Source organism: Aeromonas sp. 603757, assembly GCF_049171255.1.
In the GTDB taxonomy this organism is placed as follows: domain Bacteria; phylum Pseudomonadota; class Gammaproteobacteria; order Enterobacterales; family Aeromonadaceae; genus Aeromonas; species Aeromonas veronii_A.
In genome coordinates, this window is sequence record NZ_JAAKOE010000001.1 from 1 (window position 1) to 57671 (window position 57671).

The following is a 57671-nucleotide window of genomic DNA, read 5'->3' on the forward strand; positions in this document are numbered from 1 at the left end:
CGTGCAGGCCACCATGCGGATTTCCAGTTGGAGAAAATAGATGCCGAGACGGTCATCGCGGTGTTGAAGCCGTTGGTGTCACCGGATGCGGTGCTGTGTAGCGATGGGGCGGGTGTGTATGCCTGTTTCAGCAAGGAACAGGGTATAACCCATCAGGTGGTGCGCAATCGTCAAGGCGAACGGGTAGTCGGTGCGTATCACATCCAGCATGTGAACGGATATCACCATCGGTTGAAAGAGTGGATGGAGCGATTTCATGGAGTGGCGACGCACTACCTGAAGAACTACCTGGGTTGGCGCAGGATGTTGGAGCGTTACGGAAAAGGCGTAAATATCAAAGTGTGTTTGTATGAGGCCCTGGGGCGCCCCATGCAACACGTAATTGGGACATAGCCAAGAAAAAGCCCGTCACGTTGGTGACGGGCTTTTACTGTTGGTACCCCGAGATGCCGTTGCCGGTTTGGGCCCTTGAACCGTCGGTTCAAGGCGGGGATCGGATCTGACCGCAGGCTTCTCGGTCGTGCCGAGCATGCGCAATAGCCAGAAGGCAGATCCCCTGTTTGGTATGAATATCGGCTCGGGGACTTGAACCGGCTGACAAACATCCCAGGGAATTTTAAAACGGTTTGCGATTAGGGCTGTTGCCCCTCTTCGCTGGCATCACCATATTGTCCGTGCTCGATCAGGGCCGCTTCGATGGTGCGCTGCAGCATCTTGATCCGCTTGTCCATGGTCTCAGAGTATTGGTGGTTCTTCTCTTTTTCAAGGCAGAGCTCATGACAGAAATTGAGCGCCGCCATGATAGCCAATTGCTCGTTGCTGGAGACTTTGGAGCGTTGACGCAGGTCGATCAACTTGTCGGTCAGCTGCTCGGCGGCCTGGCGCAGGGCATCCTGCTGTCCCAAGGGACAGGATACCTTGTAGGGACGTCCCAAAATGACGATTTCTACGGCCTCTGTGCTCATGCCTTCCTCAATACGGCGGAGCTGATTTCCGCCTTTATCCACGTGGACAACTGGGCGGGACTATATAGCGCAGATGCATAAGTTTCAAGGCCTTGCTGGCTCTGCAAGAGGGAGAATGCTAGGATCCTGACCATTAATTCTGCAAATTTGACTGAACTTTGAGCGGATCCTCGATGAGCAAAACGAACCCCCTTAAATATGCGGCAGTGGCCGACATCATGGAACAACATGAGCTGATGGCCAGCGCAGTAGAGGCCCATGGTGTGATCTGCGGTCTGGTGTGCGGCGGTGTGGCACTGGACGACAAGAGTTGGGTGCCCCATTTCAACGATCTGGTGAACGACGGTTTCGGCCTGCCGGCCCCGGTGCGCCAGGTGATGACCGATCTTTATCACAATGTGGTCGAGAGCTTGATGGCCCAGAAGGGCGTCGAGCTGCTGCTGCCAAGTGATGATGCTCCCCTCGACGAGCGCATCGATTCGCTGGTGGACTGGTCACAGGCGTTTCTGGCCGGTTTCGGCGTGGTGCAGCAGGAGTTGTCGCGCGCGTCGGAAGAGTTGCAGGAGATGATCCAGGATATCGCCAGCATCACTCAGGTCTCTGCCGAGTTCGATCAGGAAGATGACGAGAACGAAGCCTCCTTCCTGGTGCTCTACGAACACGTCAAACTGGGGGTCATGATGGCCTTCGAAGAGTTTGGCAAGCGCCCCGATACCCCGAGCGCGCCGCCGACCCTGCATTGAGGTGCGGGTCAACGCGACCCTTACTGAATCTGCAAGAGCGCCTGATGGCGCTCTTTTTTATTCCCTTGTGGTGGCTAACCCTGTGAGGCGCAACCGGTTTTTTGCCGGTGACCTCGCATTCGGCCAGCGGCTTTGTGATAGCATGAGGCAACCTTTTTCACTTCTTCCTCTCTGCTTATGTCTCAATCTGATGTGCGACAGGTCGATGTCACCCTGGTCGGCGGTGGAATGAGCGGCGCCGTGCTGGCCCTCTCGCTGGCAGCCCTGCTTCGATCCGATGGCTCCCCCCTCGAGATCCTGCTGCTGGAGGCAAGCGTCCCCGAACAGCACACCCATTCAGGGTTCGACGCCCGCGCCATTGCGCTCTCGGCCGGTACCTGTGATGCGCTGTTGCGACGCGGACTCTGGCCGCTGTTTGCCCCCCATTGCGCCCCCATTACCCAGATTCATGTCTCGGATCGGGGCCACTTCGGTCAGGCTCGCCTGTCGGCTGCCGAATACGGTCTGCCCGCGCTGGGCCAAGTGATCGAGCTTGCAGCTGCCGGTCATGAGTTGCAACGGGCGATGGCGGCCTCTCCCAATATCCGGGTCTGTTGTCCGGCACGGGTGAGCGAGATTGTGCCCGATGAGGAGAAGGTGACCCTCACTCTCGAGAGCGGTGAACAGATTGAGACCCGCCTGCTGGTGGCGGCAGACGGCGGCAACTCCTTTGTGCGTCAGCACTTCAAGTTGCCGGTGACCCGCCACGACTTTGAGCAGCACGCCATCATCGCCACGGTCAAAACGGCGCAAGACCCTGAGGGACGCGCCTTCGAGCGTTTTACCGAAGGGGGGCCGCTGGCCCTGTTGCCGATGCAGGATGGGCTCTCCTCGCTGGTATGGAGCGTCGGGCAGCATGAGGTGGATGAGCTGATGGCCCTCGATGAGGAGGCGTTTCTTGCCCGTCTGCAGCAGGCCTTTGGCTGGCGGCTCGGTCGCTTCGAGCGATGTGGCGTGCGTAATGTCTATCCGCTCATTCTGACCGCCTGCGACTACCCGCTGGCCCAGCGCACCGTGCTGGTCGGTAATGCCGCCCACGCGCTGCACCCGATTGCCGGACAGGGCTTCAACCTCGGGATGCGGGATCTGGACCTGCTTACCGGCGCCGTAGCAAAGGCGTTGGCAGAGGGGGAGGATATCGGTAGCTTCAAGGTGCTGAGCGGCTACTGGCAGCAGCGTCAGCGCGATCAGGCGCAGACTGTCTGGCTCACCTCCTCGCTGGCCCAGCTCTTCTCCAATGGTCACGATCCGCTGGTGGCGGGGCGCAATCTGGCGCTCACCCTGATGGGGCGATTCCCGTGCCTCAAGGCGCCGCTTGCCTCGCGCACCCTGGGCTTTGTCGCTGATGTGTGCGGCAACTAGCCAGCACTTGTTGAGTGGAACCTGTTGACCACCATTCGTTGATCAAAACCTATTGAATAAAGAGGTGATGCCTGCGGGCGTCCCCTCGCTGGCCAGCCGGTCAGCCCTGAAAGGATGAGATGATGCAGATGCAAAATGTGGATGTGGTGATTGTCGGTGGCGGCATGGTGGGGCTGGGGCTCGCTGCGGCCTTGAAACATAGCGCCCTCAAGTTGCTGGTGGTGGAGGGACAACTGCCCGACCCGCAGTTGGGGGAGGTGGCCGATAACCGGGTCAGCGCCCTGAGTCTGGCCAGCCAGCAGATCCTGCGCCATGTTGGCGCCTGGGACGGCATTGAAGCGCGCCGCCTGCAGGCCTACGACAAGATGGCGGTGTGGGAGCAGGACAGTTTTGGCCATATCGACTTCGATGCCGCCAGCCTGCGTCAAGCCAACCTCGGCCACATCGTCGAGAATCGGGTGATCCAGCTGGCGCTGCTTGAGGCGATTGAAGGTGCCAGCAATATCCAGCTGCTGACCCCCGCCAGAGCCAAGAGCCTGCAGAGCGGCCCGGCGGGCGCCCTGTTGCTCCTTGAAGATGGTCAGGCCATCTCGGCCAAACTGGTGGTGGCTGCCGATGGCGCCCACTCCTGGGTGCGCCGTCAGGCCGATATCCCGCTCACCAGCTGGGATTATGGCCACCACGCCCTGGTGGCGACGGTGCGCTGCACCGAACCCCATGAAGCGGTTGCTCGCCAGATCTTCACCCCGGATGGCCCGCTCGCCTTCCTGCCGCTGTGGCAGGAGAACCTCTGTTCCATCGTCTGGTCGCTGCCTGCGGCCCGCGCCGAGGCGCTCTGCGCCTGCGATGACGAGCAGTTCAATCGCCAGCTTACTGCCGCCTTCGATGCCCGGCTCGGTCTGTGCAAGGTGGAAGGGCCGCGCAGCGCGATTCCGCTTACTGCCCGCTATGCCCGCGACTTTGCTCGCGAGCGGCTGGTGCTGGTTGGGGATGCTGCCCACACCATCCACCCGCTGGCGGGGCAGGGGGTCAACCTCGGCCTGCTGGATGCTGCCGCGCTGGCGGAGCAGATCTTGCAAAATCATGCCGCGGGCGAGGATATCGGCCTGCTCGCCAACCTGCGCAGTTACGAGCGCTGGCGCAAGAGCGAGGCGGCTCGCATGCTGGCAGCGATGGAAGGGCTCAAGCGGCTGTTCAGCGGGGCCAACCCGCTCAAGAAGCTGGTGCGGGGCGTGGGATTGCGCGCGGCCAATCTGCTGACGCCCTTCAAGGAGGGGGTGATCCGCGCCGCCATGGGATTGGAGGGCGAGTTGCCCGCATTGGCCCGTCCTGACTGGGTCGTTGCGGCGACCAAGGGCAGTGCCATGCAGGCCAAGGGTGAAAAAAACTAATATTACTCGCCGTTTTTGACAACAAAAGTAATCCGACAAGGCTGATGACCCATTTTGGGTGTCAGCCTTTAATTTTGCTCTGGAGCGAAACGTTTTTCTGCAAATTGTGACGAAACGGTAAAAATCAAAATTTAATCTCGCCTGAGTCGGCTTATGGCTGTTTTTATCACTGCATTTATCTTAGTGTCTGGGGTCAGTTTTACGAGAGGGGATTAGTTTTTTTTGAGCGGCACGCTCGCCTGCTTGTCATATAATCCGCTCCGTTCAAGGAATCCCTCTTGCCTGGCAAGGGCAGGAGCGAGCACACACTTTTGGATCCGGTCGCTTTTTGCTGTACGTAGTGCAGTCAGAGCGGTGGCACGGATCGCAAGGGTGGTCGCCAAAGCGAAAAGGCTTTTTGCTAAGGAAAGAATGCGATGATCCAGACTACTGTACTGCATCCCAAACACCTGGAAGCCGGCGCCAAGATGGTGGACTTCCACGGTTGGGAAATGCCCATCAACTACGGCTCCCAGCTGGAAGAGCACCACGCGGTGCGCAGCGATGCCGGTATGTTCGATGTTTCCCACATGACCATCGTCGATTTGACCGGCGAACGGGTTAAAGCCTTTCTGCAACACCTGCTGGCCAATGACGTGGCCAAACTCACTGCCCCCGGCAAGGCCCTCTACAGCGGCATGCTCAATCCGGAAGGCGGCGTGATCGATGATCTCATCACCTATTACCTAACCGATACCTTCTACCGGCTGGTGGTCAACTCCGCTACCCGCGAGAAGGATCTGGCCTGGATCCGCCATCACGCCATCGATTTTGACATCACAGTGACCGAGCGTCCGGAGCTTGCGATGATTGCGGTGCAGGGCCCCAACGCCAAGGTCAAGGCTGCAGCCGTGCTGAGCGCCGCCCAGCGCACTGCCGTAGTGGGGATGAAACCCTTCTTCGGCGTGCAGGCTGGCGATCTCTTTATCGCCACTACCGGCTACACCGGCGAAGATGGTTATGAAATCGTGGTGCCGCAAGAGAAAGCCTGCGAGCTGTGGCAAGCGCTGCTGGATAACGGCGTCGCCCCGTGCGGCCTCGGAGCCCGCGATACCCTGCGCCTCGAAGCAGGGATGAACCTCTATGGTCAGGATATGGACGAGTCGGTCTCTCCGCTCGCCGCCAACATGGCCTGGACCATCGCCTGGGAGCCGAGCGATCGCAACTTCATCGGCCGCGACGTGCTGGAAGCACAGAAAGCGGCGGGCAATCAGCCCAAGCTGGTGGGGCTGGTGATGGAAGAGAAAGGGGTGCTGCGTGCCGGTATGCCCGTTACCTTCACCGCGGCAAACGGTGAGAAGCGGGAAGGTGTGATCACCTCCGGCTCTTTCTCCCCCACCCTGGGCTACAGTATTGCCCTGGCGCGGGTGCCCCGCGATATCGGTGAGCTGGCCGAGGTGGAGATCCGCAAGAAGCTGGTCACCGTGAAGGTCACCAAGCCCGCTTTCGTCCGTAACGGCCAGAAGCTGGTTTAACATCGTCTTGGGGGAGGGCAGTGCCTCCCCCATCCCTTTTCATATTCGTTTTTAAACGCGACTCAAAGATCAAAGGAAGCACAAATGAGCCATATCCCGAGCGAACTGAAATATGCCACTTCCCACGAGTGGATCCGTGTTGAAGCCAACGGCGAGGCCGTGGTCGGTATCACCGAGCACGCCCAGGAGCTGCTGGGTGACATGGTGTTTGTCGAGCTGCCGGAAGTGGGCAAGCAGGTCAGTGCCGGTGACGACTGCGCCGTGGCCGAGTCGGTCAAGGCGGCCTCCGACATCTACAGCCCGGTGAGCGGCGAGATCATCGCCGTCAACGAAGAGCTGGAAGGGAGCCCCGAGCTGGTCAACTCCGACCCCTACAGCGCTGGCTGGCTGTTCCGCATCAAGCTCGATGACGAGAGCGAGCTGGCCAACCTGCTGGATGCCGAAGGCTACCAGAACGTGGTGGACGAAGAGTAATGCCCCCGGGCCCTGCCAACACCGCAGGGCCCCTTTGTATGACCGCCAGCCGGGCAAGCACCGGCCGGTGGAAGGGTGAAGTCGCCCGCGCCTGCCGTTTGCTTGCCTGCTTTTGCCAGGGCAAACGGGCCGGTTCGCAACAAGGCGATCCCCTCTTGATGCTGCCGCAGCATCCGGTGCCGCATCCTGTCTGCGGGACCCAGAACATGAGTGGAGTCGGTATCAGCCGACGATCAGGAACATCAGGTCTTGGTTATCAGGATGTCATGCCAGGACTTATTTATCAGGAAATAGGGAAATGACCCAGTCACTGTTTGAACTCGAGCAAAAAACCGATTTTGTCCGCCGCCATATCGGCCCGGGCGAGGAAGAGCTGCGCCAGCTGCTGGCGACCGTCGGGGCCGAAAGCCTGGACGATTTGATTGAACAGACCGTGCCCGCCGCCATTCGCCTGCCGGGCCCGCTGGGGATCGGTGCCGGCATGACCGAAGTGGAGGCGCTGGCCAAGCTCAGGGGCTATGCCGCTCAGAACAAGATTGCCAAGAGCTACATCGGCATGGGTTATCACGATACCCATGTGCCCCACGTCATTTTGCGCAATGTGCTGGAAAATCCGGGTTGGTATACCGCCTACACCCCCTACCAGCCCGAGCTGGCACAGGGCCGTCTCGAAGCCCTGCTCAACTTCCAGCAGCTGACGCTGGATCTGACCGGCATGGATCTGGCAAGCGCCTCCCTGCTGGATGAAGCGACCGCCGCCGCCGAGGCGATGGCGCTGGCCAAACGGATGGCCAAGTCCAAATCCAACCTCTTCTTTGTTGCCGATGACGTGCACCCGCAGGTGATCGACGTGGTCAAGGAGCGCGCGGTTCACTTCGGTTTCGACGTGGCGGTTGGCGCTGCGAGCGATGCAGTGAGCGAAGAGGTGTTCGGGGCCCTGTTCCAGTACCCCACCACCACAGGTGAGGTGAAAGATCTGCGTGCCCTGATTGCCGCGGTACAGGCCCAGAAAGGGCTGGCCTGCGTCAGCGCCGATCTGCTCTCCCTGATGTTGCTCAAATCCCCGGGCGAGCTGGGTGCCGACGTGGTGTTGGGCTCCGCCCAGCGCTTTGGTGTGCCCATGGGTTATGGTGGCCCCCACGCCGCCTTCTTCGCCACCCGCGATGCCTACAAACGTTCCATGCCGGGCCGCATCATCGGTGTCTCCAAGGATGCCCGTGGCAAGAGTGCCCTGCGTATGGCGATGCAGACCCGCGAGCAGCACATCCGCCGCGAGAAGGCCAACTCCAACATCTGTACCGCTCAGGTGCTGCTGGCCAATATGGCGAGCTTCTACGCCGTCTACCACGGTCCGGTGGGGCTGAAGACCATCGCCTCCCGCGTGCACCGTCTCACCACCATTCTGGCGCTTGGCCTCAAGGCCAAGGGGGTGGCCCTCAAGCATGCCAGCTGGTTCGATACCCTGACCGTGCTGACGGCAGATAAAGCAGCACTCATTGCCAAGGCTGAAGCCAATGGCATCAACTTGCGTGCAGACCTCGACGGTGCGGTAGGGGTGTCGCTCTCTGAAACCACTACCCGTGGCGATGTGGCCGAGCTGTTTGATCTCTTCCTCGGTCAAGGCCATGGACTGGATATTGAGGCCCTCGACAAGGCGGCTCAGGCTCATCACGCCATCCCGCAGGATCTGCTGCGCACCGACGCCGTGCTGACCCACGAGGTGTTCAACAAGTACCACTCCGAAACCGAGATGCTGCGTTATATCCACCGTCTCGAAGCCAAGGATCTAGCGCTCAACTACGCCATGATTTCCCTGGGTTCTTGCACCATGAAGCTCAACGCCACCGCCGAGATGATCCCGGTGACCTGGCCCGAGTTCGGCAAGCTGCACCCGTTCGCTCCGCTGGCCCAGGCCAAGGGTTACCAGCTGCTGCTGGCCGACCTCGAAAACTGGCTGGTGAAGGTGACCGGTTACGATGCGGTCTGCATGCAGCCCAACTCAGGTGCGCAGGGCGAATACGCAGGTCTGCTCGCCATCAAGAAGTACCACGAGTCCCGTGGCGAGGGGCATCGCGATATCTGCCTCATTCCGGCTTCTGCCCACGGGACCAACCCGGCCTCTGCCCAGATGGCGGGGCTCAAGGTGATCGTCACCGCCTGTGACAAATCCGGCAACGTGGATCTCGACGACCTGCGCGCCAAGGCCGCCGAGGCGGGGGATCAACTCTCCTGCCTGATGGTGACCTACCCATCCACCCACGGGGTGTATGAGGAGACCATCAAGGAGGTGTGCGACATCGTTCACCAGCACGGTGGTCAGGTCTATCTGGACGGTGCCAATATGAACGCGCAAGTTGGATTGACGGCGCCGGGCTTTATCGGGGCGGATGTCTCTCACCTCAACCTGCACAAGACCTTCGCCATTCCTCACGGCGGTGGCGGCCCGGGCATGGGCCCCATCGGCGTGAAGAAGCATCTGGCACCGTTCGTGGCTGGTCACGCCGTGGTCAAGACCGACAAGGAGAGCCGTGACAACGGCGCCGTGTCGGCGGCACCGTTCGGCTCGGCCAGCATCCTGCCCATCAGCTGGATGTATATCGCCATGCTGGGTGACGAGGGGCTGAAGAGATCCACTCAGGTAGCGATCCTCAACGCCAACTATCTGGCCAAGAAGCTGGGTGAATCCTTCCCGGTGCTCTACTCTGGCCGCAACGGTCGGGTGGCGCACGAGTGCATTCTGGATATCCGTCCGCTCAAGGAGGCTTCTGGCATCAGCGAGATGGACGTAGCCAAGCGGCTGATGGACTACGGCTTCCACGCACCGACCATGAGCTTCCCGGTGGCGGGCACCCTGATGGTCGAGCCGACCGAGTCGGAATCCAAGCGCGAACTGGATCGCTTCGTCGAGGCGATGACGTCCATCCGCGCCGAGATTGCCAAGGTGCAGGAGGGGCAGTGGAGCCTCGCCGACAACCCGTTGGTTCATGCGCCGCACACTCAGGATGACGTGATGGATGCAGAGTGGTCCCGTGGCTACAGCCGCGCCGAGGCGGTCTTCCCGTCCGACGCTGTGCGCGCCGCCAAACTGTGGCCCTCTGTGAACCGCATCGACGACGTCTACGGCGATCGCAACCTGTTCTGCTCCTGCATTCCGACCGAGGATTACGCCAAGTAAGTAGCGTCCAGGAGCAACAGTTAAGCCGTATAAACAACAGGGCCACCCAGACGGGTGGCCCTTCGTTTACATGGACTTTATCTGCATGCTGCTATCCGAATGTCCGGCTTAGGTCCTTGAGCTGGCTCGCTTTGCTCTGCAAGTTGGCACTGGTTTTACTGACCTGATCGATTTTGAGGCTGTTATCGTGAGAAAGTGAGGATATCTGATTGATATTACGACAGATCTCCTCGATCACCGCTTGCTGCTGGGTCGCTGCAGCGGAAACTTGATTGGAAAAATCAGAGACCTTGTCTATTTCGATCACGACCTGATTCAGGTTGCCGGTGCTTGCCCGAGTGGTTGCGAGGCAATCATTGGTTCTGGTCACATTGAGATGCATCATCTCTTTCCATCCCCCGAGGGTTTGCTGGATATGACCAATGCTGCTCTGGATCTGCTCTGTTGCTCTATGGGTTCTGGTCGACAGGCTGCGTACCTCGTCAGCCACCACTGCAAAGCCGCGTCCCTGATCGCCCGCCCGCGCTGCTTCAATGGAGGCATTGAGTGCCAGCAGGTTGGTTTGATCCGCAATCCCGCGAATTTCACTCATGATGCTGCCGATCCGTTCGGACTCGCTTGCCAGCTCGACGGCCGACTGGAAGGCCTGCTCTGCCTGGGTAGCCAGTGCCGACATCTCTTCTCCCGCATCGGAAAGCTGATTGCTGGTGGTGATGCAATGGTTGCGCGCCTCTTCTATCTGCTGGTTGCTGTCCTGAATATTGCGGCTGATCTCTTCGGCAGCTGATGCCATCTGGGTAACTGCGGTGGCGACTTGCTGAATTTGCATATCCTGTGAGGAGATATCCCTGCTGGCCAGTGCGGCCGAACCACTCAAATTGTTGGCCATGGCATTGAGCGAGAGTGTGGTGTCATCGACTCTTCCCAGCACGGTACGGATTCTGGCTTGCCAGAGCTTGATATGGAAATCGGCAATGCTGTGGGGGGCATCCCCCGAGAAGATCAGGCGGCTGATGCTGTCGTAGTCCTGCTCAAGCTGTTGCAAGAATCGCGGTGTGAGGAAGAGCGCATTACGGTTGAACCAGAGGGTGGCCAATAGGGGAATGATGATCCAGAGCGCCTGCAGTGGTGTGAGCAGCCAGAGCGCGCTGATCACGCTGAGCAGCAGCAGGGGTATGGTCATCATGGCCGGAGTGAGCAGGCGCTGCCCCATGTGAATGGCGGAGCCGGTTTCGCGTGCCTTAAGGGTTTTGTACATCTTGTTGGCACGCGCTTTGTGCTCTGCGGCGGGTCGGCAACGAACGGATTGGTAACCCACCATCTTGCCATCTTCATAGATCGGGGTGACATAGGCATCAACCCAGTAATAGCTACCATCCTTGCAGCGGTTTTTGACTATGCCCCGCCACGGCTTGCCCGCTTTTAGATGGGCCCAGAGATCGGCGAATGCCGCCTTGGGCATGTCTGGGTGGCGTACCAGGTTGTGATGTTGTCCCAGCATCTCTTCCAGGCGATAGCCTGCCACCTGACAAAACGCCGGATTGGCGTAGGTGATGTCCCCTTTGAGATCGGTGGTCGATACCAACTGGACGTTGTCGGTAAATTCAACTTCGGTATCTGTAGTGTGAGGTGTGTTGGTTACCATGATCAGGCTCCGGTTTTACCATAACGGAATGCATCGTCTGAGTATGGCAGAGGCTGCTCATTTTATTGTGTTGTTGCTCATTAACTGTTCTGCGCCTAGCAGGGGCATCTACACATCTTCCATCGCAACGGTTTGGCGGGGGACGCAAGCCAAGTAACATCGCATGACTTATAGCCACGCAGCGATACAGGTAAGGCAATTAAGTTGGGGGCGATTTTATGGAATTATGACGGCACCTTGGTCAATTCGGTGCCGCAGAATATCGATATCGCCAAGCAGATCCTGGCTGAGGTCGCCCCCCATCTGACCGGCGATCAGTACCTCGTTATCTGCGCAGCGAAGCGGAGTATCACCATGCCAATCACGCCGCCAAGAACTGGCAGGATCTCTATAGGGATTACTACGGTTTGTCGCGGGACGAGATGGTGCAGGCTGGCAGTCTGTGAGCCAAACATCAGGAGAGACAGGGACTTAGGTGCATTTTTTAGGAGCTGGAGGTGGTGATTGACCATTTCTCTGCCATTTCCCATGGCATTTGTTCGAAAAACGCCTAAAAACCCTTCTCCGTGTGCTTGAACTGCATGGTGTGAACAGCCAGTTCAAGGCCGTGGCTGGCTACGATGACGTGCCCGCACAGTAGCAAAAAACACCCTTTCGGCGGCCTCAAATGTCTGGAGTCTATCTTCGGCCCAGCCAGGTGTCCGTCGCTCATCTATATCGGTGATCATGAAGCGGATGTGCAGTTTGCTCGTCATTTGCAAGGGGCGCTTGGCGAGCAGAGCCGTGTGATCTCGGTGGCTGTCGCCTATAGCCGCGCGACCCCGGAGCGCTGGGAACACCAACCCGACCATATCGCCCGTGACGTCGAGGATCTGCTCCATCGTCGGGCAATATCTGTAACGCCGGTTGCAGATTGCCGTACGGAATAGACAAACGCCGATCAGTTGATCGGCGTTTTGTCTATGGGAAGCCTGATGGTTTCACACTCAGCTGGCTTAACACCCTGTCTGTTTAATGATGGGCGACTTAAAACAGCAGTTGCGTCAGGTAGCCCATCAGGATCGCCATGCCGAGGATCACGGTAAGGAAGGCCGCAATCATCGGGGTTTTGAACATCGATTTGAGCAGGATCACCTCGGTCAGGCTGGCACCGGCACTGCCGATGATCAGCGCCATGACGGCGCCCATTCCCATCCCTTTGCCCAGCAGTACCGATGCCAGCGGGATCACGGCCTCGGCACGGATGTAGAGCGGGATCCCGACGATGGCGCTGAAGGGGATGGCCAGCGGGTTGTCGGCGCCTGCATGGGCGGCGATCCACTCGGCCGGAATAAAACCGTAAATAAACGAGCCGATGAGCACCCCCAGCAGCAGGAAGGGCAATACCGCTTTGAACTGCTGCCAGGCATCAATGCGAGCTTTGCCCCAGGCGGTGGGGAGCTGTGGTGCTCTGGTCAGGACTGCCGTGCCATCGCCGCAGCAGGAGAGGGTGGCCTGTTCTGCCATCTCTGGTTGAGGTGCCGGGCAGCACGCTGCCCCGTTGAGGGGTTTGATTGCGCGAATGACGCCGCGTTGGTTGTCACTGCAATGTGCTTGAGTGGTGGTGCGGGTCGCCGGGCCACAGCCGCTACCGCAAGAGGGGGTGGCCTCTTTGGGGTCGATGACATGGCGCTCGAACCCCAATCTGTCGAGCAGCATGCTCGCCATGACGGAGACGCTGGCGGCGATCACGGCGTAGAGCAGGGTCACTTTCCAGCCGAAGGTGGCCCACATCAAGCCGACGATGATGGGGTTCAGCAGGGGCGAAATAAACAGGAAGGTGAGGGTGGGGCCAAAGCCAGCCTTGGCCGAGAGTAGTCCTCTCAGCATCGGGATGGTGGAGCAGCTGCAAAAGGGGGTGACGGCGCCGAGCAGGGCTGAGAGCAGATAGCCCTTGCCATGGCGCGCCCCCAGCATCCGCTGGATCTTCTCGTCGGGGATCTTCTGACGGATCAGACTGACCCCGGCGCTAATGACCAGAAACAGCACCGACAGCTCGACAGCCAGAAACAGGAACATCTGGGCTGCATCGGTCAGCATGGTTAACCACTCATTCATTGTCGTATCCTCACTTGGTTTCTATATTTCCAAAATAATCGAAATGAATGGCCGGTCAAGATATTTCTGGTATTATCGAAATATCAAATTCGTGGAGGGCGCAGAGATGCAACTGGAAGAGGTCGCCAAGGCATTGAAAGAGCTGGGTCATCCGACCCGGCTGTTTATCTTCAAGCATCTGGTCAAGGCGGGAGAGCAGGGGCTGCCGGTGGGGGAGCTGCAAAAGCAGCTGGCGATCCCCGCTTCCACCCTCAGCCACCATATTGCGGCGCTGGTCTCGGTGGGGCTGGTGAAGCAAAACCGGGAGAGTCGCACCCTGCTTTGCGTCTCTCAATACGCGGTGTTGGAGGAGATCATCGCCTTTTTCCGCGATGAGTGTTGCGTCAACAGCCCGGAGCATCGGCAAGATCAAAGGCAAGAGCTGTCTTCCTGAGGGCTATGGCTGCTAGTAGTGCGGTCAGTTGCGCTGCGCGCAATAAAAAAACGCCGATCATGTGATCGGCGTTTTGCATTGATGTCGCTAGATTCGGGCATTAACCCAGATTGGCTGCGACCTTGCTTTGAGCTTGTCCTTTGCGCTTGATGACAAAGCCAATACCCAGTACCACCAGCCAGGCGGGGATCAGTTCGACCGAGATGCGGAAATCGGGGGTCATATACATGATCACCAGAATGCCAGCCATGAACGCGAGGCAGAGATAGTTGCCGAAGGGATACCAGAACGCCTTGAACTTGGGCTGGACGCCTTCTGCGACCTTGGCCTTGCGGAACTTGAGGTGCGCGAGGCTAATCATCGCCCAGTTGATCACCAGTGCGGAGACCACCAGCGCCATCAGCAGACCGAACGCCTTGCCCGGCATCAGGTAGTTGATCAGCACGCAGAGCAGGGTGGCGATGGCCGAGACCGAGAGGGCCACCAGCGGCACGCCGCTCTTGTTGGTCTTGAGCAGGGCTTTCGGGCCGTTGCCCTGTTTGGCCAGCCCGAACAGCATCCGGCTGTTGCAGTAGACGCAACTGTTGTAGACCGAGAGTGCCGCCGTCAGTACCACGATGTTGAGCACGGTGGCGACCAGATTGCTGTCCAGAGCGTGGAAAATCATTACGAACGGGCTACCGCCTTCCACCACTTTACCCCAGGGGTAGAGGGACATCAGGATAGCCAGAGCGCCGATGTAGAAGATGAGGATGCGGTAGATCACCTGATTGGTGGCCTTGGGAATGCTCTTTTCTGGGTTGTCCGCTTCGGCGGCGGTAATGCCCACCAGCTCCAGACCGCCGAAGGAGAACATGATCACCGCCATCGCCATCACCAGACCGCTGATGCCGTTGGGGAAGAAGCCGCCTTGGGCCCACAGGTTGGTGACGCTTGCCTCGGGGCCGCCGGCACCGGAGAGGAGCAGATAGCCGCCAAAGCCAATCATGCCGATGATGGCGACCACCTTGATGATGGCGAACCAGAACTCCATTTCGCCAAACGCTTTGACGTTGGAGAGGTTGATGGCGTTGATCAGCACGAAGAAGAAGGCTGCCGACATCCAGGTCGGGATCTCGGGCCACCAGTACTGGACATAGATGCCCACCGCGGTCAGCTCGGCCATGCTCACCAGCACGTAGAGCACCCAGTAGTTCCAGCCGGACGCAAAACCGGCAAACTCACCCCAGTATTTGTAGGCAAAGTGGCTGAAGGAGCCGGCTACCGGCTCTTCCACCACCATTTCACCGAGCTGGCGCATGATCAGGAAGGCGATAAAGCCGCCGATGGCATACCCCAGCAGGACTGAGGGGCCTGCCATCTTGATGGTTTGGGCAATGCCCAGAAAGAGGCCGGTGCCGATGGCGCCGCCCAAAGCAATCAACTGAATGTGGCGGTTTTTAAGGCCGCGCTTCAGCTCCTCACAGTCTTGTTTCAAATCCATGGGTCTGTCCTTACGTCTCTGTTGTCTCTGGTCGGTGTTGGGCTCATCCTGAGCAGGCCGCAGTGCGTAGCCAAAACCTGACGAAAGCTGTATTTATTTCGTTACGCCATGCCATTTTCAATTTTTAGTGTTGGCTGGCAACCGAAGCAGAATAGTGATAATCCGCCATGAATGCACCTGTTTTCCATCTCTAATGGCCGTGTTTTGTACCAAAGGCAGCTTTTTCATGATCTGAAGAGGCTTCTTGGCAGTTTCTGGTTGATGTTTGCGCAATCGAATTCTGTTTTATTGACATTTTGTATTGTTGGTGTGCTTTTGTGGTGCCAGGCCATAAATGGATGCAAATGATGCCAAACAAGCGAGAGTACAGGGAAGAGTGCAGGGAGTTGGAGTACAGAGAGCGCGAAAGCGTGCTGCAACAAGGGGTTGCCCAGGGTGTACTGGTGGCGCTCTGGTTAGGGATTGCCGCCAGTCCGCTGTTGTTGCTGGTGGCCGCGATTATGTTGCTGGGTTGGCTGTTACTCGGTGATCAGGAGTTGCTGCACTACTGGCAGTCGCTGTTGCTGGTGGGTGGGGTAACGGGGGCGCTCGTTGGCGGCTGGCTGGCGGAGCGGGTTCGCCTGCGCCACGGTTTGCTGGCCTTCTATGCCCGGTTGATGAACAACCCTGAGCTCAATCGTTAGTTAACGCTGGGTGTTTGCCGAGCGCAGCAGAACGGAATCGAATAGCGGCTAACTGGCAGCAGGTGACAAGGGCACAACGCCAAGGTCGACAAGAAGAGGGATAAGCATTTGTGGTGCTTATCCCTTTTTTATCCACGCTTTTCACTGTCATCTATGTGAATTGCAGTTCGCCACAGCTGACTTTCGCCGCGACACTGTAATTTTTATCTTTTGTTGATGCCGATAGCTGTCAAGCTGGCTTAACAGAGCTGGCGGCGCAGACCGGTTGCCTCGAGGACCTTGGCGCTGATCTCCTCCACCGAGTGGGAGCTGGTATCGAGGAAGCGGATCGCCTCCTGGCGAAACAGTCGCTCCACGCAGGCCAGCTCCTGCTCGCACTGTTCGATGGAGGAGTAGCGGCTGTTGGCACGGCGCTGGTTACGGATCTCGTGCAGCCGCTGCGGCGCTATAGTGAGGCCAAACAGCTTGTGACGGTTGGCCTTGAGGGGGGCGGGCAGCTCCAGCATGCCCATGTCCTGCTCGATAAAGGGGTAGTTGGCGGCACGAATGCCGAACTGCAGCGCCAGATAGAGGCTGGTGGGGGTCTTGCCGCAGCGGGAGACCCCGATCAGGATGATGTCCGCCTCATCGTACTCCCTGGTGGTGATGCCATCGTCGTTGGCAAGTGCGAAGTTGACCGCCTCGATGCGATCGTCATAGAGCTTGCGGTTCTCCATGCCGTGGGTGCGGTGGAGGCGGGGCTCGGCTTTGACCCCCAGCTCCTGCTCCAGCGGGCTGACGAAGGTATTGAGAAAGTCGTGGCCGCACGCCTCCGATTTCAGTACCTCTTCCCGTACCAGCGGGTCGACGATGGTGTGAAACAGAATGGGGCGTACCCCGGTCTGGCGAAACTGCTCGTCGATCCGCATCCGTACCTGACGGGCTTTCTCCAGTGTCTCCACAAAGGGGATAGTGATCTGCTCGAAGGCCAGCGGAAACTGGCTCAGTACCGCGTGGCCGAACACTTCGGCGGTGATGGCGGTGCCGTCTGAAACATAAAATACGGTGTGCACGTAGGGCTCCTGTGATACCGCGGGTGGGGTCGCATGGGGTAAGGGGTGAGAAGTATCTCCCGAAACCATACCAGTTTTGTCAACCGGTCTGCTGTGCCCAAGTTGTGAAGTGGCTTGCAAACCTGAATCGTTATCTTTTTGTGTCGCCATTGTAGAATGTTCCGGTCATTCGACCATCCCCAACTCTTGCTCGGGGATTTTTTTGAAAATCAGTAGAAAACGTTTTCATGGTCGTTGGCAACAAAAGAAACAGACAATAACGCACCTGACTTACCCATAACCTCATCGATTAAATCGGGCGCACGAGGTGCTATGGCACCGGTGCCCACCAACCTGGAGACATCCAAGTGCAACAGTACGTGCTCTGGTACGAACAACTCGGAATGCAGGACGTAGAACGAGTTGGCGGCAAGAACGCATCCCTTGGCGAGATGATCAGCAACCTCTCTGGCGCCGGTGTATCCGTGCCGGGGGGCTTTGCCACCACCGCCTTTGCGTTTAACGAGTTTCTGGAGTCAAGCGGCCTCAACGGCAAGATCCACCATCTGCTCGACAATCTCGACGTGGACGATATCGCCGCCCTCAACCGGGCCGGTCAGCAGATCCGCGATTGGGTGATCGAAGCCCCGTTCCAGCCCGAGCTGGAGCAGGCTATCCGGGTTGCCTATGAAAAGTTGAGTGCCGGTGTCGAGGCCTCGTTTGCGGTGCGCTCCTCCGCCACCGCCGAGGATATGCCGGACGCCTCCTTTGCCGGTCAGCAGGAGACCTTCCTCAACGTACGTGGCATCGATGCCGTCATGACGGCGGTCAAGCATGTGTTTGCTTCCCTGTTCAACGATCGCGCCATCTCCTATCGGGTGCATCAGGGCTACGACCACAAGGGTGTTGCCCTCTCGGCAGGGGTGCAGCGGATGGTGCGCTCGGATCTCGCCGCCTCCGGCGTCATGTTTACTCTGGATACCGAGTCCGGCTTCAACGACGTGGTCTTTATCACCGGCGCCCATGGTCTTGGCGAGATGGTGGTGCAGGGGGCGGTCAACCCGGATGAATTCTATGTGCACAAGCCGACTCTCAAGGGGGGCCGCCCGGCGGTGGTGCGCAAGACCCTCGGCTCCAAGCTTATCAAGATGACCTACTCTGACGATGCCGGTCACGGCCGTCAGGTGAAGATTGTCGACACCAATGAGGCCGAGCGCAGCCGCTTCTGCATCAGCGATGAGGAGGTGATGGCGCTGGCGAAACAGGCCCTTATCATCGAGCAGCACTATGGCCGCCCGATGGACATCGAGTGGGCCAAGGATGGGCAGGATGGCCAGCTCTACATCGTGCAGGCACGCCCGGAAACCGTGCGCAGCCGCCAGGAGGCCAACACCCTCGAGCGTTTTGCCCTCAAGCAAGCGGGCAAGGTGCTGATCGAGGGGCGGGCCATCGGTCACAAGATTGGCGCGGGCCCGGCGCGGGTCATCTCCTCCATCAGTCAGATGGACGAAGTACAGCCCGGCGACGTGCTGGTCACCGACATGACCGACCCGGACTGGGAGCCCATCATGAAGCGGGCCTCCGCCATCGTCACCAACCGGGGCGGCCGTACCTGTCACGCCGCCATCATCGCCCGCGAGCTGGGCATTCCGGCGGTAGTGGGCTGTGGCAATGCCACCGATAGCATCGAGGCTGGCCAGCTTATCACCGTCTCCTGCGCGGAAGGGGATACCGGTTTTATCTATGACGGCGAGCTGGACTTCGATGTGGCGGTGACCGAGGTGGGCAATATGCCGCGCCTGCCCATCAAGATCATGATGAACGTCGGCAACCCGGACCGCGCTTTCGACTTTGCCCAGTTGCCCAACGCCGGGGTGGGGCTGGCACGCCTTGAATTCATCATCAACCGGATGATCGGGGTGCACCCCAAGGCACTGCTGGAGTTTGACCAGCAAACCCCAGAGCTCAAGGCCACCATCGGCAAGATGATCGCCGGTTACGACAGCCCGCGTGAGTTCTACGTGGCCAAGTTGACCGAGGGGATCGCCACTCTGGGCGCTGCGTTCTGGCCGGAGCGGGTGATCGTGCGGATGTCGGACTTCAAGTCCAACGAGTACGCCAATCTGGTGGGCGGTCGTGGCTACGAGCCCCACGAGGAGAACCCGATGATCGGTTTTCGTGGCGCATCCCGCTACATCGCCGATAGCTTCCGCCCCTGCTTTGCCCTCGAGTGCGAGGCGATCAAGCGGGTGCGCGATGTGATGGGGTTGACCAACGTCGAGGTGATGATCCCCTTCGTGCGCACCGTGGGCGAGGCGGAGCAGGTGATCGACATCCTGGCCGAGAACGGTCTGCGCCGCGGCGAGCGGGGGCTCAAGGTGATCATGATGTGCGAGATCCCGAGCAATGCCCTCTTGGCAAACAAGTTCCTCGAGCACGTGGATGGCTTCTCCATCGGCTCCAATGACATGACCCAGCTCACCCTTGGGCTGGATCGGGACTCGGGGCTGATTGCCCACCTGTTCGACGAGCGCAACGAGGCGGTCAAGGCACTGCTGTCGATGGCGATTCAGGCCGCGCGCAAGGCGGGCAAGTACGTGGGGATCTGCGGTCAGGGGCCATCCGATCACCCTGACTTTGCCGCCTGGCTGGTGGAGCAGGGGATTGACTCGGTGTCGCTCAACCCCGATACAGTGGTCGATACCTGGCTCTATCTGGCGGAGCAGCATGGCGCCAAGTAAGTCACTATCGACATGAGTGATTAGAAAGGGGGGCCTAATGGCCCCCTTTTGATCGCTATTATCTTATGTTTTGCCCTTGGGCTTATTCCACCAGGCTCATACCGGGGATCTGGCGCCAGTAGCCGTTGCAATCGCTTCCTTGCTGCAAGGAGAGGGGAGCCTGGCCCTGCCGGTTGGCTTTGAAGCGGGCCAGCATCTCCAGCGTCTCCATCCCTTGCGGCGAAAGCCTGACCACATCTACCAGACCTTCCATACCAGCCAGCTCGTTACCCAGGTTGTAGCAGTAGCCGGACTGGGTCTGGATCCCGTTGAGATTGAACACCCGCTCCCCCTCGCGGCTGTTGGCCAGTCGTCCGGTGGGGTAGTTGATGCAGGCGAGCTCGCAGTTGTCCTTGGGCTTGTCGAGGGAGCGGGCGGTGAAGCAGCGCGCCGAATAGGCGAGCGGCAGATGGCCGTAGGCAAACACCTCCACCTCAAATTGGTCGCGCAGGGGACCCAGATCCTGATTGAGCTGGATCAGCCAGTCACGGGAGAGCTCCACCGGCATGACCCAGCGTTTCATCCCCTGTTTGAGCAACATGCGCAGCACATCGGCGTTATAGGCGTTGATGGCGGGACCACAGACGAAGGGGATCCCTGCCTCCCTGGCGAGTTGCACCGTACCGAGATCGTTGGCTTCGACCATAAGATCGCCATTGTCGACCAGCCGCTTCACCTCCTTGAGCTCGGAAGGGGCGGAGATAAGGGCGAGGGTCGAGAGCACCACCTGCTTGCCGGAGTTGGCCACCTGACGGGCCAGTGCAATCCAGTCATCGACTTTGAGTTCGCGCCGCTTGCTGCAAACGGTCTCCCCCAGATAGATGATGTCGGCCTGACTGTCGGCGGCGGCATGGTAAAAGGCTTCGGTATCGGCCTTGGGCCAGTAGAAGAGCAGGGGCCCGAGAGAAAATTGCATGGGTGGACTCCTTATTGCCACTGACGATGGTAGGCGCCGAGGGTAGTCTGGCTACCTTCGGAGACGCGTGCGAGCTGGGCATCCCACTCGGCTTTGACCTGATAGGCTTCGGGATTGGCCTGATAGGCATCGATGGCCGCACGCCAGACCCGGGTCACTTGCTCCACATAAGCAGGGCTGCGTTGGCGCCCTTCAATCTTGACCGACTGGATCCCGGCCTTGAACAGCTCGGGCAAGAGACCCAGAGTGTTGAGACTGGTGGGCTCTTCCAGCGCGTGGTAGGTCTGGCCATCCACGTCGAAACGCCCCTTGCACAGGGTCGGGTAACCAGCATTTTCGCCCGGGCCATAGCGGTCGATCAGCACTTCGTTGAGTCGCGACTCGAGGCCATTCGGGGTCTCTTCCCAACGGACGAACTTGGCCGGTGAGCAGGCGCCGACGGTGTTGGGGCTCTCGCCAGTCATGTAGGAAGAGAGATAGCAGCGCCCCTCGGCCATGATGCAGAGGCTGCCAAAGGCGAATACCTCAAGGCCAACATCGGTCTCGCGGGCCAGCTGCTTGACCTGATGCATGGAGAGCACCCGGGGCAGCACCACCCGTGTGACATTGAATTGCTGCTGATAGAAGCGAATGGCGGCGGCATTGGTGGCGCTGGCCTGCACCGAGACATGGAGTTCCATCTTGGGGTAGTGGCGGCTGGCATATTCCAGCACGGCGAGATCGGCGATGATTAACGCATCGGCGCCGAGGGCCACCCCGCGATCAACCGCCTGTTTCCATCGAGTATCGGCCCCGGGATGGGCAAAGGTATTGATGGCAATATGCAGCTTGCGACCATGTTGATGCACATAATCTACCGCCTTCTCCAGTTTGCTGTCGGTAAAGTTGAGACCGGCAAAGTGGCGTGCATTGGTGTCATCCTTGAAACCGATATAAACGGCATCGGCCCCGTTATCCACGGCGGTTTTCAGTGCCGGCAAACTGCCTGCCGGACAGAGTAATTCCATTGGTACGCTCCGAGAGTGCATATGAAGGGCAAACGAGCCCTGATTGTATGCAGCCATGCACTCCCGCTTTTTGACCTGAGGCAGCTTTATGTGGCTTTACCCTTCTTGAGGTAACCCTGCACAAGTTTGATTTCCAACAGGATCTTGCCACTCTCCCTGTGTTTGAATGCGCAAAAAAAGGGAGTCTATCGTGTTTCAACAACTGCAACGCCGCCTGGTCGAACAGGCTCCGCGCTTCTTGCGCCATCCCCTCAAGCTGGTTCCCTTCAATCTGCAAAAGCAGCTGATGGAGAGTTTGCTGGCCCGGGTATTCAAAGAGGCTATCGAAGATGGCGATTTCGAGTTTCTGGCAGACAAGTGGCTGAAAGTCGAAGTCTCTGATCTGGAGCTGTGCTGGTTTATCAGTGAGCAGAATGGCCAGCTGGTGGTAGCTCGCGAGTGTGACAAGGCCGATGTCTGCTTCAGCGGTACCGCCAACGACCTGATCCTCATCGCTGGTCGCAAAGAGGATCCGGATTCGCTTTTTTTCCAGCGCAAGCTGAAGATAGAAGGGGATACCGAACTGGGTCTTGAGGTGAAAAACTTGATGGACAGTCTGGATCTCGATGGCTTGCCAAGCCTGATGAAGTATCCCCTGATGGATCTGGCGACGTTTATCGAACGCGCCCGTACCGAGTCAGCGCAGGCTCCGGTGCGGACGGCGCCGGGCGGGATCCCGTCTTAAGTGGACAATCACCCCATGGGCATGGCGACGATAATGGTGCCGTGCCCAGAGGCAACGACAGGCCCACAGACAGGGCACCAAGGCGATGAGTGCCGCAGGGGCGGGCAGCTGTGACATGGCCAGCCCCGCAGCCAGCCAGATAAAGGGTTGCGCTTCATACAGCCACTCCGGCTGTAGCCAGCGTTTGCTCGGAAAGATAATCAGATCGGTACGTCGGTAGCTGGAGCGCATCATCCAGGTCACCGCTCCGGCGATAAACAGCAAGGCGCCAGCAAACCAGAGCAGGGGCTGTTCACTCAACGTAATAATGGCAATGGCTGCCAGCAGGTAGAGGCTGGGCAATCTCTCATAGATAAAGGGAGGAAGCATGGCGTTGTGTCTCCTGTGCCGTTTATCGGATATCCATCAAGTTTAGTCCCCCCCTCTCGCTTCCCTCATGCTGGTTTGTTATACAAACAGGTGGTTTTGTTCTGAAATGGCTCGGCTTTTACGGTGCCAACATGGTGTTCTCTTATGTTACAATTGCGCGCCATTTTTGACTGAAGAATGACTGGGCATGTTGGATCAGATTCGTATCGTTTTGGTAAACACCTCTCATACCGGCAACATGGGGTCTGCGGCACGCGCCATGAAGACCATGGGGTTGGCCCAGCTGGTATTGGTTGATCCGCAAGCCTTGCCGGATGACAATGCCTTCGCCCTAGCGGCTGGTGCCAGCGATGTGCTTGCCAATGCCCGTATCGTCCCGACTCTGGATGACGCGATCGCCGATTGTGGTCTGGTGATTGGCACCAGCGCCCGTTCTCGAACCCTGAGCTGGCCCATGCTCGATCCCCGTGAGGCCGGCGAAAAGTCGGTGGTTGAGGGGATGCAGCACCCGGTCGCGCTGGTGTTTGGCCGTGAACGCACCGGTCTCACCAACGACGAATTGCAAAAGTGCCACTACCACGTGGCCATTCCGGCCAATCCTGATTACAGCTCTCTCAATCTGGCCATGGCGGTGCAGACCCTCTGTTACGAAGTGCGGATGCGCTGGCTGCAGGGGCAGGCCGCCGAGCCTGAAGATGAGATGGCCTATCCGAGTGCCGCCCAGCTGGAAGGGTTCTATCAGCACCTGGAACAAACCCTGATGAAGACCGGTTTTATTGCCGATGACCATCCGGGTCATGTAATGAGCAAGCTGCGTCGCCTGTTCAATCGGGCTCGGCCGGAAGCGGCGGAGCTCAACATTCTGCGCGGTATTCTGACCTCGGTGCAGAAAGCGCGCGTACCGGATTAATCCGACTGATTTACTCAACCATATACTTGACTGATTTGGTCGGGTATGTGACCATGTGCCCCATTAAATTGCTTCGCAAGACGGTAAGGCACATGAGACTGACTTCAAAAGGACGTTACGCTGTAACCGCCATGCTCGACGTGGCGCTGCATGCAGAGCAGGGGCCCGTCCCCCTTGCCGATATTTCCGAGCGCCAGGGCATCTCGTTGTCCTATCTCGAGCAGCTCTTTGCCCGCCTGCGCAAACATGGTCTGGTGAGCAGCGTGCGTGGCCCGGGTGGTGGTTATCGCCTCGGGTTGGCCCCAGGCGAGATTTCGGTTGGTCAGGTGATCACCGCGGTCGATGAGTCGGTCGATGCCACCAAGTGTCTCGGCAAGGGCGGCTGCCACGGCGGTACCCAGTGTCTGACGCACTCCCTGTGGCGTGATCTGAGTGAGCGGATCTCCAGTTTCCTCGGGGATATCACGCTGGCCGAGCTGGTACGCCAGGCCGATGTGCGCCGCATTGCCGGCAAGCAAGATGAACAAATGAAGACCGTGTTGTCCCTGGTTGATCGGGCAGAACACGGCGATGTGAGCTTGAAAGTCCAACTATAAACGTGCTTTCCACAGCGGGACTCTGTATGACCCGGACTGTGACGGAGAAAAACATGAAACTGCCTATTTACCTTGATTATTCGGCAACCTGTCCGGTGGACCCGCGTGTCGCAGAAAAAATGATGCAGTGTCTCACCATGGATGGCCTGTTCGGCAATCCGGCTTCCCGTTCTCACCGCTTTGGCTGGCAAGCCGAAGAGGCGGTGGATCTGGCCCGTAATCAAGTGGCAGATCTGATCGGTGCCGATCCCCGCGAGATCGTCTTCACTTCCGGTGCGACCGAATCCAATAACCTGGCCATCAAGGGTGTTGCCCACTTCTATGCCAGCAAGGGCAAGCACATCATCACCTCCAAGACCGAACACAAGGCGGTGCTCGATACCTGTCGCCAGCTGGAGCGTGAAGGGTTCGAGGTGACCTATCTTGAGCCGATGCCCAACGGCCTGTTCACTATCGAGATGATCGAGAATGCCATGCGTGATGACACCATCCTGGTCAGCATCATGCATGTGAACAACGAAATCGGCGTGGTTCAGAACATTGCTGCCATCGGCGAGTTGTGCCGTTCCCGCAAGATCCTGCTGCACGTGGATGCCGTTCAGAGTGTGGGCAAGATCCCGGTAGATGTGGAAGCACTGAAAGTGGACCTGCTCTCCGTCTCTGCGCACAAGGTGTATGGTCCGAAAGGGATCGGTGCACTGTTTGTTCGCCGTAAACCCCGCGTTCGTCTGGAAGCCCAGATGCACGGTGGCGGCCATGAGCGCGGCATGCGTTCCGGTACTCTGCCGACCCACCAGATCGTCGGGATGGGCGAAGCTTTCCGCATCGCCAAAGAAGAGATGGTGAGTGAAGGCGAGCGCATCTTGGCTCTGCGCCAGCGTCTGTGGAATGGCATCAAGGATATTGAAGCCGTCTACATCAATGGCGATCTGGAGCAACGTGTTCCGGGTAACCTCAACGTCAGCTTTGCCTATGTGGAAGGGGAATCCCTCATCATGGCGCTGAAAGATTTGGCGGTCTCTTCCGGTTCGGCCTGTACCTCCGCCAGCCTGGAACCTTCCTATGTGCTGCGCGCACTGGGTCTGAACGACGAGCTGGCACACAGCTCCATCCGTTTCAGCATGGGTCGCTTCACCACCGAGGAAGAGATTGACTACGCGGTCAAGCTTATTCGTGACTCCATCGGTCGTCTGCGCGAGATGTCCCCCCTGTGGGAGATGTACAAAGACGGCGTCGATCTGAACACGGTCGAATGGGCTCATCACTGATCTATCTGGTCAGTGAGCAACAGAATTAGCAGGAGTGAGATATGGCTTACAGTGAAAAAGTAATCGACCACTACGAGAATCCTCGCAACGTCGGTGGTTTTGACAAGAATGATCCCAGCGTTGCAACCGGCATGGTCGGTGCACCCGCCTGTGGCGACGTGATGAAGCTGCAACTGAAGATCAGCGACGAAGGCATCATCGAAGATGCCAAGTTCAAGACCTACGGCTGCGGTTCTGCCATCGCCTCCAGCTCCTTGGTGACCGAATGGGTCAAGGGCAAGACCCTGGATGAAGCGGCTGGCATCAAGAACACCGATATCGCCGAAGAGCTGGCCCTGCCACCGGTGAAGATCCACTGCTCCATTCTGGCCGAGGACGCCATCAAGGCCGCCATCGCCGATTACAAGCAGAAGAAAGGTCTCTAAGCGCCGGAGAGCAGTATGGCTATTACCATGACAGATGCCGCCGCGGCACGGGTTTCCTCTTTTCTGGCTAACCGGGGCAAGGGCATTGGCCTGCGCCTCGGCGTCAAAACCACCGGCTGCTCCGGTCTGGCCTACGTGCTTGAGTTCGTTGACGAACTGACCGATGAGGATCAGGTGTTCGAGCAGCAGGGCGTCAAGATTATTGTCGATGCCAAGAGCCTGATCCATCTGGATGGCACCGAGCTGGATTTCGTCAAGGAGGGCCTCAACGAGGGCTTCCAGTTCAACAATCCCAATGCCAAAGGCGAGTGTGGTTGTGGCGAAAGCTTCAGTGTCTGAGATGTTTGACGTGAATGATCTTTCGTCTGTTGTTGAACGGGTCAGATATGCGTAGTTCAACAATACCTTCTCATGCGCCAAAGGCGAGTGTAGTTGCGGCGAAAGCTTCAGTGTCTGAGCTGTTTGACGTCAATGATCCTTCGTCTGTGGTTGAGCGGGTTGCCCATGACCCGTTCAACCACATCTCATTTGCCAGGGGCGAGTGAGGTTGTGGCGAACGTTTCCAAGAGGTTTGCATGAATCATTTCGAGCTGTTTGGGCTGGTTGAAGGCTTCGAGCTCGATACCCGTCAGTTGGCTGATACCTACCGCCAGCTGCAAACCCAATTCCATCCTGATCGTTTTGCCACCGCCCCCGAACGGGAGCAGCTGGCTGCGGTGCAACGTGCCGCCCAGATCAACGAAGCATTCACCACCCTCAAGGCGCCGCTGCGCCGTGCCGAATATCTGCTCTCCCTGCGTGGCACCGATATCCGTGGTGAACAGCAGACTCTGCAAGATACCGCGTTTCTGATGCAGCAGCTGGAGTGGCGCGAGCGTCTGGCCGATCTGAAAGATGACGCCGACCCTGAGCGCACCATCAAGGATTTTCGCTGCGAGATCAGGCATGATCACCAGATGTTGATGCAGCAGCTGACCGAGTCTCTTGCCGCCGGCAGAGATCTCGTTGCCGCTGATTGCGTTCGCAAACTCAAGTTTGTCGACAAGCTCCTTGAAGAGCTGGAACGATTCGAAGACTCGCTTCTCGAGTCTTGATCCTTTAACGCTGGAAGTTTCATTACCCATGGCATTACTGCAAATCGCCGAACCCGGCCAGAGCGCTGTTCCTCATCAGCACAAACGTGCCGTCGGCATCGATCTCGGCACCACCAACTCTCTCGTCGCTGCGGTTCGCAGTGGTCACGCTGATACCCTTTGCGATGAGCAAGGGCGCGACCTGCTCCCGTCAGTGGTGCACTATCAAAGCGAGGCCATTCGAGTGGGGATTGATGCCAAGCGCGAAGCGGCGCTCGATCCTCACAACACCATCGTCTCGGTCAAACGGATGATGGGCAAGGCGCTGGCCGATATCGATACCCGCCAGCAGCCCTACCAGTTCATCGCTGCCGACAATGGCATGCCGCAACTGCAAACCCGTCAGGGGCTGGTCAATCCGGTACAGGTCTCGGCCGAAATTCTCAAAAAGCTGGCCGAGCGTGGCGCCCAGACACTCGGGGGCGATCTCGATGGCGTGGTCATTACCGTGCCCGCCTATTTCGATGATGCCCAGCGTCAGGGCACCAAGGATGCGGCCCGTCTGGCCGGTCTGCACGTGCTGCGTTTGCTCAACGAGCCGACCGCGGCCGCGATTGCCTATGGCCTTGACTCCGGTCAGGAAGGGGTGATCGCGGTTTACGATCTGGGGGGCGGTACTTTCGATATCTCTATCCTGCGTCTGCACCGCGGTGTGTTCGAAGTGATGGCGACCGGCGGCGATTCGGCCCTCGGCGGTGATGATTTTGATCACCTGCTGGCGGACTGGATCAAGGAGCAAGCGGGCCTCTCCGGTGAGCTGGATGCCCATCTGCAGCGCGAGCTGCTGGATGTGGCCGCTGCCGTCAAACACGGCCTGACCGATGCCGAGCAGGTGGCGTGCACCTTTGCTGGCTGGCAGGGTTCAGTGAGCCGTAGCCAGTTTGATGAACTCATCACCCCGCTGGTGAAACGGACCTTGCTGGCTTGTCGCCGCGCCCTGCGCGATGCCGGTCTCGAGCAGGTGGAAGTGCTGGAAGTGGTGATGGTCGGTGGCTCCACCCGGGTGCCGCTGGTGCGTGAACTGGTGGGCGAGTTCTTCCAGCGTACGCCGCTGACCAGCATCGATCCGGACAAGGTGGTCGCCATTGGCGCAGCCATCCAGGCCGATATTCTGGTGGGCAACAAGCCCGATGCCGAGATGCTGCTGCTGGACGTTATCCCCTTGTCGCTGGGTCTGGAGACCATGGGTGGCCTCGCCGAGAAGGTGATCCCGCGCAACACTACCATCCCGGTTGCCCGCGCCCAGGAGTTCACCACCTTCAAGGATGGTCAGAGCGCCATGGCCATTCACGTGGTACAGGGGGAACGCGAGTTGGTGGCCGATTGCCGCTCCCTGGCCCGCTTTACCCTGACCGGTATTCCGCCGATGGCAGCCGGCGCCGCCCATATTCGCGTCACCTTCCAGGTGGATGCGGATGGTCTGCTCTCGGTCAGCGCCATGGAGAAATCCTCCGGCGTGCAGGCCGAGATCCAGGTCAAGCCCTCTTACGGGCTGGCGGAGCAGGATATCCTCAACATGCTGAGTGCCTCCATCGAGAATGCCCAGCAGGATATGGATGCCCGCATGCTGGCCGAGCAGCAGGTTGAAGCCGACCGGGTGGTCGAGAGTCTCAATGCGGCGCTGGCCGCCGATGGCGATGCCCTGCTCAATGCTGCCGAGCGTGCCGAGATTGATGCCGCCATCGCCCATCTGCTGACCATGCGCAACAGCGGCGCAACCCATCAAATCAAAGAAGCCATTGAGGCAGCCGATGCTGTCAGTGGCGAGTTTGCAGCCCGCCGGATGGACGCCTCCATCCGCAAGGTGCTGACCGGACAAAACGTCAACAAGGTGTAATATGCCAAAACTGATCATTCTTCCTCATCCCGTACTCTGTCCGGATGGCGCCGCCCTCGAGGGGCAAAGCGGCGAGACCATTCTGGATGTGGCGCTGCGCAACGGTATCGAAATCGAGCACGCTTGCGAGAAATCCTGTGCCTGCACCACCTGCCACTGCGTGGTGCGCGAGGGCTTTGACTCGCTCGAGCCAAGCGACGAGCTGGAAGACGACATGCTGGACAAGGCGTGGGGGCTGGAGCCGGAATCCCGTCTCAGTTGCCAGGCAAAACTGGCGGACGAGGATCTGGTGGTGGAACTGCCCAAGTACACCCTGAACCTTGCCTCTGAACGCCATTAATTACACATGAGTGAATTGCACGTGCAGCATCCTGTGGTGCTTCAGTGATATGGTGGAAGGCCGTGACCCTCGGGGGCACGGCCTTTTTTGTATTCGTTATTCTCTCTTTGCCAATAAGCTCTTTCCTATAAAGAGTGCTTATACATAGTGCCAGTAAAAAGGAAGCAAACACGATGGCTGACATGATGAAGGTAGCGTTATCCACCCAGGCTGCGGCCGCCTATTGGGGCGAGGGCGCCCAGCTCAGTTTCAATGGCGACGAGGCACTGATCCATCTTGGTGCCGCCGGTCAGCAGAAGGATGTTCTGCGCACCGTTCAGCGCGCCGCCCGTCGCCTCGAATCGAGCGGGATCAAGCGGGTGACGCTGGTCGGTGAAGGCTGGGATCTGGAGCGTCGCTACGCGTTCGCCCAGGGGTTCTACGCCGCCAAGGGATCGCGTGAACTGGATTTTGGCCAGCAGAGAGACGCGGAAGCCCGTGAACTGGATGCGCTGCTCAAGGCGGCTCGCTGGGTACGTGACATCACCAATGGCTGTCCGGAAGAGATCTACCCCATGAGTCTGGCGGAATCGGCCCTGTTGCTCATTCGTGGTCTGGCCGGGGATCAGGTTACTGCCCGCATCACCGCCGGTGAAGCGCTGCGCGAGTCCGGCCATATCGGGATCTGGTCGGTTGGCCGTGGCAGCGAGCGCGAGCCTGTGCTGCTGGAGCTCGACTACAACCCGACCGGTGATCGCAATGCACCCGTGGTGGCGGCGCTGGTGGGCAAGGGGATCACTTTTGATTCCGGTGGCTACTCCATGAAGTCCTCTGACAACATGCTGCCGATGAAGTCCGATATGGGCGGCGCGGCCATGGTGACCGGCGCGCTGGCGTTGGCTATCAGCCGCGGTCTGAACCAGCGGGTGAAGCTCATTCTCTGCTGCGCCGAGAACCTGGTCTCCGGCCACGCCTTCAAGCTAGGCGACATCCTCACCTACAAGAACGGCATCTCGGTCGAGATCCAGAATACCGATGCGGAAGGTCGTCTGGTGCTGGCCGATGGCCTGATGGCGGCCTCCGACAGCGGTGCGCCTTATATCCTTGACGCAGCCACCCTGACCGGCGCCGCCAAGATGGCGCTGGGGCGCGACTACAATGCGGTGTTTGCCCTCGATGAGACCGAACAGCAGCGTGCGCTGGCCGCCGCCAAGGTGGAAAATGAACAGGCGTGGGCGCTGCCGCTGGAGCCCTGGCATGCCAGCCAGCTCACCTCGGCCTTTGCCGATCTGGGCAACGTCGCCTCGGCAGAAGGCACGGCCGGTGCCACCACGGCTGCTGCGTTCCTTTCCCGTTTCGTACGTGATGAGGGTAAGGGTTGGGTGCACCTGGATCTGGCGGCCTCCTATCAGAAATCGGGCAACGATCTCTGGGCGACCGGTGCCAAGGGGCACGGTCTGCGCACCATCGCACGCTGGCTGCAGGAGGTGACCGCATGAATGTCTGGTTAAGTCGTGAATTTGCACCGGCCGAGTGGGGGGAGGGGGCGCTGCTCTCTCACCGTGCCGACGGCATGGTGATCCATCTGGTGACGGCCAATCCGCTGCTCGATATCCAGCAGGCGGCCCGTCGCCTCTGCCAGCAGGGGATCCAGAAAGTGACCCTGGCTGGTCACTGGGAGCGTGAACAGCAGTGGGCTTTTGCCCAAGGGCTGCAAACCCCCAAGGCGGAGGTGCAACTGCAGTGGGCCATGTCCTCGGAAGAGGACAGAGAGGAGCTGGAAGCGCGTTGGCTCTGCGGCCGCTGGGTGCGCGAGATGACCAATGCCACCCCGGAGCAGTTGGGCCCGCTGGAGCTGGCGGTGGAAGCTGCCTCCTTTATTACCGAGCTGGCGCCGGACAAGGTGAGTCATCGCATTTTGAAAGGCGAAGCGCTGCAACAGGCGGGCTGGGTCGGCCTCTATCAGGTGGGCCGCGGCAGTGCGCGCGAACCGGTATTGCTGGAGCTCGACTTCAACCCGGGGCGTGACCCCAAGGCGCCGGTAGCGGCAGCGCTGGTGGGCAAGGGGATCACCTTTGACTCCGGCGGCTACTCCATGAAGAGCTCCGAGGGGATGCTCACCATGAAGTGCGACATGGGTGGTGCGGCGATTGTCACCGGTGCGCTGGCGCTGGCTATGCTGCGCGGGCTCGACAAGCGGGTGAAGCTGATCCTCTGCTGCGCCGAGAACCTGGTCTCCGGCCACGCCTACAAGCTGGGCGACATCCTCACCTACAAGAACGGCACCACGGTCGAGATTGTGAATACCGATGCCGAGGGACGGCTGGTGCTGGCCGACGGCCTGCAACTGGCGAGCGAGTCCGGTGCACCGCTGATCATCGATGCCGCGACCCTGACCGGCGCAGCCGTGATGGCGCTGGGTGGGCGCTACAATGCCCTGTTTGGCCTCGATAAAGGGCTGGTAAGCCGGGCCATGACCTATGCCGATGCCGAGCATGAGCCAGCCTGGCCGCTGCCGCTGGAGCCCTGGCACCGCCAGCAGTGCCCTTCCCATTACGCCGACACGGCCAACAGCCGTCCGGTGAAGGGGGGCGGGCCGGGTGGCGCCTCCAACGCGGCGGGTTTCCTCTCCCGTTTCGTTGCCAACGAAGGGATGGGCTGGTTGCATATCGATCTGGCCGCCTGCTTCAGTGACAACGGCGATGCCCTCTGGGCGCCGGGGGCCAATACCCTGGGGATGCGCACCATAGCGCGGGCCTTGCTGGCGGAAGCCAAATAGGCGAGACAAGGCACCTTCGGGTGCCTTTTTCATGCTGTTCGAATTGTGAACAAAAGATGGGGTTTTGGCGGCTTAAGGTAACTATCGTGCGCAAGCGCACATATTTTCCGGCTCTGCTCGGTCAAGATGAGTGTGGATGTTGATTGCAAGGGAGTGATGTTTAATAAAAAGTTGCTTGTTTGTGTGTTTTTCCGGTTTTTGTTTACGTATAATCGCCAGCGAACATGGATTCTAACAATAAAACTCTGTAGTTAAGGAAAGATATCAATGGCCATCGAACGTACCTTCTCTATCGTCAAACCGGATGCTGTCAGCAAGAACCTGATCGGTGCCATCTATAGCCGTTTCGAAAGCGCAGGCTTGAAAGTGGTGGCATCCAAAATGCTTCACATGAGCAGTGAACAGGCTGCCGGTTTCTATGCCGAGCATCAGGGCAAGCCTTTTTATGACAATCTGGTCAGCTTCATGACCTCTGGCCCTGTCATGGTGCAGGTGCTGGAAGGGGAAGACGCCATCCGTCGCAATCGCGAGATCATGGGCGCTACCAACCCGAAAGAGGCGCTGGCTGGTACCTTGCGTGCCTGTTATGCCGAGAGCATCGATCGCAACGCAGTGCATGGCTCCGATGCACCTGCATCCGCTGCCCGCGAAATTGCCTACTTCTTCTCTGACAACGAGATCTGCCCGCGCGGCTGATTTTTGTGGATGATGACCCAAGGGAGCCTCGGCTCCCTTTGTTGTTTTCGCCGTTTACGCAATATCCCTCTATTCTCCAGGTGGAAAGCCAGACCCATTATTTGTACAATGCCGCCCCCTGACGTCGTCAGCCAATAATTGATGAAGTGTTTGAACTGAGGCCATTGATGAGCGAAACAAAAATCAACCTGCTGGATCTTGATCGGGATGCCATGCGTGCCTTTTTCGTCGAACTGGGCGAGAAGCCATTCCGGGCAGATCAGGTCATGAAGTGGATCTATCACTTTGGGTGTGATGATTTCGATCAGATGACCAACGTCAACAAGGTGCTCAAAGAGCGCCTCAAGGCGATCGCCGAGATCAAGGCGCCCGAGATCAGCCGCGAGCAGCGCTCTGCCGATGGCACCATCAAGTGGGCTCTGCAGGTGGGCGATCAGGAGGTAGAGACCGTCTACATCCCGGAAGATGACCGCGCGACCCTCTGCGTCTCCTCTCAAGTTGGCTGTGCGCTGGAGTGCAAGTTCTGCTCCACGGCTCAACAAGGCTTCAACCGCAATCTGAAAGTCTCCGAGATCATCGGTCAGGTGTGGCGTGCGGCCCGCGTGGTCGGTGGCAAGCGTCCCATCACCAACGTGGTGATGATGGGGATGGGCGAGCCGCTGCTCAATCTCGCCAACGTGGTGCCCGCCATGCGTCTGATGATGGATGACTACGGCTTTGGCATCTCCAAGCGCCGGGTGACCATCTCCACCTCTGGCGTGGTACCTGCGCTGGACAAGCTGGGTGACCAGATCGACGTGGCGCTGGCTATCTCCCTGCACGCCCCGAACGACAAGTTGCGTTCAGAGATCATGCCGATCAACGACAAGTACAACATCGAGGAGTTCCTCGCCGGTGTCCGTCGTTACCTGGCCAAATCCAATGCCAACGGTGGTCGGGTGACCGTCGAATATGTGCTGCTCGATCATATCAATGACGATATGCAGCATGCTCACGAGCTGGCCAAGGTGCTCAAGGATACTCCAAGCAAGATCAACCTGATCCCGTTCAACCCCTTCCCGGGCAACCCTTATGGCAAGCCGAGCAATAGCCGTATCGATCGCTTCTCCAAGGTGCTGATGGAGTACGGTTTCACCGTGATTGTCCGCAAGACCCGTGGTGATGACATTGATGCCGCCTGTGGTCAGCTGGTGGGTGACGTGATTGACCGTACCAAGCGAACTATCAAAAATCGGATGCAACAGGATGGGATTTCCGTCAAAATGGTTTAAATGCTAAGCCATTGTATAGACAGGGAATGGATACACGTACATTGATCGTAGTGGCAGCGCTCTGCGCGCTGCCAGGCTGTGTGACCGAGACCACTTACGCTGGCCAGAACTCGACCCAGCGTGAAGTGGGTCCTGACCTCAAGGCGGCTGCCCAAACCCGCCTCGACCTGGGTATCCAGTACCTGCGTCAGGGCAATGCCGAGCAGGCCAAGTTCAATCTTGATCGCGCCCTCCAGTATGACCCCTCCAATCCTCAGGTGCAGATCGGTTTTGCCTACTTCTACCAGAGGGTGGGGGATTTCAAGGCGGCTGAAGAGCATTACAAGAACGCCCTTACCATGGATCCGTCCAATGCTGACGCAATGAACAACTATGGCGCCTTCCTCTGTGATCGTGGCCGTTATGATGAGGCAGACAAGGCATTCAACCAGGCTGTTATTCAACCAGGCTATGTGAAGATTGCCGATACCTATGAAAATGCGGCACTTTGTGCCCTGCAAAATCGCAGAAATGATAAAGCAACCGAGTACTATCTCCTGGCCTTGGGGTATAATCCTGGCAATCCAAGGTTATTGCTGGACTTGGCTGAGCTTTCCATGAAAGATGGCAAGCTGCCTGATGTGCAGTCCTACCTCGCCCGTTTTGCCGATGTGTCAGACGAGAATGAGGAGAGTCTCTGGTTGAGACTCAGATTGGCACAGGCAATGGACAAGCCGGCATTACTTCACCAATTCGGGACTGAGCTGGTAAGGCAATATCCCACTTCGCAACAAGCCAAGCGTTATTTAGCCAATGACTATTGAACAGCCACACGATTTCCAACAAGACGACTCCCAGGCAGCAGGTCCAGGCCAGCTGCTGCGCAATGCCCGTGAACAGCTTGGCTGGACACGAGAACAGGTTGCGTCCCGCATTCACCTTCGTCTGACCCTGATCGCCGCCATCGAATCGGATACCTACGACAAACATACGTCCCATACCTTTATTCGGGGCTATCTGCGTACCTATGCCAAGTTGGTCGGGATCCCGGAAGAGACCATTCTGGCCGCTTACGACAAGCTGGGTCTGACTCCTCCCGACAATATCGACATGCAGAGCTTCTCCCGTCGCTCTCGCCAGCAAGTCAACGACAGTCGGCTCAAGGTAGTCACCTGGCTGGTTATTCTGGTGCTGATTGCGCTCTCGGTCGCCTGGTGGTGGCAGAGTACTTCACGCCGCTCCGCCGGTGATGAAGCGCTGGCAGCCACCGAGATGAGTGCGACCAGTTCGACTCCGGCTGAACCTGCAATCACGCCGCCCGATGCGATCAACACAGCTCCGGTGGAAGGCGCTGCCATCGCACCTGCCGCCACTGACGTGACTGCCCCCGCGGTGGTCTCCGATGCGACTGCTACCCTGGCGCCTGCTTCTGCGGCTGTTGCCCCGACCGATGTCAGCGCGGCTGTCGGCACTGCGACCGATGCTGCGGTATCCGGCGCCAATGGCACCGAATCTGAAGAGGCTGTCGTTGATCCGGCGACTGCGCCGCAACTGAAGATGAGCTTCACCGCCGATTGCTGGCTGGATGTGAAGGATGCCAACGGCAAGACCCTGTTCAGTGGTCTGAAGAAGGCCAACGACGAGCTGGTGCTGGAAGGCGCCGAGCCCCTGAAGTTCATCATTGGCGCGCCCATGGCCGTCAAGCTTGACTACAAGGGTCAGTCGTTTGATATGAGCCGTTACAACAACGGTCGTACAGCCCGCTTCTCACTGCCGCAGGAGTAATCTGTTTCCCATGTCTTCTCACGAATCACCCATCATTCGTCGTAAATCCAGACAGATCATGGTTGGTAATGTACCGGTTGGGGGCGATGCCCCCATTACCGTGCAGACCATGACCAACACCAAGACCACAGATGTCGCCGCCACCATCGAGCAGATCCAGCGGATCGAGCGGGTCGGTGCCGATATCGTCCGTGTCTCCGTGCCCACCATGGAAGCGGCGGAAGCCTTCCGGCTGATCAAACAGCAGACCCGCATCCCCATCGTTGCCGATATCCACTTCGACTATCGCATCGCCCTGAAAGTGGCCGAGTACGGTGCCGACTGCCTGCGTATCAACCCGGGCAACATCGGCAACGAGCAGCGGGTGCGATCTGTGGTCGATTGCGCGCGCGACCTCAATATCCCGATCCGTATCGGGGTCAATGGCGGGTCGCTGGAGAAAGATATCCAGGAGAAGTACGGCGAGCCGACCCCCGAAGCGCTGGTAGAGTCCGCCATGCGTCACGTGGACTACCTCGATCGCCTCGACTTTCAGGACTTCAAGGTGAGTGTCAAGGCCTCCGATGTGTTCCTGGCCGTCGGTGCCTATCGCCTGCTGGCCAAGCAGATCGAGCAGCCGCTGCACCTTGGCATCACCGAAGCGGGCGGTTTCCGTGCCGGCGCGGTGAAGTCTGCCATTGGTCTGGGCATGCTGCTCACCGACGGCATCGGCGATACCCTGCGTATCTCGCTGGCGGCGGATCCGGTGGAGGAGGTAAAGGTCGGTTTCGATATCCTCAAATCTCTGCGTATTCGCTCCCGTGGCATCAACTTTATCGCTTGCCCATCCTGCTCACGGCAGGAGTTCGATGTGATCGCTACCGTCAATGTGCTGGAAGAGCGGCTCGAAGACATCATCACCCCGATGGATGTTTCCATCATCGGCTGTGTGGTGAATGGCCCGGGCGAAGCACTGGTCTCCGACCTTGGTCTGGCGGGTGCCGCCAACAAGAGTGCCTTCTATGAAGGGGGCCTGCGGGTCGATCGGCTCGACAACAAGGATCTCATTCCAACTCTGGAGCGCCGCATTCGCGCCCGCGCCGCCATGCTGGATCCCGCCAACCGGATCCCGATGGACAAGGAGTAAGCGAAACAGGGCCACATTGGGTGGCCCTTTTTCCAGGTGACTGATTTTAAATCCCGCATCCGGATTCCCTGATTTTACCTTGGGGGGGAAAATCCCTATAATGCGGCCAAATTTTACCTCTTTTTCTCGAGTATCAACGTGGCAAAACAGATCCAAGCTATTCGCGGTATGAATGATTGCCTGCCGGAGCAGAGCCCGGTATGGCAGAAGGTTGAACAGATCCTGCGCCAGGTCGTTGCCAGCTATGGCTACAGCGAAGTGCGCATGCCGATTGTCGAGCAGACTCATCTGTTCAAGCGCGCCATCGGTGAAGTGACCGACGTGGTCGAAAAAGAGATGTACACCTTTGAAGACCGTAACGGCGACAGCTTGAGCCTGCGTCCGGAAGGGACCGCCAGCTGCGTCCGTGCCGGTATCGAGCACGGTCTGCTCTATAACCAGGAACGCCGGATGTGGTACATGGGCCCCATGTTCCGTCACGAGCGTCCCCAGAAGGGCCGTTACCGCCAGTTCCATCAGTTCGGTGTCGAGCTGTTTGGCATCAACGGGCCGGACATTGACGCCGAGCTGATCATGCTGACCCACCGCCTGTGGCGTCTGTTTGGCATCAGCGAGCATGTCACCCTGCAGCTCAACACCCTGGGCCAGAGCGCTGAGCGTGCCGCTTACCGCGATGCGCTGGTGGCCTATCTGGAGCAGTACAAGGATCAGCTGGACGAAGAGAGCCAGCGCCGCATGTACAGCAACCCGCTGCGGGTGCTCGACTCCAAGGATGAAAAGGTACAGGCCATTCTGGCGGGGGCTCCGCGTCTGTTCGACCATCTGGGCGAAGAGAGCCTGGCCCACTTCGAGGGGCTCAAGCGCCTGCTCGAGTCTGCCGGTATCAAATACGAAGTGAACGAGCGTCTGGTACGTGGTCTTGACTACTACAACCTGACCGTGTTCGAGTGGGTCACCAGCAGTCTGGGTGCCCAGGGTACCGTCTGTGCCGGTGGCCGCTACGATGGTCTGGTGGAGCAGCTGGGCGGTCAACCGACCCCGGCCGTGGGCTTTGCCATGGGCATGGAGCGTCTGGTGCTGATGCTGGAAACCCTCGAGCTCAACGCCGATATCCGCCCGGCGGTGGATGTCTATCTGGCGATGGTGGGCGAGGGGACCGAGCAGGCTGGCTTCCAGCTGGCCGAGCGTCTGCGTGATGCTCTGCCGGACCTGCGCCTCATGAGCCACTGCGGTGGTGGCAACTTCAAGAAACAACTCAAACGTGCCGACAAGAGCGGCGCGGCAATCGCCCTGATCCTTGGTGAAACCGAGGTGCAAAACGGGGAGATCACTATCAAATATCTGCGTGGTCAGGCCGAGCAACAGACCGTCAAGGTTGACGCCGCCATTGCCCTGCTGGCAGCCAAAGGAGAGTAAGCTGTGGAAGTCTATACCACCGAAGAACAACAGGTTGAGGTTATCAAGGAGTGGTGGAAAGAGAACGGAACCTCGGTGATTGCCGGTACCGTGATCGGTCTGGTCGGTCTGTTCGGCTGGCGCTATTACAACCAGCACCAGCAAGAGACCATGGAGGCCTCCTCCCACTCTTACAACCAGGTGATTGAGCAGCTGGCCAAGGGCGATGCCGCCGGTTTCGAGCAGGCACAGCAGTTTGTCACCGCCAACAAGGGTGACTCCTACGGTGAACTGGCCGCGTTGCAACTGGCTGCCGCTGCCGTCAAGGCGGGCAAGCTGGATCTGGCTGCCGAGCAGCTGGAGCTGGTGGCGACCACGGGTGACGAGAGCATTCGTCCCATCGCGGCGCTGCGTCTGGCCCGTGTGCTGAATGATCAGGGCAAGGCAGATGAAGCACTGGCCAAGCTGGCGACCATCCAGAATGAGGCCTTCAAGGCGCAGGTAGCCGAAGCCCGTGGTGATGTGCTGCAGAAGCAGGGCAAGACCGAAGAGGCTCGTGATGCCTATCAGGCGGCGGCGGATGCCGGCGGCCTGCAGGGTAGCGCCGAGCTCAAGCTAAAAATGGACGATCTGGCCCTGCCGGCCGTTGCGACTGGTGAGGCACCGGATGCGTAATCTATTCAAGATGGTGGCGCTGGGGGCTGCGGTCTCCTTCGCTCTGCAGGGGTGCTCCCTGTTCAGTTCCGAAGAGGATCTCAACCCGATGGCGCCGCTGCCCAAGGTTGAATCTGCCTTCACAGCCGACACCGCATGGTCATCTAATGTGGGTGATGGCATCGGTGACTTCTACTCCCAGCTCAAGCCGGTGGTGGAAGAGGATCGCATCTACGCGGCGGCCCGCGACGGCGATGTCAGCGCCTTTGACCGTGCCAGTGGTGATCGCCTCTGGACCGTCGATCTGGCCGACCTGCCGGTCAACGCCGACAAGCGCAGCGCCCGCCTCTCCGGCGGCCTGGTTTCCCGTTACGGCAAGCTGTTCCTCGGCTCCGAGAACGGGGTGGTCTACGCCCTGAACGAAGAGAATGGCGAAGTGCTGTGGCAGACCAATGTGCCCGGCGAAGTGGTGGCAAGCCCCGCAGTGGAAGATGGCCGCGTGGTGGTGTTGACCACCTCCGGTCGCCTGATCGCCCTCGACACTGATGAAGGCAAGATGCAGTGGTCGCTCTCCGAAGAGCAGCCGCCGCTGACCCTGCGCAGTGCCGGTGCACCGGTGATCACCAACGGCGCCGTGATTTACGGTCGTGCCGATGGCAAGGTGGGCATCGCCCTGCTGAGCAACGGCCAGCCGGTGCGCCAGTCCAAGGTGGCTGATCCGCGCGGTGCCACCGAGCTGGACCGCATGGTTGACGTCGATGCCAGCCCGCTGATTGCCGGTGATGAGCTCTATGCCATCGCCTACAACGGTCAGCTGATGGCGCGCAAACTGATGACCGGCGATGAAGTGTGGAAGCGCAAGTATTCCGGCTATCGCGATCTGGCGATGACCGGTAATGCCATCGTGCTGACCGACAGCCGCAGCCATCTGTTTGCCATCGACCGTCGCAACGGTCTGGAGCTGTGGTCCAACACCCAGCTGGAAAATCGTACCGTCACTGCACCCGTCATCTTCGGTGACTATGTGGTGGTGGGTGATGTGGAAGGATACCTGTATTGGCTTGATCGTACCGACGGTACCATCAAGGCGATGCAGCAGCTCGATAGCAGTGGTCTCTACGCCGCCCCGCTGGTGGATGGCGAGACCCTGTATGTGCAGAGCCGTGACGGCAAGTTGTACGCCCTCAAGCGTCCTTGATCGTCCGATAATGTGAATATCCGGCTCCTGGTCTTCGGACCCGGAGCCTTTGTCGTCTTGAGAATGAGGCTTTTATGACTCCTGTAGTAGCCCTGGTGGGCCGCCCCAACGTGGGGAAATCCACCCTGTTTAACCGCTTGACCCGTACTCGGGATGCCCTGGTTGCCGATTTTCCCGGTCTGACCCGGGATCGTAAATACGGTCAGGCGAAGTTGGGCGAGCTGGAATTTATCGTGGTCGATACCGGTGGTATCGATGGCACCGAAGAGGGGATCGAGCTGAAGATGGCCGAGCAGTCCCTGCTGGCCATCGAAGAAGCAGATGTGGTGCTGTTCATGGTGGATGCCCGTGCCGGTTTGACCGCGGCGGATCAGGCCATTGCCGAACACCTGCGCAAGGCCCACAAGAAGGTATTTCTGGTGGCCAACAAGACCGATGGTATCGACGGTGATTCCGCGGTCTCCGAGTTCTACGGTCTGGCGCTGGGCGAGGTTTACCAGATCGCGGCCGCCCACGGTCGTGGCGTGCTGAGCCTGCTGGAACTGGCGCTGGCCCCCCATCTGGAGACCCTGGTCGACTCCGCTACCGATGAAGATGCGCAGGATGAGGAAGAGGAGGACTTCGACGAAGAAGCCCTGCTGCGCATGGTGGCTGCCGGTGAACTCGATACCAAAGAGGACACCAAGGAGACCCCGTTCGCCGACCTGCCCATCAAGTTCGCCATCGTTGGTCGTCCCAACGTCGGTAAATCAACCCTGACCAACCGTATGCTGGGTGAAGATCGGGTCATCGTCTATGACATGCCCGGCACCACCCGTGACTCCGTTTACATTCCGATGGAGCGTGACGAGCAGAAGTATGTAGTCATCGACACCGCCGGTGTGCGTCGTCGTGGCAAGGTGCACGAGACGGTGGAGAAGTTCTCCGTTATCAAGACCCTGAAAGCTATCGAAGATGCCAACGTTTGCCTGCTGGTGATCGACGCCCAGGAGACCATCACCGATCAGGACTTGAGCATCCTTGGCTATGTGCTCCACGCCGGTCGCTCCGTGGTGCTGGTGGTGAACAAGTGGGATGGTCTGGATCAGAAGGTGAAAGAGGATGTGAAGAACGAGCTGGATCGTCGCTTGGGCTTCATCGACTTCGCTCGCGTCCACTTCATCTCCGCCCTGCACGGCAGCGGCGTCGGCCACCTGTTTGAATCCATTCAGGAGGCTTACCAGTCCGCCACCCGTCGTACCAGCACGGCGATGCTGACCCGCATTATGCAGATGGCGCAGGAAGATCACCAGCCGCCGATGGTCAATGGTCGCCGCGTCAAACTCAAGTATGCTCACGCCGGTGGCTACAACCCGCCACGCATCGTGATCCACGGCAACCAGCTGAACGACTTGCCGGACTCCTACAAGCGGTATCTGATCAACTACTTCCGCAAGTCCCTCAAGATCATGGGCTCGCCGATCCGGGTCGAGTTCCAGGAGTCGGTCAACCCGTTTGAAGGGAAGAAGAACACCATGACCCTGAGTCAGGAACGTCAGCGCAAACGGCTGCTGAAAATGAAGAAGAAATAAGCCCTGGCGGCTGCCCTCACCGGCAGCCGCTCTGTTATTCCCCCTGCAGTGGCGTAATGTCTGGCGGGGAGGGGAACCCGCCATGGGCAAGCCTATCGCAGGTTCACTTTATGAGGAGTCGACTATGGAAGCTCTGCTTTGTCCATCATGCCAGGCTGAACTGGATACCCGCAGCAAGGAGCAAACCTGTGGTCAGTGCCAGGCCATTGTGCGGGTCACCGCGCTCTGTCCCACCTGCCATATGGAGCTGGAGCGGCTCAAGGCGTGTGGTGCGGTGGATTACTTCTGCAACCACTGCAACTCGCTGATCTCCAAGCGGACGGTACAGTTCAAGGCTGAGCTGGTTTAAGACGATATTTAGGTGAGAAAGAAGATAAAAAACCCGGCGAATGCCGGGTTTATGCTGTGTGCTCTGCAATAAGCAGGGTATAGGATCGATTTCTGCGCCACAGGTTGCGCTTTATGTCATTAAGCTTGAGTTTGCGTCTGGGGCTCCAGCTGCACTTCGCTTTTCTGACCAGACTGATTTTTCTACGTTTTTGCATCTTGGTCTCCTCCCAACTCAGGTGGCCGTCCCGGCCTTGGGTCATTGATGGAGCCCATCCGAAATTGCTGTTATTTAATCTCTCAACATAATGAAAACAATGCGATTTCGGATAGGCTCCGATGTGAATCGATGGTAACAGAGAAGTTTGTGTGAAGACAGCCGAATAATGGCTGGTTAGCGCATGGTGATCTGATTGACCACTTCGGCGATGATAGTCGGGCGCTCGGCGATCTCCGGCTCGCTGTCGTTGTCGAGACTCTCCCGCTGGTGGGCCTTCTGTTGCTCGTTATCGAGCCAGAGCAGGCTCTGGTAGTACTGACGCACGTTGTTGACATAGTTGCGCGCTTCGCTGCCGCGGGCATAACCGTAGCGCACCTTGCGATGCCAGCGTGCTTGCTGCAGCAGAGGCAGCACATCCTTGACGTCGCTCCAGGCGTCGGGATTCTTTCCCAGATCCTTGGTCAGGCGGCGCGCGTCCATCATGTGGCCGTAACCGATGTTGTAGGCGGTGAGGGCAAACCACACCTTCTCGTCATCGGGCACCGAATCCGGCACCTTCTCCATCATCTGTTGCAGATAGAGGGAGCCACCCTTAATGCTCTCTTCCGGATGAAGCCGGTTGTTGACCCCCATCGCCTTAGCGGTGGGCTCGGTCAGCATCATCATGCCGCGCACGCCGGTGTAGGAGCGGGCCTGAGGGTCCCAGTGGGACTCCTGATAGCTGATGGCGGCCAGCAGACGCCAGTCGATATTCTTAGCATGGGTCTGGAACAGCGGCTGGTACTTGGGCAGCAGACTCTTGGCGCGCTTGAGGAAGGTACGGGTATCGACAAAGTCGAAGTTCTGCACGTGGCCGAAGTACTTCTCGTCCAGCTTTGCGATGGCACCATCCATAAAGCGCTGACCGAAAAAGTCGATGACGCTGGCGTAGAGGCTGTCATCGGGCAGCTTGCTCATGGCCCAGGCAACAGTCTGCTTCTGGGCCAGGGTCAGCCCTTCGGTGAGCTCGGGGTAGTAGCGCTGACTGCGTGCCAGTACGGTATCCTGCACCACCGTGTAGTCAATCTTGCCATCCACCACCTGCTTGAGCAGCTCCTCAACATCGGCGTTATGGCTGGTGCTCCACGTCAGTTTGGGATTCTCTTTGCTCATCTCTTTGAGCAGGTCTTCCCCGGTGGAGCCGGCTGCCACCATCAGCTTGCCTTTTATGTCGTTCAATGAGGCCGGCTTGGGCTTGCCGTTACGGTAGACCAGTTTGGGAGAGACCTGGTAGAAGCCTGGGCCGAAGCGAAACAGCTCGCGACGTTCCGGTGTGACCATGATGGCGGCTGCCGCCAGATCGACTTTGCCCTTTTTCAGCAGTGTAACCAGTTCGTCAGTGGTGTTGACCGGGATGATGGTGAGTGTCACCCCCAGCCAGTCGGCATAATTTTGTGCCAGCTCGTAATCGAACCCCTGGGCGAGGTCGTCACGCTGGTAATAAGAGGTGGGACCATAGATGGTGCCAACCCGGATCTCGCCTCGCTGGCGGATCTGCTCCAGCTGGCTGGAGGGGCTATAGAAGTCGCAGCCAACCAGCGTCAGCGTCAACAACAGCCCGATAAACAGTCGAAAAATGCAGCGCAAGTAGGTGAGTACCTTTGTTGAAAAAATCGGCATTTGTCAAAAAAGAGGCACCTTTATACCAGAGAGTGTGCGCAGAGTCACACTGCTCGAAGTGAGAAAAACGTTTGTCCGCTGTGAGCCAGATCCCTATAATACGCGCGTCTCAATTCCCCCCCACTTTAAAACTTGGTGAGAAAGGTCATATGGATATCTTGCGTGGTGCCCCAGCACTGTCTGATTTTCGTGTCCAAAAACTGCTGCAACGCTTCGCACAGATGAGAAACGAGAGTGGAGTAGAGAGCGGAGTAGAGATAGAGGATGTCTATGCCGAGTATGTGCACTTTGCCGAGCTGACAAGCCCCCTCTCTCCCCCCGAGCGAGCGACCTTGGGCCAGCTCTTGCGCTACGGCCCGACCATCCCCGAACACACCCCCAGCGGTCAGCTGTTTCTTGTTACCCCCCGCCCCGGCACTATCTCCCCCTGGTCTTCCAAAGCAACCGACATCGCCCACAACTGCGGCCTGAAACAGGTCAAGCGGCTGGAGCGTGGTATTGCCTATTACCTGACCATCAAGGGGCAGGGTGAGCTGAGTGCCGCCCAGCGTAGCGCCATTGCCGCTGTGCTCCATGATCGGATGATGGAAGTGGTGTTTGCCGAGATGAGCGAAGCTGCCGCCCTGTTTGCTCACCACGAGCCGCGCCCCTTCACCCAGGTGGATGTGCTGGGCGGTGGTCGCGCAGCCCTGGCCGAAGCCAACGTGGCGCTCGGTCTGGCGCTGGCCGACGACGAAATCGACTATCTGGTGGAGAACTTCACCAAGTTGGGTCGCAACCCCAACGACATCGAGCTCTACATGTTCGCCCAGGCGAACTCCGAGCACTGCCGTCACAAGATCTTCAATGCCGACTGGACCATCGATGGCGAGCAGCAGCCCAAGTCGCTATTCAAAATGATCAAGAACACCTTCGAGCAGACGCCGGATCATGTCCTCTCTGCCTATAAAGACAACGCCGCCGTGATGGAAGGGAGCCAGGGTGGCCGCTTCTTCCCGAGCCCGGCCAACGGCGAATACCAGTATCACCAGGAACAGGTTGACATCCTGATGAAGGTGGAGACCCACAACCACCCGACCGCCATCTCCCCGTTCCCGGGCGCAGCTACCGGCTCCGGCGGCGAGATCCGCGACGAGGGTGCCACCGGTCGCGGTGCCAAGCCCAAGGCGGGTCTGGTCGGTTTCTCCGTCTCCAACCTGCGCATTCCCGGCTTCGAGCAGCCCTGGGAGCAGGATTTCGGCAAGCCGAGCCGCATCGTCAGCGCCTTCGACATCATGCAGGAGGGGCCGCTCGGCGGCGCCGCGTTTAACAACGAGTTCGGCCGTCCGGCCATTCTGGGTTACTTCCGTACCTTCGAAGAGGAGGTGCCGAGCCACAACGGCGTCGAGGTGCGTGGCTACCACAAACCCATCATGCTGGCAGGCGGCATCGGCAACATCCGCACCGAACATGTCCAGAAAGGAGAGATCCCGGTCGGCGCGGCATTGATCGTGCTGGGCGGCCCGGCGATGAACATCGGTCTGGGCGGTGGTGCCGCATCCTCCATGGCCTCCGGCCAGTCAGCCGAAGATCTCGACTTTGCCTCGGTGCAGCGTGACAACCCCGAGATGGAGCGCCGTTGCCAGGAGGTGATCGATCGCTGCTGGCAGCTGGGTGACGACAACCCTATCGTCTTTATCCACGACGTGGGGGCGGGTGGTCTCTCCAACGCCATGCCGGAGCTGGTCAACGACGGTGAGCGTGGCGGTCGTTTCGATCTGCGCGCCATCCAGAGCGACGAGCCGGGCATGAGCCCGCTGGAGATCTGGTGCAACGAATCCCAGGAGCGTTACGTGCTGGCGGTAGCGCAGGACAAGCTGCCGCTGTTCAAGGCGCTGTGCGAGCGCGAGCGCGCACCCTATGCCGTCATCGGCACCGCGACCGAAGAGAAGCATCTGACCCTCTCTGACAGCCACTTTGACAACCAGCCCATCGATCTGCCGCTGGATGTGCTGCTCGGCAAGGCGCCCAAGATGCACCGCGACGTGGTGACTCTGCCTGCACAAGGCAAAGCGCTCCAGCTCGATGGCATCACTTTGAGTGACGCGGCCGAACGGGTTCTGCGTCTGCCGACCGTGGCGGAGAAGTCCTTCCTTATCACCATCGGCGATCGCAGCGTGACCGGTCTGGTCAATCGCGACCAGATGGTTGGCCCCTGGCAGATCCCGGTGGCCGATTGCGCCGTCACCGCTGCGACCTACGACAGCTATCACGGCGAAGCCATGTCGATGGGCGAGCGTACCCCGGTGGCGCTGCTCTCCCACGCCGCCTCTGCCCGCATGGCGGTGGCGGAAGCGCTCACCAACCTGGCACCGGCTCATATCGGGTCGCTGAAGCGGGTCAAGCTCTCCGCCAACTGGATGGCCGCCGCCGGTCACCCGGGTGAAGATGCCGGCCTCTATGAGGCGGTCAAAGCGGTGGGTGAGGAGCTCTGCCCGGCCCTTGGCATCACCATTCCGGTGGGCAAGGACTCCATGTCCATGAAGACCCGCTGGCAGCAGGATGGCAAGGAGCAAAGCGTCACCTCGCCGCTCTCCCTGCTCATCTCGGCGTTTGCCCGGGTCGAGGATGTGCGCAACACAGTCACGCCACAACTGCGTACCGATCTCGGTGAAACCGACCTTATCCTCGTCGACCTTGGCAATGGCAAGCAGCGCCTCGGTGCCTCTGCACTGGCACAGGTCTATCGCCAGCTGGGTGACAAGGCGCCGGATCTCGACAATCCGGTCCAGCTCAAAGGCTTCTTCAACGCCATTCAGGCACTGGTAGCTGATCGCAAACTCGTCGCCTATCACGACCGCTCCGACGGTGGCCTGTTCGTCACCCTGACCGAGATGGCGTTTGCCGGTCACTGCGGCCTCGACATCCAGCTCGATCGCATCGGCGGCGAGCTGCTGCCGGCGCTGTTCAACGAAGAGCTGGGCGCCGTCATTCAGGTGCGTCGTGAAGATAAAGAGGCGGTGATGACCCTGCTGGCCGGTCACGGTCTGGCGGCTTGCTCTCACGTGCTCGGCACGGCGCGCGAGGGGGATCTCATCACCCTGCAACGCGCCGGTCAGGAGGTCTATCGCGCCAGCCGCACTGCTCTGCGCACCATCTGGGGCGAGACCAGCTGGCAGATGCAGCGCCTGCGCGATAACCCCGAGTGCGCGGATCAGGAACATGCTGTTCGTCAGGACGCCACCGATCCGGGCCTGCAGGCCAAGCTCAGCTTCAACCCGGCCGAAGATGTGGCCGCACCTTACATTGCCCGTGGGGTCTCCCCCCGTCTGGCGGTGCTGCGCGAGCAGGGTGTCAACTCCCACGTGGAGATGGCGGCGGCGTTTGACCGTGCCGGCTTTGCGGCAGTGGATGTCCACATGAGCGACATCCTCTCCGGTCGCATCAAACTGGAGGAGTTCCAGACCCTGGTGGCCTGTGGCGGCTTCTCCTACGGCGATGTGCTGGGGGCGGGCGAAGGCTGGGCCAAGTCCATCCTGTTCAACGACAACGCTCGCGAGCAGTTCCAGCGCTTCTTCGAGCGTGGCGATACTTTATCGCTGGGCGTGTGTAACGGTTGTCAGATGATGTCCAACCTGCGGGATCTCATCCCGGGCGCCGAGCTGTGGCCGCGCTTTGTGCGCAACCGCTCCGAGCGCTTTGAGGCCCGCTTCAGTCTGGTTGAGGTACAGGAGTCCCTGTCGGCCTTCTTCGCCGGCATGGCAGGTTCGGTGATGCCCATCGCCGTCTCCCATGGGGAAGGGCGTGTCGAGGTGCGCGATGCTGCTCACCTGAACTCACTGCAAACCAGCGGGCTGGTGGGGCTGCGCTTTGTCGACAACCGCGGCAGCGTGACCGAGCAGTACCCGGCCAACCCGAACGGCTCGCCGGAGGGCATCACCGCCGTGACTACCACCGACGGTCGCGCCACCATTATGATGCCGCACCCGGAGCGGGTGTTCCGCACCGTGGCCAACTCCTGGCACCCTGATAACTGGGGTGAGGACGGTGCCTGGATGCGGATGTTCCGCAACGCCCGGGTTCGTTTGGGTTAATCGCGACTGCGCCAGCGCATAAAAACAGAAACCGGCCAAATTTGGCCGGTTTTTCAATATGGGCTCTGTCGATCAGGTTTGGCCGTGGCCAAGTTCATGAGGGGTAAACTCTCCCCGATCCAGAATACGCAGACAGGCGTCGACCACGGCTTCATCCAGCTGGACTCCCCGCATGGCCATGATATGGGTTCGGGCCTGCGCAATCCCCAGGGCAGCACGGTAGGGACGATCCGATGACATGGACTCCACTATATCGGCGACCGTGAGAATGCGCGCTTCCAGCAGGATCTGCTCGCCTTTTAACCCTGATGGATAGCCGGAACCGTCGAGATACTCGTGGTGCTGGTGGATCATCCGGGCTATGGGCCAGGGCAGGGCGATATCCTTGAGCACCAGATAACCCGCTGTCGGATGCTCCTTGACCAGATTGAACTCCTGGGGGGTCAGTTTGCCCGGTTTGGTGAGGATCTCGACAGGGACCTGGATTTTGCCGATATCGTGCACCATGGCGCCCAGATAGAGACCGCGTAGCGGTTTATCACCCAACCCCAGTTCTCGGCCGATGGCCAGCGCCAGGGTAGCGACATGCTTCTGGTGTCCGGCGGTGTAGGGATCGCGTTGTTCCAGCACGGCAGCGATGGCTCCCAGCGCATCCTCCAGGGCCAGCTCCAGTTGGCGGGCATGCATGGCTTTTTCACGCTGGGCGGCAAGATAGGCCTGCTGGGTTCGACGTGCCTGCAGGCCATAGGTCAGGTAGTCGGCCAGTCCGTTGAAGAGATGCACCTCCTCATCGGTGAAGGCTCTGGCCTGCGTGCTGTGAATAAGCAGTCCGCCAGGCACAGTGGCTTGCCACTGCAATGGCAGCAGCAGCCGTCCCCTCAAGGTGGCGGAGTGGTGGACCAGTTCGGTGCCAAGTGCTTCGTTGCGCATCTCGCCTGAACTGATTGCACTGATCAGGGCTGCGTCCCGGGTGAGCCAGTTATCGCTGGCAAACCAGACGGCCTGACCTGCCTGCGCCAGGATCTGTACTCTGTTCTGATCAGCGGTCTGCAGTACGGTCACCAGGGGAAAACGGCCATCGAAAGTGATGGCATCACAGATCTCCTGCAGTAGTGTCTGTTCATCCCCCTGCTTGAGCATGGCATGGTGGGCGCGGGTTATTGCTTCCAGCGTCCAGGTATATTGCTGGAGACGCTCCTGCTGCTGTTTCTGGTCGGTGATATCTTCGAAAAAGACAGCGACACCGATCACCTTGCCCAGCTCATCGTACAGGGGAAACTTGGTGGTACTGAGCCAGCGGTCTTCACCCCCTTTCAGATAGGGTTCTTCGTGATGCCGGGTTGTGCCGCTGGCCATGACCTGGAGATCGTCATCCCGGTAGCGTTGGGCCAGCTCGGCCGGGAAAAAATCGGCATCGCACTTGCCAACCAGTTCGGCCGGGGTGAGGGCCAGATCGTCGGCCAGCAGTCGGTTGCAGGCGATGAAGTGTGAACGGGTATCTTTCAACAGGACGCGATAGGGCAGCTGTTCCATCACCTGATGGAGCAGGGCTGCGGTGGGGTGAGAGCTGACGCCCGGTGGCTGAATGGATGGCGGTAGATCTTTTAACATCATCTTGGTGCAACCAGAGTCAGGTGGTAGTAAAGCGGTAGCCCGCTTGCCAGACGGCGAAACAGGCATCGACCACCTGTTCGTCGTAATGCACACCGGCATAGCGCGTCAGCTCGGCGAACGCATCGGTGAGAGAGAGGGCGCGCCGGAACGGACGGTGGGCCGTCATGGCGGCCAGGGAGTCGGCGACCCGTATAATCCTCGCCTCCAGCGAGATCGCATCCCCCTGTAGCCCTTGTGGGTAGCCGCTACCATCGAGATTTTCATGGTGCTGCATCACTATGGTGGTGATGGGCCAGGGGAAGTCAATCTGTTGCAGGATCTCGCGGCCAGTGTCCGGATGCTGTTTGATCAGTTCGAACTCAACCGGCCTCAGTTCCCGCGGGCGTGTGAGGATCTCCGCCGGGATCTGCAGCAGGCCGATGTTGTGCACCATGGCCGCAAGACCCAATCCATCCAGCTGCTCTTGCGGCAGTTGCAGCTGTTGACCTATAGCCAGCGCGAGATCATGCACGCGCCGTTCGTGTCCTGCCGTGACCGGATCTTTGTGGGCAATCGCGGAGGAGAGGGCCGCGATGGTCTGAAACAGCAGGGTGCGCTGGCGCTGCTCGCTTTCCTTGATATGGGTGATGTCGACCAGTGCCCCTATGATTCCGGCCACCTCGCCCTGATGGTCATAGAAGAGATCCTTGAAGTTGAGCACCTGGTAGCGGTGGCCGCTGCGATCAAACAGCGTGTGTTCAAAATATTGCGGCTGCCTGCTGCGCAGCACCTCCATGTCCCTTTGGGTATATTCGTCCGCCATCTCCGGGGGCAGGATTTCGTCCACCCGCTTCCCCTGCAGCTCGGCCTTGCTGATCCCGGTGACTTGGGTAAAGGCCGGGTTGCAGCTGAGAAAGCGCCCTTCGACATCCTTGTAGAACACCGGGATGGGAATGGCCTTGAGCAGGGATTCGTTGAGGCGCTGCATGTCGACCAGCTCGGCTTGCTGGCGCCTGGCGAGCTGTTCGCTGTCCTTGCACAACTGGATGGCGCGCGCCAGATTACCGAGCACCGGGCTGAACAGATGGCAGACCGGCACTGTGTGCTGCTGGGGTTGGGGGGCCAGCAGCAAGATGAGATATCCCCCGTCAACCCTGAGCCGATAGGCAAAGTGGTACGGTCGGCCACCGGGGAGAGGCAAGGTCGTTTGCAGCGCACATTGGTCACCTTCAACAATCCAGGCAGGCAAGGAGAGCAGCGAGCCACTGTGCCGGGATAGCTGATCATCACCAATGACCTTGAGCAGCTCATATCCTTCCCGTTGCTGCTGCAATACCACACCAACCGGTGTGGCACAGTGAAACATAAAGCGCTGCACCACCTTGGTGAGCAGGGCATCGAGTGTGACCTCCCGACCGATGCAGAGGGCGAGATCGCAGACAATGGCCATGGCGTGATCGTTATTCATTGCTAACCCTCGCTGAGACAGAGGATGGCACCGTTGTGAAAGAGCGGGTAATCCCCCGGCCTTACACTTCCTATCTCGCCAAGAGAGAGGGCCCCGACCAGCTCGTGGGCTCCGCTGTGGCTAAAGAGGGTCTCCAGCTCCAGGGTGCTCTGTTCGCCGAAGTGCTGCTGACGGCCGGCGCAGTAATAGATCTCGAGGCGCTCGGGTGTACCGTGCCGGCCGAGCTTTTCGGCCAGTTCGACAGCGTGCTCTGTGGGGCTTTCCGGGGCTTTCAGCAGTGTGAGAATACTGTGGTCAGGCACCTCTCCGACGCAGAGCAGGGCACCGTCGTCGGTAACGGCGACCGGGATCCGCACGATCACATCGCCATTGGCTCGCAGCAACCCCAAGGGCAAATGTACACCGTACCGATAGAACTGCTCTGGTGTGAGGTTTTGCTGGAACTGCTGCCGGATCAGGGATTGATAGCGGCTAAAAGCCGGCTCCCAGTCGATAAAGGAGATCTTGTTGCCTTCACTGCTGGTGGCGAGCATGGGCTGGGCAGTGAGTTGATAGCCGTGCTCCAGCAAGGGGGGACTGTGGGGGGAGAGCAGTGCACAGCTGACCCCATGCCCCAGCAATCTCTGGGTGTCAAACAGGCAGGGCATGGCTGTGAACTGGCCGCTACCTGCATTGACACCCGCATAGTTGACCCTGTCCGCCAGCCTTAGATAGATCCCCTCGAGCAGGGTTGCAATATTGGGGAGCATGGCGTCAAAGGTGAGAAAGAGGGTGGGAACCTTCTCGGTGTCCGGCCATTCTGCCAGTCGGGACGCCAACTGCTCGCAGATGATATCGGCCAGTGTATCGGCACTGGCTGTAGGGGAGAGCGAGAGCAGCAGAGGATTGTGGGATGCGGGTCGGGGCAACAGCCAAGCCCCCCTTTCGTGGAAACCGTGCCGACTGACAAGGCGTGGAAAGATGGCGCCGCAGAGTTGAATGTTGAGGCGCTGACACTGCTGCTGCAGATCGGCAACGCGTGCGGCATCCCGCTCGGCTAGCAACACATCGAGTCGTTGCCCCTCATAGGGAAGCAATGCATCGGCCAGTGGATGCGCATCAAATTGATGAAAAGTAGGCTGCATCATCGCTCGGAACTCCATTCCTGCCAGTCATCAATATATCAGCAAGGGGGTTGGATGAATACCGGACGAGACCAACGGCTGCACGGGGTGTGAGATGCCAACACAAAAGGGTCTCTGCCAGCAGGCAATCCACATAAAAAAGAAACCGGCCACATGGGCCGGTTTTGAAGGGAAATGAGCCGGGTTACTGCAACACCACCTGCTGGAACCCTTGTACCAGACTGATGACCGGCTGGGGATAGAGCCCCAGCAACACCACCAGCGCTGCAGAGAGCAGCACCACCACACCACCGGAGGAGAGCGCCCAGTCGGCGCTGGCATCGCGCTGCTGCATACCCGGTTCGCGCAGATAGAGGGTTACCATCACCTTGAGGTAGTAGTAGAGACCCAGTGCGCTGCCGAGCACGATGGCACCGGAGAGCCACCAAAGCTGCGCCTCGACGGTGACGCCGATGAGGTAGAACTTGCCGATAAAGCCGAGGGTCATCGGGATGCCCGCGAGTGACAACATCATCACCGTCAGTACGGCAGTCAGATAGGGGCGCTTCCAGAACAGACCACGATAGCTGTGCAGGGAGTCGGCATCCTTGCCGCGATAGGGGCTCGACATCATGCTGACGACGCCAAAGGCGCCGAGGCTGGTGAAGAGATACATCAGCAGGTAGACCCCGGCCGCTTCCACCGGCATCTGGCCGAATCGGCTCGCCACGATCACCGCCAGCAGGTAACCGAAGTGGGAGATGGAGGAGTAACCCAGCATCCGTTTGACGTTGGTCTGCACCAGGGCCAGCAGGTTGCCGACCATGATGGAGATGACCGCCATGGCTGCCAGCAGCCAGTGGATCATGGGATCGCTCGCCGCCGGTACCGCCAGATAGAAGCGCAACAGCACGGCAAAAACCGCCACCTTGCTGACGGTGGCGAGGAAGGTGGCGACCGGTGCCGGGGCACCTTCGTAGACATCCGGGGTCCAGAGGTGGAAGGGGGCCAGGGAGAGTTTAAAGGCAAAGCCGACCAGCATTAACCCCAAACCGCCCATCAGCAGCGGATGGTGAGCCGGGCTCTCGGCCAGGGTCTGCCCCAGGGCAGCAAAGCTCAGGCTGCCAGCCTGTGCATAGAGCAGCGCCATGCCAAACAGCAGGAAGGCGGTGGCGGCGGCAGAGAGCACCATGTATTTCACCGCGGCTTCCAGCGAGTGGCGCTCGCGGTAGGCGTAACCCACCAGACCGAACATTGGCAGGGTCAGCATCTCGATCCCGATAAAGAGAGAGGCGAGGTGACGGGAGCTGGCCAGCACCAGACCACCAGCGGTGGCGATCAGCAGCAGCAGGAAGAACTCCTCCCGGTTGTCCGGGTAGGCTTTCAGCCACGATTGACCGAAGGTGCAGGTGGCTAGGGCGCCGATGAGCACTAGTCCCATGTAAAAGACGGCGTAACTGTCCACTTGCAGCAGCGGGGTGACCCCCTGATCCCCTTGCGCCATCACGATGGGCAGCGAGAAGAGCGCAAGGTTGAGGCCAACAATGGTCACGGTAAAGGCGGTGGTGACACAGCGGCGCCAGGCGATGGCCAGCATCAGGGCCGCCATGGCCCCGGTGGTCAACAGCAGGGGAAGCAGTGCCAGCAGTTGGGAAGCGGAGAAAGTCATTGCAGGGCTCCAGCAGTCGGCAGCAGATACCAGTGCAGCACGTTGATAAGGCTGCTGCTGGCGGTGTCAATCACGGGTTGGGGATAGAGGCCAAGCAGAACCAGCAGGCCCGCGATCACCATCATCATGGTCAGCTCGCGGCGATCCAGCCCCTTGAGCATGCTCTCATCCTTGGCGGGGCCAAAGCAGGCACGCTGCAACATGATGAGAGAGTAGACCGAGGCCAGCACCAGACCGAAGGTGGCGACCGCCGTGATGACAGGGGCAACCTGGAAGCTGCCGACCAGGATCAGGAACTCGCCAACAAAGTTGCCGGTGCCCGGCATGCCGAGCGACGCTACCGAGAAGAAGAGCATCACGCCGGGCAGATAGCGCAGGCGTCCCCACAGGCCGCCCATCTGGCGCAGATCCCGGGTGTGCAACCGCTCGTAGAGCTGACCGCAGAGGATAAAGAGGCCGGCAGCCGAGAGACCGTGGGCGATCATCTGCACCACGGCGCCCTGCAGGGCCAGCTCGCTACCCGAGTAGATAGCGATCATCACAAAACCCATGTGGGAGATGCTGGTGTAGGCTACCAGCCGTTTGATGTCGGTCTGGGCAAAGGCCACGATGGCACCGTAGACGATCCCGATCAGGCCAAGCACCATGGCGTAGGGAGCAAATTCGGCGGACGCCTCGGGGAAGAGCGGCAAGGCAAAGCGCAGCAGACCGTAGGCGGCGGTTTTCAGCAAAATACCGGCGAGATCCACGGAGCCTGCGGTCGGCGCCTGACTGTGGGCATCCGGCAGCCAGCCGTGCAGCGGTACCAGCGGCATCTTGACCGCGAAGGCGATAAAGAATCCCAGCATCAGCAGCCACTGAACGCCCTTGCTCATCGGTGTATTGAGCAGCTCCAGATAGTTGAAGGTGAATACACCGGTAGCATGCTGGTGGGTCAGCACCAGCCCGATGATGGCCACCAGCATGACAAGGCCGCTGACCTGGGTGTAGATGAAGAACTTGGTTGCGGCGTTGATCCGTGATTTGCCGTCAGTGACCGAATGGCCCCAGAGCGCAATCAGGAAGTACATGGGAACCAGCATCATCTCCCAGAAGAAGAAGAAGAGGAACAGATCCAGCGCCATAAAGACGCCGAGCACGCCACCCAGGATCCAGAGCAGGTTTAGATGGAAGAAGCCGATGCGTTGCACGATCTCTTTCCACGAACAGAGGATGGCCAGCACCCCGATAAAGCAGGTGAGGATCACCATCAAGAGCGACAGGCCATCCACCGCCAGATGCAAAGAGATGCCGAAGCGGGGGATCCACGGCAGGCGCCACTCGGCGGCCCAGGCGGAGGCAGCACCGGTGACGCCCGCGCTGTCGAGACCCGTGGTGGCAAGGGAGAAGTCACCACTTAGCCAGATGGCACAGGAGAGCAGCAGGCTGGCGCTCATGGAGAGGAGGGCTACCCAGCGGACAAACTGCCCGCCGAGACGCTCCATCTGCCAGCAGAGCAAGCCGCCGATAAAAGGAATTAGCAAGATCCAGAGTAAGGTCACGGTATCAGCTCTCGTTCAAGTTCATATGAGATTGCGCTCCCTGTTCCATCAGGGAGAGCAAACAGCCTGGCTGTATGATCGTCCGGTTGTTCATCGCGTTACCCCAGCAGCAACAGCGCCAGCACCAGCACGGCGCCGATCCCCATGGAGGCGGCATACCAGCGCAACTTGCCGGTCACGGTCCAGGCCAACAGCTGGTTGCCACGCAGGGCAAACCAGGCGGGCAGGCCCATCATCCAGTCCAGCGGATCCTGCCCGACCAGACGGGTCGCCAGCAGATAGGGTTTGACCCACAGCTGGTCATAGAGCCAGTCAAAGCCCCAGGCGTTGAACCAGAGGGTGCTGAGCAGGCGGCCCGGCGCACTGTTGGCAATGGAGGTGGCCAGACGGCGCTCACCAAGGAACAGAAACGCGGCCAGCGCGATGCCCGCAATGGCGATGATGCCGGAGGCAACCTCCAGTGCATGGCGCCCCTCTTCGATATGGTCCCCCGGGCCAGCCGGCAGCACACCTGCCAGCGGCGGGGTGATCAGCGCGCCTATGCCGGTGGAGAGCACCAGCAATACCAGCAGCGGCAGGTGGTGAGCCAGACCGTGACCAGCGTGGGCTTTGGTCTGCTCTTTGCCATGGAAGGCGATAAAGATCAGCCGGAAGGTATAGAGCGAGGTGAGGAATGCCCCCGCTAGACCTGCCCACAGCAGGGCGCTCTGGCCACTGGCCTCTACTTGCCACAGGATGGCGTCCTTACTGTAGAAACCGGAAGTGACCAGCGGCAACGCCGCCAGCGCCGAGCCCCCCACCAGGAAGCAGGCATAGACCAGCGGCAAACTCTTGCGCAGGCCACCCATCTTGAAGATGTTCTGCTCATGGTGGCAGGCAACGATAACGGCACCGGCAGAGAGGAACAGCAGCGCCTTGAAGAAGGCGTGGGTCATCAGGTGGAAGATGGCCCCTTCCCATGCGCCGACACCCAGTGCCAGAAACATGTAGCCAATCTGGCTCATGGTGGAGTAGGCGAGGATCCGCTTGATATCGGTCTGAACCAGCGCGGCAAAGCCTGCCAGCACTAGGGTGATGGCACCGACCAGCCCGACCAGATGGAGGATCTCTGGCGCCAGCAGGAACAGGCCGTGGGTACGGGCAATCAGGTAGACACCGGCGGTCACCATGGTGGCGGCGTGGATCAGCGCTGAGACAGGGGTCGGGCCTGCCATCGCATCCGCCAGCCAGGTTTGCAGCGGCAGCTGTGCCGATTTGCCGACCGCGCCGCCCAGGAGCATCAGGCAGGCCAGCGACAGGGCAGGGGAGCCCTCGGCAAACAGGGTCGGGGCACGAACCAGCAGCTCGTGGATATTGAGGGTGCCCAGTTCCCGATAGAGGATAAACAGACCGATGGCGAGGAAGACATCACCCACCCGGGTCACGACAAATGCCTTGAGGGCCGCCGCTCCGTTCTTGCGATCCTTGTAGTAGAAGCCGATCAGCAGATAGCTGCACAGCCCCACCCCTTCCCAGCCGAGGTAGACAAACAGCAGGTCATCGGCCAGCACCAGAAACAGCATGCTGGCGATAAAGAGGTTGGTGTAGGTGAAGAAGCGGGAGTAACCCTCTTCCCCACGCATATACCAGGAGGCGAACAGGTGGATGAAGAAACCCACCCCGGTCACCACCCCCAGCATGGTCAGCGACAGGCCATCCAGTGCCAGCGAGAAGCTCGGGGTAAAGTTGCCCACCGCCATCCATTGCCACAGGCGCTGGACATAGACGCCCCCCTCGGGCGGGTTGCCCAGAAAGTCGATGCCCACCCACAGGGTAGTGAGGGCCGACAGGCCAATGGAGCCAACCCCGATCAGCGCCGAGGTACGCTCACTAAACCGGCCGAGGGAGAAGGCCAGCACCAGCCATCCCAGCAGCGGAAATAGAAAAGTCAGATATAAGAGGCTCATCCGCGCATCTCGCTCACAGTGTCCACGTTCAGGGTGTGGTAACGACGATAGAGCAGCAGTAACAGGGCGAGGCCGATACTGGCCTCCGCTGCCGCCAGAGAAATCACCAGGATATACATGATCTGGCCATCGGCCTGGGCCCAGCGGCTACCCGCCACCACAAACGCCAGTGCCGAGGCATTCATCATGATCTCGATACTCATCAGGATGTAGAGCAGGTTGCGGCGGATCAGCAGACCGCACAAGCCGATGCAGAAGAGCACCGCGGCCAGCAGGAGGCCGTGCTCCATAGGGATTCC

Annotated in this window: 50 protein-coding genes and 1 other RNA gene (1 of these 51 running past the window's edge); 33 read left to right on the forward strand and 18 right to left on the reverse strand. The window is 59.5% G+C overall.

Annotated features, from left to right (window positions below; genetic code table 11):
- Window positions 1-393: IS1595 family transposase (locus G5332_RS00005; RefSeq protein WP_421311005.1), on the forward strand; the 393-nt coding region annotated here is incomplete at its 5' end.
- Window positions 394-434: 41 nt separating this feature from the next.
- On the opposite strand, the gene ssrS is transcribed toward G5332_RS00005, so the two are convergent.
- A non-coding RNA gene (ssrS, locus tag G5332_RS00010) (6S RNA) lies at window positions 435-616 on the reverse strand.
- A 16-nt stretch (window positions 617-632) separates the two neighbouring features.
- Window positions 633-965, reverse strand: coding sequence for a cell division protein ZapA (gene zapA, locus G5332_RS00015; RefSeq protein WP_167558254.1), 333 nt, complete (start codon window positions 963-965; stop codon window positions 633-635).
- 173 nt (window positions 966-1138) lie between these two features.
- Here zapA and G5332_RS00020 point away from each other — a divergent pair, with 173 nt between their 5' ends.
- The 3 genes from G5332_RS00020 (at window position 1139) to G5332_RS00030 (ending at window position 4500) form a co-directional block, all read left to right on the forward strand.
- Window positions 1139-1708, forward strand: coding sequence for a UPF0149 family protein (locus tag G5332_RS00020; RefSeq protein ID WP_005346580.1), 570 nt, complete (start codon window positions 1139-1141; stop codon window positions 1706-1708).
- 177 nt (window positions 1709-1885) lie between these two features.
- On the forward strand, window positions 1886-3109 hold the full coding sequence (gene ubiH, locus G5332_RS00025) for a 2-octaprenyl-6-methoxyphenyl hydroxylase (RefSeq protein WP_421311006.1): 1224 nt from the start codon (window positions 1886-1888) through the stop codon (window positions 3107-3109).
- 122 nt (window positions 3110-3231) lie between these two features.
- Entirely contained in the window at window positions 3232-4500 is a 1269-nt protein-coding gene (locus G5332_RS00030; protein ID WP_421311068.1) for an FAD-dependent 2-octaprenylphenol hydroxylase, read from the forward strand.
- A gap of 212 nt (window positions 4501-4712) precedes the next feature.
- On the opposite strand, the gene G5332_RS00035 is transcribed toward G5332_RS00030, so the two are convergent.
- A complete protein-coding gene (locus tag G5332_RS00035) occupies window positions 4713-4940 on the reverse strand; it encodes a hypothetical protein (protein WP_216948418.1) in 228 nt (75 codons plus the stop codon).
- On the opposite strand from G5332_RS00035, the gene gcvT reads away from it, so the two are divergent.
- From gcvT to gcvP, 3 genes are all read left to right on the forward strand, one after another.
- Window positions 4917-6014, forward strand: coding sequence for a glycine cleavage system aminomethyltransferase GcvT (gcvT, locus tag G5332_RS00040; RefSeq protein ID WP_005346577.1), 1098 nt, complete (start codon window positions 4917-4919; stop codon window positions 6012-6014). The two genes, G5332_RS00035 and gcvT, sit on opposite strands and share 24 nt — an antisense overlap.
- Before the next feature lie 84 nt (window positions 6015-6098).
- Window positions 6099-6488 carry a glycine cleavage system protein GcvH gene (gcvH, locus tag G5332_RS00045; protein WP_005333898.1) on the forward strand — a complete coding sequence of 130 codons (390 nt, stop codon included), beginning with the start codon at window positions 6099-6101 and terminating at the stop codon, window positions 6486-6488.
- A gap of 298 nt (window positions 6489-6786) precedes the next feature.
- Window positions 6787-9663 (forward strand): aminomethyl-transferring glycine dehydrogenase, encoded by a 2877-nt coding sequence (gcvP, locus tag G5332_RS00050; protein WP_421311007.1) that lies wholly within the window; start codon window positions 6787-6789, stop codon window positions 9661-9663.
- Window positions 9664-9754: 91 nt separating this feature from the next.
- Here the strand turns inward: gcvP and G5332_RS00055 are convergent, their stop codons facing one another.
- A complete protein-coding gene (locus tag G5332_RS00055) occupies window positions 9755-11308 on the reverse strand; it encodes a methyl-accepting chemotaxis protein (RefSeq protein WP_421249181.1) in 1554 nt (517 codons plus the stop codon).
- Between the two features lie 737 nt (window positions 11309-12045).
- Here G5332_RS00055 and G5332_RS00060 point away from each other — a divergent pair.
- Complete coding sequence (locus tag G5332_RS00060) at window positions 12046-12237, forward strand: hypothetical protein (RefSeq protein WP_421204716.1); 192 nt, start codon at window positions 12046-12048, stop codon at window positions 12235-12237.
- 97 nt (window positions 12238-12334) lie between these two features.
- On the opposite strand, the gene G5332_RS00065 is transcribed toward G5332_RS00060, so the two are convergent.
- On the reverse strand, window positions 12335-13405 hold the full coding sequence (locus G5332_RS00065) for a permease (RefSeq protein WP_323905664.1): 1071 nt from the start codon (window positions 13403-13405) through the stop codon (window positions 12335-12337).
- A 106-nt stretch (window positions 13406-13511) separates the two neighbouring features.
- Between G5332_RS00065 and G5332_RS00070 the strand changes: the two genes are divergently transcribed.
- Complete coding sequence (locus tag G5332_RS00070; protein WP_042053131.1) at window positions 13512-13838, forward strand: ArsR/SmtB family transcription factor; 327 nt, start codon at window positions 13512-13514, stop codon at window positions 13836-13838.
- A 100-nt stretch (window positions 13839-13938) separates the two neighbouring features.
- On the opposite strand, the gene G5332_RS00075 is transcribed toward G5332_RS00070, so the two are convergent.
- Window positions 13939-15321: an amino acid permease gene (locus G5332_RS00075; RefSeq protein ID WP_421172225.1), complete on the reverse strand. Its 1383-nt coding sequence runs from the start codon at window positions 15319-15321 to the stop codon at window positions 13939-13941.
- A 386-nt stretch (window positions 15322-15707) separates the two neighbouring features.
- Here G5332_RS00075 and G5332_RS00080 point away from each other — a divergent pair, with 386 nt between their 5' ends.
- Window positions 15708-16004, forward strand: coding sequence for a hypothetical protein (locus tag G5332_RS00080; RefSeq protein ID WP_266133859.1), 297 nt, complete (start codon window positions 15708-15710; stop codon window positions 16002-16004).
- A 239-nt stretch (window positions 16005-16243) separates the two neighbouring features.
- Here G5332_RS00080 and ppsR read toward each other — a convergent pair whose 3' ends face one another.
- Window positions 16244-17056 carry a posphoenolpyruvate synthetase regulatory kinase/phosphorylase PpsR gene (ppsR, locus tag G5332_RS00085; protein WP_005333888.1) on the reverse strand — a complete coding sequence of 271 codons (813 nt, stop codon included), beginning with the start codon at window positions 17054-17056 and terminating at the stop codon, window positions 16244-16246.
- 347 nt (window positions 17057-17403) lie between these two features.
- Here ppsR and ppsA point away from each other — a divergent pair, with 347 nt between their 5' ends.
- The gene (gene ppsA, locus G5332_RS00090) at window positions 17404-19776 is read left to right on the forward strand and encodes a phosphoenolpyruvate synthase (RefSeq protein ID WP_227340759.1); all 2373 of its coding nucleotides are present in this window, start codon (window positions 17404-17406) and stop codon (window positions 19774-19776) included.
- An 82-nt stretch (window positions 19777-19858) separates the two neighbouring features.
- Here ppsA and G5332_RS00095 read toward each other — a convergent pair whose 3' ends face one another.
- A complete protein-coding gene (locus G5332_RS00095; protein WP_216978555.1) occupies window positions 19859-20731 on the reverse strand; it encodes a U32 family peptidase in 873 nt (290 codons plus the stop codon).
- Window positions 20732-20742: 11 nt separating this feature from the next.
- Entirely contained in the window at window positions 20743-21738 is a 996-nt protein-coding gene (gene ubiU / locus G5332_RS00100; RefSeq protein ID WP_421311008.1) for a ubiquinone anaerobic biosynthesis protein UbiU, read from the reverse strand.
- A 190-nt stretch (window positions 21739-21928) separates the two neighbouring features.
- On the opposite strand from ubiU, the gene ubiT reads away from it, so the two are divergent.
- Window positions 21929-22462, forward strand: a complete 534-nt coding sequence (ubiT, locus tag G5332_RS00105) for a ubiquinone anaerobic biosynthesis accessory factor UbiT (RefSeq protein ID WP_076491774.1) — start codon at window positions 21929-21931, stop codon at window positions 22460-22462.
- Here ubiT and G5332_RS00110 read toward each other — a convergent pair.
- Window positions 22415-22831 carry a hypothetical protein gene (locus G5332_RS00110; protein ID WP_167569481.1) on the reverse strand — a complete coding sequence of 139 codons (417 nt, stop codon included), beginning with the start codon at window positions 22829-22831 and terminating at the stop codon, window positions 22415-22417. The genes ubiT and G5332_RS00110 overlap by 48 nt on opposite strands.
- 187 nt (window positions 22832-23018) lie before the next feature.
- Here G5332_RS00110 and trmJ point away from each other — a divergent pair, with 187 nt between their 5' ends.
- From trmJ to G5332_RS00210, 20 genes are all read left to right on the forward strand, one after another.
- Window positions 23019-23741: a tRNA (cytosine(32)/uridine(32)-2'-O)-methyltransferase TrmJ gene (gene trmJ / locus G5332_RS00115; RefSeq protein WP_216978557.1), complete on the forward strand. Its 723-nt coding sequence runs from the start codon at window positions 23019-23021 to the stop codon at window positions 23739-23741.
- A 92-nt stretch (window positions 23742-23833) separates the two neighbouring features.
- Complete coding sequence (iscR, locus tag G5332_RS00120; protein WP_026035025.1) at window positions 23834-24337, forward strand: Fe-S cluster assembly transcriptional regulator IscR; 504 nt, start codon at window positions 23834-23836, stop codon at window positions 24335-24337.
- Between the two features lie 53 nt (window positions 24338-24390).
- A complete protein-coding gene (locus tag G5332_RS00125; RefSeq protein ID WP_013723838.1) occupies window positions 24391-25605 on the forward strand; it encodes an IscS subfamily cysteine desulfurase in 1215 nt (404 codons plus the stop codon).
- Between the two features lie 41 nt (window positions 25606-25646).
- Window positions 25647-26030, forward strand: a complete 384-nt coding sequence (iscU, locus tag G5332_RS00130; RefSeq protein WP_005333813.1) for a Fe-S cluster assembly scaffold IscU — start codon at window positions 25647-25649, stop codon at window positions 26028-26030.
- Between the two features lie 15 nt (window positions 26031-26045).
- Window positions 26046-26369, forward strand: a complete 324-nt coding sequence (iscA, locus tag G5332_RS00135; RefSeq protein ID WP_005333812.1) for an iron-sulfur cluster assembly protein IscA — start codon at window positions 26046-26048, stop codon at window positions 26367-26369.
- Window positions 26370-26605: 236 nt separating this feature from the next.
- On the forward strand, window positions 26606-27124 hold the full coding sequence (gene hscB, locus G5332_RS00140; protein ID WP_206877820.1) for a co-chaperone HscB: 519 nt from the start codon (window positions 26606-26608) through the stop codon (window positions 27122-27124).
- A 28-nt stretch (window positions 27125-27152) separates the two neighbouring features.
- Window positions 27153-29000 (forward strand): Fe-S protein assembly chaperone HscA, encoded by a 1848-nt coding sequence (gene hscA, locus G5332_RS00145; RefSeq protein WP_421259031.1) that lies wholly within the window; start codon window positions 27153-27155, stop codon window positions 28998-29000.
- Between the two features lies 1 nt (window position 29001).
- Entirely contained in the window at window positions 29002-29340 is a 339-nt protein-coding gene (gene fdx / locus G5332_RS00150; protein WP_005333808.1) for an ISC system 2Fe-2S type ferredoxin, read from the forward strand.
- 173 nt (window positions 29341-29513) lie between these two features.
- Window positions 29514-30818 carry an aminopeptidase PepB gene (pepB, locus tag G5332_RS00155; protein ID WP_421259032.1) on the forward strand — a complete coding sequence of 435 codons (1305 nt, stop codon included), beginning with the start codon at window positions 29514-29516 and terminating at the stop codon, window positions 30816-30818.
- Window positions 30815-32098: an aminopeptidase PepB gene (gene pepB / locus G5332_RS00160; protein ID WP_005359802.1), complete on the forward strand. Its 1284-nt coding sequence runs from the start codon at window positions 30815-30817 to the stop codon at window positions 32096-32098. Before pepB (G5332_RS00155) ends, pepB (G5332_RS00160) begins: the two co-directional genes overlap by 4 nt.
- A 267-nt stretch (window positions 32099-32365) precedes the next feature.
- A complete protein-coding gene (gene ndk, locus G5332_RS00165) occupies window positions 32366-32794 on the forward strand; it encodes a nucleoside-diphosphate kinase (RefSeq protein WP_005333805.1) in 429 nt (142 codons plus the stop codon).
- 167 nt (window positions 32795-32961) lie between these two features.
- Window positions 32962-34065 (forward strand): bifunctional tRNA (adenosine(37)-C2)-methyltransferase TrmG/ribosomal RNA large subunit methyltransferase RlmN, encoded by a 1104-nt coding sequence (locus G5332_RS00170; protein ID WP_005344856.1) that lies wholly within the window; start codon window positions 32962-32964, stop codon window positions 34063-34065.
- 11 nt (window positions 34066-34076) lie between these two features.
- On the forward strand, window positions 34077-34868 hold the full coding sequence (tapF, locus tag G5332_RS00175) for a PilW family type IVa pilus biogenesis/stability lipoprotein TapF (protein ID WP_421172220.1): 792 nt from the start codon (window positions 34077-34079) through the stop codon (window positions 34866-34868).
- The gene (rodZ, locus tag G5332_RS00180) at window positions 34858-35829 is read left to right on the forward strand and encodes a cytoskeleton protein RodZ (RefSeq protein ID WP_421172219.1); all 972 of its coding nucleotides are present in this window, start codon (window positions 34858-34860) and stop codon (window positions 35827-35829) included. Before tapF ends, rodZ begins: the two co-directional genes overlap by 11 nt.
- A 10-nt stretch (window positions 35830-35839) precedes the next feature.
- Entirely contained in the window at window positions 35840-36955 is a 1116-nt protein-coding gene (ispG, locus tag G5332_RS00185; RefSeq protein ID WP_421311009.1) for a flavodoxin-dependent (E)-4-hydroxy-3-methylbut-2-enyl-diphosphate synthase, read from the forward strand.
- Window positions 36956-37093: 138 nt separating this feature from the next.
- Window positions 37094-38371: a histidine--tRNA ligase gene (gene hisS, locus G5332_RS00190; protein ID WP_005344864.1), complete on the forward strand. Its 1278-nt coding sequence runs from the start codon at window positions 37094-37096 to the stop codon at window positions 38369-38371.
- Window positions 38372-38374: 3 nt separating this feature from the next.
- Entirely contained in the window at window positions 38375-39025 is a 651-nt protein-coding gene (locus G5332_RS00195) for a YfgM family protein (protein WP_021229680.1), read from the forward strand.
- On the forward strand, window positions 39018-40202 hold the full coding sequence (bamB, locus tag G5332_RS00200) for an outer membrane protein assembly factor BamB (RefSeq protein ID WP_088869218.1): 1185 nt from the start codon (window positions 39018-39020) through the stop codon (window positions 40200-40202). Before G5332_RS00195 ends, bamB begins: the two co-directional genes overlap by 8 nt.
- 74 nt (window positions 40203-40276) lie before the next feature.
- Window positions 40277-41773, forward strand: coding sequence for a ribosome biogenesis GTPase Der (der, locus tag G5332_RS00205; protein ID WP_005333794.1), 1497 nt, complete (start codon window positions 40277-40279; stop codon window positions 41771-41773).
- A 124-nt stretch (window positions 41774-41897) separates the two neighbouring features.
- Window positions 41898-42122, forward strand: coding sequence for a zinc ribbon domain-containing protein (locus tag G5332_RS00210; protein WP_227340752.1), 225 nt, complete (start codon window positions 41898-41900; stop codon window positions 42120-42122).
- Between the two features lie 372 nt (window positions 42123-42494).
- Here the strand turns inward: G5332_RS00210 and mltF are convergent, their stop codons facing one another.
- Entirely contained in the window at window positions 42495-43979 is a 1485-nt protein-coding gene (mltF, locus tag G5332_RS00215) for a membrane-bound lytic murein transglycosylase MltF (RefSeq protein ID WP_227340751.1), read from the reverse strand.
- A gap of 149 nt (window positions 43980-44128) precedes the next feature.
- Here mltF and purL point away from each other — a divergent pair, with 149 nt between their 5' ends.
- Window positions 44129-48052 (forward strand): phosphoribosylformylglycinamidine synthase, encoded by a 3924-nt coding sequence (gene purL, locus G5332_RS00220; protein WP_421311010.1) that lies wholly within the window; start codon window positions 44129-44131, stop codon window positions 48050-48052.
- Between the two features lie 72 nt (window positions 48053-48124).
- Here the strand turns inward: purL and G5332_RS00225 are convergent, their stop codons facing one another.
- The 7 genes from G5332_RS00225 to nuoK form a co-directional block, all read right to left on the reverse strand.
- On the reverse strand, window positions 48125-49666 hold the full coding sequence (locus G5332_RS00225; RefSeq protein ID WP_254203392.1) for an HD domain-containing phosphohydrolase: 1542 nt from the start codon (window positions 49664-49666) through the stop codon (window positions 48125-48127).
- A gap of 16 nt (window positions 49667-49682) precedes the next feature.
- Complete coding sequence (locus tag G5332_RS00230; protein ID WP_421204736.1) at window positions 49683-51113, reverse strand: HD domain-containing phosphohydrolase; 1431 nt, start codon at window positions 51111-51113, stop codon at window positions 49683-49685.
- Between the two features lie 2 nt (window positions 51114-51115).
- Window positions 51116-52240, reverse strand: coding sequence for an FIST signal transduction protein (locus G5332_RS00235; RefSeq protein WP_216962189.1), 1125 nt, complete (start codon window positions 52238-52240; stop codon window positions 51116-51118).
- 181 nt (window positions 52241-52421) lie between these two features.
- The gene (gene nuoN / locus G5332_RS00240) at window positions 52422-53885 is read right to left on the reverse strand and encodes an NADH-quinone oxidoreductase subunit NuoN (RefSeq protein ID WP_421311011.1); all 1464 of its coding nucleotides are present in this window, start codon (window positions 53883-53885) and stop codon (window positions 52422-52424) included.
- Window positions 53882-55426 carry an NADH-quinone oxidoreductase subunit M gene (gene nuoM / locus G5332_RS00245; protein ID WP_158113453.1) on the reverse strand — a complete coding sequence of 515 codons (1545 nt, stop codon included), beginning with the start codon at window positions 55424-55426 and terminating at the stop codon, window positions 53882-53884. The genes nuoN and nuoM overlap by 4 nt, the downstream gene beginning before the upstream one ends.
- A 98-nt stretch (window positions 55427-55524) precedes the next feature.
- On the reverse strand, window positions 55525-57372 hold the full coding sequence (gene nuoL / locus G5332_RS00250; protein ID WP_158113452.1) for an NADH-quinone oxidoreductase subunit L: 1848 nt from the start codon (window positions 57370-57372) through the stop codon (window positions 55525-55527).
- Window positions 57369-57671: the 3' portion of an NADH-quinone oxidoreductase subunit NuoK gene (gene nuoK / locus G5332_RS00255; protein WP_005337247.1), read on the reverse strand. Its footprint extends 6 nt past the window's final position; only the last 303 of its 309 coding nucleotides appear in the window; the start codon falls outside the window, past its right edge; it ends in the stop codon at window positions 57369-57371. Before nuoK ends, nuoL begins: the two co-directional genes overlap by 4 nt.

Coding starts and splice junctions, on each gene's coding strand:
- zapA (WP_167558254.1), bottom strand. CDS start 965: ATGAGCACAGAGGCCGTAGAAATCGTCATTTTGGGACGTCCCTACAAG.
- G5332_RS00020 (WP_005346580.1), top strand. CDS start 1,139: ATGAGCAAAACGAACCCCCTTAAATATGCGGCAGTGGCCGACATCATG.
- ubiH (WP_421311006.1), top strand. CDS start 1,886: ATGTCTCAATCTGATGTGCGACAGGTCGATGTCACCCTGGTCGGCGGT.
- G5332_RS00030 (WP_421311068.1), top strand. CDS start 3,232: ATGCAGATGCAAAATGTGGATGTGGTGATTGTCGGTGGCGGCATGGTG.
- gcvT (WP_005346577.1), top strand. CDS start 4,917: ATGATCCAGACTACTGTACTGCATCCCAAACACCTGGAAGCCGGCGCC.
- G5332_RS00035 (WP_216948418.1), bottom strand. CDS start 4,940: ATGCAGTACAGTAGTCTGGATCATCGCATTCTTTCCTTAGCAAAAAGC.
- gcvH (WP_005333898.1), top strand. CDS start 6,099: ATGAGCCATATCCCGAGCGAACTGAAATATGCCACTTCCCACGAGTGG.
- gcvP (WP_421311007.1), top strand. CDS start 6,787: ATGACCCAGTCACTGTTTGAACTCGAGCAAAAAACCGATTTTGTCCGC.
- G5332_RS00055 (WP_421249181.1), bottom strand. CDS start 11,308: ATGGTAACCAACACACCTCACACTACAGATACCGAAGTTGAATTTACC.
- G5332_RS00065 (WP_323905664.1), bottom strand. CDS start 13,405: ATGAATGAGTGGTTAACCATGCTGACCGATGCAGCCCAGATGTTCCTG.
- G5332_RS00070 (WP_042053131.1), top strand. CDS start 13,512: ATGCAACTGGAAGAGGTCGCCAAGGCATTGAAAGAGCTGGGTCATCCG.
- G5332_RS00075 (WP_421172225.1), bottom strand. CDS start 15,321: ATGGATTTGAAACAAGACTGTGAGGAGCTGAAGCGCGGCCTTAAAAAC.
- G5332_RS00095 (WP_216978555.1), bottom strand. CDS start 20,731: ATGCAATTTTCTCTCGGGCCCCTGCTCTTCTACTGGCCCAAGGCCGAT.
- ubiU (WP_421311008.1), bottom strand. CDS start 21,738: ATGGAATTACTCTGTCCGGCAGGCAGTTTGCCGGCACTGAAAACCGCC.
- G5332_RS00110 (WP_167569481.1), bottom strand. CDS start 22,831: ATGCTTCCTCCCTTTATCTATGAGAGATTGCCCAGCCTCTACCTGCTG.
- trmJ (WP_216978557.1), top strand. CDS start 23,019: ATGTTGGATCAGATTCGTATCGTTTTGGTAAACACCTCTCATACCGGC.
- iscR (WP_026035025.1), top strand. CDS start 23,834: ATGAGACTGACTTCAAAAGGACGTTACGCTGTAACCGCCATGCTCGAC.
- G5332_RS00125 (WP_013723838.1), top strand. CDS start 24,391: ATGAAACTGCCTATTTACCTTGATTATTCGGCAACCTGTCCGGTGGAC.
- iscU (WP_005333813.1), top strand. CDS start 25,647: ATGGCTTACAGTGAAAAAGTAATCGACCACTACGAGAATCCTCGCAAC.
- iscA (WP_005333812.1), top strand. CDS start 26,046: ATGGCTATTACCATGACAGATGCCGCCGCGGCACGGGTTTCCTCTTTT.
- hscB (WP_206877820.1), top strand. CDS start 26,606: ATGAATCATTTCGAGCTGTTTGGGCTGGTTGAAGGCTTCGAGCTCGAT.
- hscA (WP_421259031.1), top strand. CDS start 27,153: ATGGCATTACTGCAAATCGCCGAACCCGGCCAGAGCGCTGTTCCTCAT.
- fdx (WP_005333808.1), top strand. CDS start 29,002: ATGCCAAAACTGATCATTCTTCCTCATCCCGTACTCTGTCCGGATGGC.
- pepB (WP_421259032.1), top strand. CDS start 29,514: ATGGCTGACATGATGAAGGTAGCGTTATCCACCCAGGCTGCGGCCGCC.
- pepB (WP_005359802.1), top strand. CDS start 30,815: ATGAATGTCTGGTTAAGTCGTGAATTTGCACCGGCCGAGTGGGGGGAG.
- ndk (WP_005333805.1), top strand. CDS start 32,366: ATGGCCATCGAACGTACCTTCTCTATCGTCAAACCGGATGCTGTCAGC.
- G5332_RS00170 (WP_005344856.1), top strand. CDS start 32,962: ATGAGCGAAACAAAAATCAACCTGCTGGATCTTGATCGGGATGCCATG.
- rodZ (WP_421172219.1), top strand. CDS start 34,858: ATGACTATTGAACAGCCACACGATTTCCAACAAGACGACTCCCAGGCA.
- ispG (WP_421311009.1), top strand. CDS start 35,840: ATGTCTTCTCACGAATCACCCATCATTCGTCGTAAATCCAGACAGATC.
- bamB (WP_088869218.1), top strand. CDS start 39,018: ATGCGTAATCTATTCAAGATGGTGGCGCTGGGGGCTGCGGTCTCCTTC.
- der (WP_005333794.1), top strand. CDS start 40,277: ATGACTCCTGTAGTAGCCCTGGTGGGCCGCCCCAACGTGGGGAAATCC.
- G5332_RS00210 (WP_227340752.1), top strand. CDS start 41,898: ATGGAAGCTCTGCTTTGTCCATCATGCCAGGCTGAACTGGATACCCGC.
- mltF (WP_227340751.1), bottom strand. CDS start 43,979: ATGCCGATTTTTTCAACAAAGGTACTCACCTACTTGCGCTGCATTTTT.
- purL (WP_421311010.1), top strand. CDS start 44,129: ATGGATATCTTGCGTGGTGCCCCAGCACTGTCTGATTTTCGTGTCCAA.
- G5332_RS00225 (WP_254203392.1), bottom strand. CDS start 49,666: ATGATGTTAAAAGATCTACCGCCATCCATTCAGCCACCGGGCGTCAGC.
- G5332_RS00230 (WP_421204736.1), bottom strand. CDS start 51,113: ATGAATAACGATCACGCCATGGCCATTGTCTGCGATCTCGCCCTCTGC.
- G5332_RS00235 (WP_216962189.1), bottom strand. CDS start 52,240: ATGATGCAGCCTACTTTTCATCAATTTGATGCGCATCCACTGGCCGAT.
- nuoN (WP_421311011.1), bottom strand. CDS start 53,885: ATGACTTTCTCCGCTTCCCAACTGCTGGCACTGCTTCCCCTGCTGTTG.
- nuoL (WP_158113452.1), bottom strand. CDS start 57,372: ATGAGCCTCTTATATCTGACTTTTCTATTTCCGCTGCTGGGATGGCTG.